Annotated in this window: 55 protein-coding genes and 1 pseudogene (2 of these 56 running past the window's edge); 15 read left to right on the forward strand and 41 right to left on the reverse strand. The window is 66.9% G+C overall.

Features of this window, described 5'->3' with window-relative positions:
• The 28 genes from ACZLIB_RS22240 to ACZLIB_RS22375 all read right to left on the reverse strand — a co-directional run.
• Positions 1–449: the 5' portion of a beta-ketoacyl-ACP synthase gene (locus tag ACZLIB_RS22240; protein ID WP_032129167.1), read on the reverse strand. Its footprint begins 790 nt before the window's first position; 449 of the gene's 1,239 nt are visible here — the first part of the coding sequence; it begins with the start codon at positions 447–449; its stop codon lies off the left edge, out of view.
• Positions 449–1,180 (reverse strand): 3-ketoacyl-ACP reductase FabG2, encoded by a 732-nt coding sequence (locus ACZLIB_RS22245; RefSeq protein ID WP_012512461.1) that lies wholly within the window; start codon positions 1,178–1,180, stop codon positions 449–451. Before ACZLIB_RS22245 ends, ACZLIB_RS22240 begins: the two co-directional genes overlap by 1 nt.
• On the reverse strand, positions 1,177–1,632 hold the full coding sequence (locus ACZLIB_RS22250) for a hotdog family protein (protein WP_032129169.1): 456 nt from the start codon (positions 1,630–1,632) through the stop codon (positions 1,177–1,179). Before ACZLIB_RS22250 ends, ACZLIB_RS22245 begins: the two co-directional genes overlap by 4 nt.
• Positions 1,629–2,813, reverse strand: coding sequence for a beta-ketoacyl-[acyl-carrier-protein] synthase family protein (locus ACZLIB_RS22255; RefSeq protein WP_049424190.1), 1,185 nt, complete (start codon positions 2,811–2,813; stop codon positions 1,629–1,631). Before ACZLIB_RS22255 ends, ACZLIB_RS22250 begins: the two co-directional genes overlap by 4 nt.
• On the reverse strand, positions 2,810–3,367 hold the full coding sequence (locus ACZLIB_RS22260) for a DUF3261 domain-containing protein (protein WP_107433485.1): 558 nt from the start codon (positions 3,365–3,367) through the stop codon (positions 2,810–2,812). The genes ACZLIB_RS22255 and ACZLIB_RS22260 overlap by 4 nt, the downstream gene beginning before the upstream one ends.
• Positions 3,355–4,605 (reverse strand): NAD(P)/FAD-dependent oxidoreductase, encoded by a 1,251-nt coding sequence (locus tag ACZLIB_RS22265; RefSeq protein ID WP_164080050.1) that lies wholly within the window; start codon positions 4,603–4,605, stop codon positions 3,355–3,357. Before ACZLIB_RS22265 ends, ACZLIB_RS22260 begins: the two co-directional genes overlap by 13 nt.
• Before the next feature lie 53 nt (positions 4,606–4,658).
• Positions 4,659–7,034 (reverse strand): MMPL family transporter, encoded by a 2,376-nt coding sequence (locus tag ACZLIB_RS22270; RefSeq protein WP_478468771.1) that lies wholly within the window; start codon positions 7,032–7,034, stop codon positions 4,659–4,661.
• Entirely contained in the window at positions 7,006–7,635 is a 630-nt protein-coding gene (locus ACZLIB_RS22275) for an outer membrane lipoprotein carrier protein LolA (RefSeq protein WP_005411602.1), read from the reverse strand. The genes ACZLIB_RS22270 and ACZLIB_RS22275 overlap by 29 nt, the downstream gene beginning before the upstream one ends.
• Positions 7,632–8,063, reverse strand: coding sequence for an acyl-CoA thioesterase (locus ACZLIB_RS22280; protein ID WP_005411603.1), 432 nt, complete (start codon positions 8,061–8,063; stop codon positions 7,632–7,634). Before ACZLIB_RS22280 ends, ACZLIB_RS22275 begins: the two co-directional genes overlap by 4 nt.
• On the reverse strand, positions 8,050–9,600 hold the full coding sequence (locus ACZLIB_RS22285; protein WP_049448227.1) for an HAL/PAL/TAL family ammonia-lyase: 1,551 nt from the start codon (positions 9,598–9,600) through the stop codon (positions 8,050–8,052). Before ACZLIB_RS22285 ends, ACZLIB_RS22280 begins: the two co-directional genes overlap by 14 nt.
• Positions 9,590–10,531: an LpxL/LpxP family acyltransferase gene (locus ACZLIB_RS22290; RefSeq protein ID WP_478468772.1), complete on the reverse strand. Its 942-nt coding sequence runs from the start codon at positions 10,529–10,531 to the stop codon at positions 9,590–9,592. Before ACZLIB_RS22290 ends, ACZLIB_RS22285 begins: the two co-directional genes overlap by 11 nt.
• A gap of 1 nt (position 10,532) precedes the next feature.
• Positions 10,533–11,303, reverse strand: coding sequence for a glycosyltransferase family 2 protein (locus ACZLIB_RS22295; RefSeq protein WP_071228592.1), 771 nt, complete (start codon positions 11,301–11,303; stop codon positions 10,533–10,535).
• Positions 11,293–12,978 carry an ApeI family dehydratase gene (locus ACZLIB_RS22300; RefSeq protein WP_478468773.1) on the reverse strand — a complete coding sequence of 562 codons (1,686 nt, stop codon included), beginning with the start codon at positions 12,976–12,978 and terminating at the stop codon, positions 11,293–11,295. Before ACZLIB_RS22300 ends, ACZLIB_RS22295 begins: the two co-directional genes overlap by 11 nt.
• On the reverse strand, positions 12,971–13,522 hold the full coding sequence (locus ACZLIB_RS22305) for a COG4648 family protein (protein ID WP_012512473.1): 552 nt from the start codon (positions 13,520–13,522) through the stop codon (positions 12,971–12,973). Before ACZLIB_RS22305 ends, ACZLIB_RS22300 begins: the two co-directional genes overlap by 8 nt.
• Before the next feature lie 22 nt (positions 13,523–13,544).
• Positions 13,545–13,802 carry an acyl carrier protein gene (locus ACZLIB_RS22310; protein WP_478468774.1) on the reverse strand — a complete coding sequence of 86 codons (258 nt, stop codon included), beginning with the start codon at positions 13,800–13,802 and terminating at the stop codon, positions 13,545–13,547.
• A gap of 17 nt (positions 13,803–13,819) precedes the next feature.
• Positions 13,820–14,077 (reverse strand): phosphopantetheine-binding protein, encoded by a 258-nt coding sequence (locus ACZLIB_RS22315; protein WP_005411610.1) that lies wholly within the window; start codon positions 14,075–14,077, stop codon positions 13,820–13,822.
• Positions 14,064–14,861: a lysophospholipid acyltransferase family protein gene (locus ACZLIB_RS22320; RefSeq protein ID WP_201117649.1), complete on the reverse strand. Its 798-nt coding sequence runs from the start codon at positions 14,859–14,861 to the stop codon at positions 14,064–14,066. Before ACZLIB_RS22320 ends, ACZLIB_RS22315 begins: the two co-directional genes overlap by 14 nt.
• A complete protein-coding gene (locus tag ACZLIB_RS22325; protein WP_049398632.1) occupies positions 14,854–15,597 on the reverse strand; it encodes a beta-ketoacyl synthase chain length factor in 744 nt (247 codons plus the stop codon). The genes ACZLIB_RS22320 and ACZLIB_RS22325 overlap by 8 nt, the downstream gene beginning before the upstream one ends.
• Before the next feature lie 217 nt (positions 15,598–15,814).
• Entirely contained in the window at positions 15,815–16,828 is a 1,014-nt protein-coding gene (gene cydB, locus ACZLIB_RS22330) for a cytochrome d ubiquinol oxidase subunit II (protein ID WP_478468776.1), read from the reverse strand.
• 1 nt (position 16,829) lies between these two features.
• Positions 16,830–18,227, reverse strand: a complete 1,398-nt coding sequence (locus ACZLIB_RS22335; protein WP_478468777.1) for a cytochrome ubiquinol oxidase subunit I — start codon at positions 18,225–18,227, stop codon at positions 16,830–16,832.
• Positions 18,228–18,355: 128 nt separating this feature from the next.
• A complete protein-coding gene (locus ACZLIB_RS22340; protein ID WP_478468778.1) occupies positions 18,356–19,543 on the reverse strand; it encodes an ABC transporter permease in 1,188 nt (395 codons plus the stop codon).
• Positions 19,544–19,556: 13 nt separating this feature from the next.
• Entirely contained in the window at positions 19,557–20,855 is a 1,299-nt protein-coding gene (locus ACZLIB_RS22345; RefSeq protein WP_478468779.1) for an ABC transporter permease, read from the reverse strand.
• Between the two features lie 33 nt (positions 20,856–20,888).
• The gene (locus ACZLIB_RS22350; protein WP_478468780.1) at positions 20,889–21,707 is read right to left on the reverse strand and encodes a hypothetical protein; all 819 of its coding nucleotides are present in this window, start codon (positions 21,705–21,707) and stop codon (positions 20,889–20,891) included.
• On the reverse strand, positions 21,704–22,915 hold the full coding sequence (locus ACZLIB_RS22355) for a hypothetical protein (protein WP_478468781.1): 1,212 nt from the start codon (positions 22,913–22,915) through the stop codon (positions 21,704–21,706). Before ACZLIB_RS22355 ends, ACZLIB_RS22350 begins: the two co-directional genes overlap by 4 nt.
• 51 nt (positions 22,916–22,966) lie before the next feature.
• Positions 22,967–23,278, reverse strand: a complete 312-nt coding sequence (locus tag ACZLIB_RS22360) for a hypothetical protein (protein ID WP_478468783.1) — start codon at positions 23,276–23,278, stop codon at positions 22,967–22,969.
• Positions 23,279–23,556: 278 nt separating this feature from the next.
• Positions 23,557–23,772, reverse strand: coding sequence for a hypothetical protein (locus ACZLIB_RS22365; protein WP_125893349.1), 216 nt, complete (start codon positions 23,770–23,772; stop codon positions 23,557–23,559).
• Positions 23,769–24,422 (reverse strand): RNA polymerase sigma factor, encoded by a 654-nt coding sequence (locus ACZLIB_RS22370; protein ID WP_049462284.1) that lies wholly within the window; start codon positions 24,420–24,422, stop codon positions 23,769–23,771. The genes ACZLIB_RS22365 and ACZLIB_RS22370 overlap by 4 nt, the downstream gene beginning before the upstream one ends.
• 37 nt (positions 24,423–24,459) lie before the next feature.
• A complete protein-coding gene (locus ACZLIB_RS22375) occupies positions 24,460–24,789 on the reverse strand; it encodes a hypothetical protein (protein ID WP_005414880.1) in 330 nt (109 codons plus the stop codon).
• 167 nt (positions 24,790–24,956) lie between these two features.
• Between ACZLIB_RS22375 and ACZLIB_RS22380 the strand changes: the two genes are divergently transcribed.
• The 7 genes from ACZLIB_RS22380 to ACZLIB_RS22410 all read left to right on the forward strand — a co-directional run bounded on the left by ACZLIB_RS22380 (position 24,957) and on the right by ACZLIB_RS22410 (position 33,709).
• Positions 24,957–27,326 carry a S9 family peptidase gene (locus ACZLIB_RS22380; protein WP_478468784.1) on the forward strand — a complete coding sequence of 790 codons (2,370 nt, stop codon included), beginning with the start codon at positions 24,957–24,959 and terminating at the stop codon, positions 27,324–27,326.
• Positions 27,323–27,742, forward strand: coding sequence for an NUDIX domain-containing protein (locus ACZLIB_RS22385; protein WP_180847356.1), 420 nt, complete (start codon positions 27,323–27,325; stop codon positions 27,740–27,742). The genes ACZLIB_RS22380 and ACZLIB_RS22385 overlap by 4 nt, the downstream gene beginning before the upstream one ends.
• A gap of 30 nt (positions 27,743–27,772) precedes the next feature.
• Positions 27,773–28,333, forward strand: coding sequence for a hypothetical protein (locus ACZLIB_RS22390; protein WP_049398641.1), 561 nt, complete (start codon positions 27,773–27,775; stop codon positions 28,331–28,333).
• A gap of 35 nt (positions 28,334–28,368) precedes the next feature.
• Positions 28,369–29,487, forward strand: coding sequence for a hypothetical protein (locus ACZLIB_RS22395; protein WP_478468786.1), 1,119 nt, complete (start codon positions 28,369–28,371; stop codon positions 29,485–29,487).
• 37 nt (positions 29,488–29,524) lie between these two features.
• Positions 29,525–31,141 (forward strand): hypothetical protein, encoded by a 1,617-nt coding sequence (locus ACZLIB_RS22400; protein ID WP_164080037.1) that lies wholly within the window; start codon positions 29,525–29,527, stop codon positions 31,139–31,141.
• A gap of 54 nt (positions 31,142–31,195) precedes the next feature.
• Entirely contained in the window at positions 31,196–32,092 is an 897-nt protein-coding gene (gene hemF, locus ACZLIB_RS22405; RefSeq protein WP_049398644.1) for an oxygen-dependent coproporphyrinogen oxidase, read from the forward strand.
• 96 nt (positions 32,093–32,188) lie between these two features.
• Entirely contained in the window at positions 32,189–33,709 is a 1,521-nt protein-coding gene (locus ACZLIB_RS22410; RefSeq protein ID WP_478468787.1) for a hypothetical protein, read from the forward strand.
• Between the two features lie 49 nt (positions 33,710–33,758).
• On the opposite strand, the gene ACZLIB_RS22415 is transcribed toward ACZLIB_RS22410, so the two are convergent.
• Positions 33,759–34,238, reverse strand: coding sequence for a DUF421 domain-containing protein (locus ACZLIB_RS22415; RefSeq protein WP_032129193.1), 480 nt, complete (start codon positions 34,236–34,238; stop codon positions 33,759–33,761).
• 328 nt (positions 34,239–34,566) lie between these two features.
• Entirely contained in the window at positions 34,567–37,341 is a 2,775-nt protein-coding gene (gene polA, locus ACZLIB_RS22420) for a DNA polymerase I (RefSeq protein ID WP_478468789.1), read from the reverse strand.
• 98 nt (positions 37,342–37,439) lie between these two features.
• On the opposite strand from polA, the gene ACZLIB_RS22425 reads away from it, so the two are divergent.
• Positions 37,440–37,724, forward strand: a complete 285-nt coding sequence (locus ACZLIB_RS22425) for a DUF2782 domain-containing protein (protein WP_005411628.1) — start codon at positions 37,440–37,442, stop codon at positions 37,722–37,724.
• Between the two features lie 135 nt (positions 37,725–37,859).
• Here the strand turns inward: ACZLIB_RS22425 and ACZLIB_RS22430 are convergent, their stop codons facing one another.
• The gene (locus ACZLIB_RS22430; protein ID WP_005411629.1) at positions 37,860–38,306 is read right to left on the reverse strand and encodes a universal stress protein; all 447 of its coding nucleotides are present in this window, start codon (positions 38,304–38,306) and stop codon (positions 37,860–37,862) included.
• A 182-nt stretch (positions 38,307–38,488) separates the two neighbouring features.
• Here ACZLIB_RS22430 and ACZLIB_RS22435 point away from each other — a divergent pair, with 182 nt between their 5' ends.
• Complete coding sequence (locus tag ACZLIB_RS22435) at positions 38,489–38,632, forward strand: hypothetical protein (RefSeq protein WP_478468791.1); 144 nt, start codon at positions 38,489–38,491, stop codon at positions 38,630–38,632.
• An 87-nt stretch (positions 38,633–38,719) separates the two neighbouring features.
• Here ACZLIB_RS22435 and ACZLIB_RS22440 read toward each other — a convergent pair whose 3' ends face one another.
• From ACZLIB_RS22440 to ACZLIB_RS22480, 9 genes are all read right to left on the reverse strand, one after another.
• Positions 38,720–39,274 carry a hypothetical protein gene (locus ACZLIB_RS22440; protein ID WP_478468792.1) on the reverse strand — a complete coding sequence of 185 codons (555 nt, stop codon included), beginning with the start codon at positions 39,272–39,274 and terminating at the stop codon, positions 38,720–38,722.
• A gap of 107 nt (positions 39,275–39,381) precedes the next feature.
• On the reverse strand, positions 39,382–39,708 hold the full coding sequence (locus ACZLIB_RS22445; protein ID WP_049462274.1) for a low molecular weight protein tyrosine phosphatase family protein: 327 nt from the start codon (positions 39,706–39,708) through the stop codon (positions 39,382–39,384).
• Between the two features lie 177 nt (positions 39,709–39,885).
• The gene (gene uvrD / locus ACZLIB_RS22450; RefSeq protein WP_180837858.1) at positions 39,886–42,078 is read right to left on the reverse strand and encodes a DNA helicase II; all 2,193 of its coding nucleotides are present in this window, start codon (positions 42,076–42,078) and stop codon (positions 39,886–39,888) included.
• A gap of 9 nt (positions 42,079–42,087) precedes the next feature.
• Complete coding sequence (locus ACZLIB_RS22455) at positions 42,088–43,509, reverse strand: FAD/NAD(P)-binding protein (RefSeq protein WP_478468794.1); 1,422 nt, start codon at positions 43,507–43,509, stop codon at positions 42,088–42,090.
• A gap of 45 nt (positions 43,510–43,554) precedes the next feature.
• Positions 43,555–44,973, reverse strand: coding sequence for a cardiolipin synthase (gene cls, locus ACZLIB_RS22460; RefSeq protein WP_164080057.1), 1,419 nt, complete (start codon positions 44,971–44,973; stop codon positions 43,555–43,557).
• Between the two features lie 299 nt (positions 44,974–45,272).
• Positions 45,273–45,440 (reverse strand): 50S ribosomal protein L33, encoded by a 168-nt coding sequence (gene rpmG, locus ACZLIB_RS22465; RefSeq protein WP_170272460.1) that lies wholly within the window; start codon positions 45,438–45,440, stop codon positions 45,273–45,275.
• Positions 45,441–45,450: 10 nt separating this feature from the next.
• Entirely contained in the window at positions 45,451–45,687 is a 237-nt protein-coding gene (gene rpmB, locus ACZLIB_RS22470; protein ID WP_005411638.1) for a 50S ribosomal protein L28, read from the reverse strand.
• Between the two features lie 247 nt (positions 45,688–45,934).
• Positions 45,935–46,444: a DNA polymerase III subunit epsilon gene (dnaQ, locus tag ACZLIB_RS22475; protein WP_032130518.1), complete on the reverse strand. Its 510-nt coding sequence runs from the start codon at positions 46,442–46,444 to the stop codon at positions 45,935–45,937.
• Positions 46,445–46,499: 55 nt separating this feature from the next.
• The gene (locus tag ACZLIB_RS22480) at positions 46,500–47,393 is read right to left on the reverse strand and encodes a LysR substrate-binding domain-containing protein (RefSeq protein ID WP_478468796.1); all 894 of its coding nucleotides are present in this window, start codon (positions 47,391–47,393) and stop codon (positions 46,500–46,502) included.
• Positions 47,394–47,501: 108 nt separating this feature from the next.
• On the opposite strand from ACZLIB_RS22480, the gene ACZLIB_RS22485 reads away from it, so the two are divergent.
• From ACZLIB_RS22485 to ACZLIB_RS22510, 6 genes and pseudogenes are all read left to right on the forward strand, one after another.
• The gene (locus ACZLIB_RS22485) at positions 47,502–47,900 is read left to right on the forward strand and encodes a RidA family protein (protein WP_049399172.1); all 399 of its coding nucleotides are present in this window, start codon (positions 47,502–47,504) and stop codon (positions 47,898–47,900) included.
• Positions 47,901–48,522: 622 nt separating this feature from the next.
• A pseudogene (locus ACZLIB_RS22490) lies at positions 48,523–48,609 on the forward strand (RidA family protein); the annotation flags it as partial.
• A 199-nt stretch (positions 48,610–48,808) separates the two neighbouring features.
• Positions 48,809–49,150 carry a hypothetical protein gene (locus ACZLIB_RS22495; protein ID WP_164080026.1) on the forward strand — a complete coding sequence of 114 codons (342 nt, stop codon included), beginning with the start codon at positions 48,809–48,811 and terminating at the stop codon, positions 49,148–49,150.
• Positions 49,151–49,206: 56 nt separating this feature from the next.
• Positions 49,207–50,460 (forward strand): TolC family protein, encoded by a 1,254-nt coding sequence (locus ACZLIB_RS22500; RefSeq protein WP_032130522.1) that lies wholly within the window; start codon positions 49,207–49,209, stop codon positions 50,458–50,460.
• Positions 50,457–51,662: an efflux RND transporter periplasmic adaptor subunit gene (locus ACZLIB_RS22505; RefSeq protein WP_423163526.1), complete on the forward strand. Its 1,206-nt coding sequence runs from the start codon at positions 50,457–50,459 to the stop codon at positions 51,660–51,662. The genes ACZLIB_RS22500 and ACZLIB_RS22505 overlap by 4 nt, the downstream gene beginning before the upstream one ends.
• A gap of 10 nt (positions 51,663–51,672) precedes the next feature.
• Positions 51,673–54,882 (forward strand): efflux RND transporter permease subunit, encoded by a 3,210-nt coding sequence (locus ACZLIB_RS22510; protein ID WP_478468799.1) that lies wholly within the window; start codon positions 51,673–51,675, stop codon positions 54,880–54,882.
• Positions 54,883–55,015: 133 nt separating this feature from the next.
• Here ACZLIB_RS22510 and ACZLIB_RS22515 read toward each other — a convergent pair whose 3' ends face one another.
• Positions 55,016–56,280: the 3' portion of a DUF885 domain-containing protein gene (locus tag ACZLIB_RS22515; RefSeq protein ID WP_478468800.1), read on the reverse strand. 508 nt of this gene lie beyond the right edge of the window; only the last 1,265 of its 1,773 coding nucleotides appear in the window; the start codon falls outside the window, past its right edge; it ends in the stop codon at positions 55,016–55,018.

Here is a 56,280-nt window from a genome sequence, read left to right on the forward strand (position 1 = left end):
ATGTTGACCGGCGCGGTGTGGCTCATCATCTTCAGGTAGGTGGTGGCACTGATGCCGTCGGTGGTGAACTCGTTGAGCATGCGGCCGAATTCACCGGTGGCCTCGTGGCTGCCCGAGGACGAACCGTAGGCCACGCCGGTACGGCCACTGCGCAGCACCGGGTGCTCGTGCAGGCCAGCCTCGCGCAGTGCCACCTCGGTGGCGCGCACCGACATGATCGCGACCTTGCCCATCGAGCGGGTGGTCTTGCGGTTGTAGTTCGGCGGCAGCTCGAAGTCCTGCGCCGGCGCGGCCAGCTTGGTGTTCAGGCCAGCGTAGACATCCCATTCGGGCATCGTGCGCACGGCATTGCGGCAGCTGCGCAGGTGCGCTTCGATGGTGGGCCAGTCGTGGCCGAGCGGACTGATGGCGGCCGCACCGGTGACCACCACGCGACGATCGGCAGCCATCAGAGCATGCCTCCGTTCACCGAGATCACCTGGCGGGTGATGTAGCCAGCCGGTTCGGACAGCAGGAACGCCACCGTGGCCGCCACTTCGTCGGGACGACCGACGCGGCCGGCGGGAATCAGCTTGAGCGCGTGTTCGATCACTTCATCGTTGAGCATTTCGGTCTCGATCAGGCCCGGGGCTACGCAGTTGACGGTGATCTGGCGGCTGGCCAGTTCCAGCGCCAGCGCCTTGGTGGCACCGATGATGCCGGCCTTGGCGGCACTGTAATTGACCTGGCCGCGGTTGCCGGCCAGCCCGGACACCGACGACAGGGTGACGATGCGGCCCGGCTTGCGCCGCCGCACCATCGGCATGATCAGCGGATGCAGCACGTTGTAGAAGCCATCCAGGTTGGTGTGGATGACCTGGTCCCAATCCTCCGCCGACAGCGCCGGGAAGGCGCCATCACGGGCGATGCCGGCATTGCAGACCACGCCGTAGTACGCGCCGTGCGCTTCGACATCAGCCTCCAGCGCGGCGCGTGCGGCCTCGCGGTCGGCTACGTCGAACGCCAGCACGCGGGCCTGCTGGCCCATGGCCTGGATCTCGGCCACCACGGCCTGTGCCTCTTCCAGGCGGCTGCGGCAATGCACCACCACGTCGAAGCCATCGCGCGCGATGCGCAGCGCGATGGCCCGGCCGATGCCCCGGCTGGCGCCGGTCACCAGCACGCTTCGATTCCCTGTCATGCCTGTCCACTCTCCAGATAGGCCATCGCGTCGGCCGGTTCGAACACCGACACGTTGGCTGTCGCCCATTCGTCCTCGCCCGCCAGGATGCGGCAGGCGAACATCCCCAATCCATTGTCACCCAACAGCTCGCAGCGCGCCTGTACGCGCAGCCGCGAACCGCTGGGGAAGCTGCTGCGCGCGCTGCTGTAGCGGCGGCTGCCGAGCAGGAAGCCCAGCTGCGGCGGCTTGCCGGCCGCACGCGCGCGGCAGCCGGCCCAGGCCGCGATGGCCTGCGCCATGTATTCGATGCCGACCCACGCCGGCACTTCGCCGTTCTCCACGAACAGGCCGGATTCGGGCACCACCAGTTCAGCCTCGAGGGTGTCCTGGTCCCACTGCGTGATGCGCTCCAGCAGGCACATGTCCTGGCGGTGCGGCACCACGTCCTCGATCGCGTACAGCGTGTTCATCGACGCTCCAGTGCCAGCACGGCATTGCTGCCGCCGAAGGCGAACGAATTGCTCAGCACCCGCCGCGGCGCCTGCGCCAGGCAGGAGCCCGGCGCGACCAGCGGCAGCACCGGCAGTGCGGGGTCGGGCACGCCGTCCCACCAGTGCGGCGGCAGCTGCTGCTGTGGGTTCTCGGCCAGCAGGATCCAGCACAGCGCCGCCTCGATCGCGCCCGAGGCACCCAGCGTATGGCCGGTCAGCGGCTTGGTCGAACTGGCCGGCACGCCGTTGCCCAGCACCTGCGAGACCGCCAGGCTTTCCATCGCATCGTTGTGCCCGGTGGCGGTGCCATGCAGGTTCACGTAATCCACTTCGTCGGCGCCCCAGCCGGCGCGCAGCAGCGCCTGCTGCAGGGCGTCGATGGCCCCCATCCCCTGCGGATCGGGGGCGGACATGTGATGGGCATCGGCCGATTCGCCCCACCCGGCCAGGCACACCGGACCGGGCTCGCGGGTAAGCAGGAACAGCGCGGCGCCCTCGCCGATGTTGATGCCGGAGCGGTGCTGCGAGAACGGATTGCAGCGCAGTGCCGACACCGATTCCAGCGCGCTGAAGCCGGCCACGGTGAAGCGGCACAGCGAATCGGCACCGCCGGCAATCACCGCATCGACGATGCCGGCGCGCAGCATGCGCGCGGCCGACATCAGCGCCTTGGCGCTGGACGAGCAGGCGGTGGACAGGGTCCATGCCGGCCCCTGTGCACCACTGCGCTGGCGCACGAACTGCGCGGCGGTGCCCATTTCCTGCTGGGCGTAATCGAAGCCCTGCGGCCACTGGCCCTGTTCGGCGTGGGTGCGCAGGGCCTGCTCGGATTCACCAATGCCCGAGGTGCTGGTGCCCAGCACCACCGCCACACGCTCGGCACCATGGCGGGCGATCGCGGCGGCCACCGCTGGTGCGATCTGCGCCAGTGCCACGTCCAGCAGGGCGTTGTTGCGCCCGCGCAGGGCCACCGGCAGGTCCTCCAGCGCCGGCAGCGGCGTGCGCACCTCTCCCAGCGCCAGGGTGCGCCCCGGCAGCAGGCTGTCGTTGTCGCTGAGCCCGCCCGGCACATCGGCGAACATCGCCGACGCGACCGCGGCGCGGCCATCGCCGAGCGCGCAGACCACGCCCAGGTCGTTCAGGTAGATCGGTGCACTCATCGGTCCTGCCCGGCCATGTCGATCGATTCGATGCGCAGCGCATAGCCTTCGGCGCGGTTGTCCAGCTGCACGCTGCCATCGTCCAGGCGCTGCAGCTGCAGCCACACCGTGCCGTCGCGCGACAGGCTGCGCTGCCGGCCGTCATCGCTGACCTGCCAACCTGCCGGCAACGCGGCGGCAATGGCCGCGGTCGGCCACAGCGCGAACTGCAGGTCATCCAGCACGCGCTCGGCACGCACCTGCGGCGGCAGCCACGGTGCGCGCTGCTGGGTCAGCTGCTGGCCGTCCCACTGCAGGCGCACGCCGGTCTGGCCCATCGCCTGCACCGCCAGCTGCACCTGCTGCGCATCGGCTTCCAGCAGAGCATCCAGGTCGCGCTCATGCGTACCGAAACGGAAATGCAGCTGCTGCTGCAAGGCCAGCGGCGCCGGCAGGCTGGCCGGCGACAGGCGCAGCGGCGGCAGTTCCACCAATGGCTTGGGCATGCGGCCGGCACAGGCGGCCAGCAGCAGGCACAGCAGCACGGCCGCGGTACGGGCGATCAGGCGCTGCACAGCTGCTCCAGCACGCGCATGCGGCGGCCGCTTTCGTCGGCCACATACGGGTTGTTGGTGTCCCAGGCGTAGCCGGCCAGGATGGAACTGATCATGTCGCGTACTTCGGGCTGCTGCTGCGGGTGGTAGATGATCTTCTGGAAGCCGCCCTCGTACCAGCTTTCAACGAAGCGGCGGAAGGTCTTCACGCCGGCACGCAGCGGGATCGAGAATTCAGCTTCCCAGTCGACGGTTTCGCCGGCATAGCGCCGCGCCAGGCATTCGCTGGCCAGCTGCGCGGACTTGAAGGCGATGGTGACGCCGGAGGAGAACACCGGGTCAAGGAACTCGCCGGCATTGCCCAGCAGGGCGTAGCCCGGGCCCCACAGCGAACTGACATTGGCCGAGTAACCGGTGATGCGGCGCACCGGCAGCACCGCCCATTCGGCGTTGGCCAGCAGCCGGGTCAGGTTGGGGTCCTCGCCGACGATGGCCTGCAGCTTCTGCAGGTCGTCGCCTTCGTAGCGTTCGAAGAACGATGGCTCGGCGACCACGCCCAGCGAGCAGCAGCCGTTGGAGAACGGGATCGTCCAGTACCAGACGTCGATGTGCTCGGGATGGGTGGTGATCAGGATCTTGTTGCGATCGAAGTCCGCTTCGGCCGGAATGTTGTCGCGCACGTGGCAGAAGATCGCGCCGCGCACCGGGAAGTTGGACGGCGATTCCAGCTGCAGCAGGCGCGGCAGCAGGCGTGCGAAACCGGATGCATCGAGGATGAAATCGGCTTCGATGCGGTACTCGCCGCCGTCCGGACGGCGCACGGTCACCGCCGGCTGCTCGCCCGGCTCGACCGCAAGCACTTCATCGCCGAAGCGCAGCGTGGTGCCCATGCGCTCGGCACCGCGCGCCAGCACGTTGTCGAAGTCGGCGCGCTGCACCTGGTAGGTGGTGCCCCAGCCTGGCGAGAACTTCTTCCTGAAGTCGAACGCGGTGCGCGCCTCGCCATGCACGAAGGCGGCGCCGTTCTTGTGCTGGAAGCCCGCTTCGACCACGTCCTGCAGCAGGCCTGCCGCTTCGATGTACTCCATGCTCTGCGGCAGCAGGCTTTCACCGATCGAGAAGCGCGGGAACTGCTGGCGCTCCAGCATCAGCACCTGGCGGCCCTGCTGGCGCAGCATCGCCGCGGCCACCGAGCCGGCCGGGCCCGCACCGATGATCAGGATTTCAGTACGTTCGACAGCATCCACAGCAGTATTCATCGGTGCGTCCTTGTTGCTCGATCAGGTGGAAAGAAGGAAGTCGGAAGACAGGTTCAAGCTGGCGGCAGGTCATGTGGCGGCGGCCGGAACAGCGGCGAGATCAACCAGACCAGGCCGATGCCGAACAGCAGGGTCAGGCCGAACGCGCGCAGCGCCGGGGTCTGCGACAGGCCCAGCAGGCCGAACGACAGCCAGGTGCTGGCCGCACCCACGCACACTGCCAGCCAGGCGCTGGCATCGCCACGGTGCTCGATCAGGAAGATGCCGTAGTCGATGCCCATGCCCAGCAGCAGCATCAGTGCCAGCACGTTGAACAGCTGCAGCGGCTGGCCGAACAGACCCAGCAGGCCCAGGGTCAAGGCACCGGCAATCAGGGTCGGCGCGAACACGCGCCAGGCCTGGCCGCGGTAGCGCAGCCACAGCGCGCCGAACACCAGCACGATGCCGACCAGCAGCAGCCCACCCATCAGCTTGCGGTAGTGGCCCAGCAGCGTGGAGAAGTCGGCGGTGCGGTCTACCCAGCGCACACCCGGCAGGCCTTCGGCCGCACCCTGCAGGGTGGCCAGCGCATCGGCGCGCGACAGGTCATCGACCATCACCACGCTGATCATCTGCCCACCGACCTCGCCCACCCACAGATGACGGAACGGCTGCGAGGCCGGCGAGGCCAGGAAGGCTTCGGCGCTGAGCGGTGCGGCCGCGAACTGCGGTCGCTGCAGCGGCTCGCCCACGGCCTCGGACACGGCCGACAGCACGCCGGGTTCCACCCTCGCGGTCAGCGCGGCATCGGCCTGCTGGCGCGACGGCGACGGCAGCCAATCGCTGATCGCGCGATAGCCACCAATGCGCTTGTCGTTGGCCAATACACGCAGGCGTTCGGTCAGCGCTTCTTCGCGCTGCAGCAGCTGCGCGGCATCGGCACCCTGCACCAGGTAGAACTGCGCCGGGCTGGGCATGCCCAGCAACTGGCTCAGGCGGATCTGCTGCGCCATCAATGCCGGCGGCGACGACTGCAGGCTGCGCAGGTCGTCGTTGCTCTGCAGGCGCACGATGCCGATGGCAGACAGTGCCAGCGCGACCACCACGAAGACCGTCACCGCGCGGCGGCCATGCAGCCGCGGGAAACGCTCCAGCGTATTGCCCAGCCACTGCGAGAAGCGGGTCTGGCGGATCTCGCCACCGTCGAGCCACGGGAACCAGAAGATCACCGTGAGGAAAGCTGCGGCCAGGCCCACCACCGAGAACAGTGCCATCTGGCGCAGGCCGGGGAACGGGGCCAGGCCCAATGCCAGGTAGGCCAGCGCACTGGTCAGCAGGGCCAGCCACAGGCCGGGCAGCAGGTGCCGCAGCAGTTTCCAGCGACGATCGGCCGGTTCGGCCTGGCGCGAGGCGAACCAGTGAATGCCGTAATCCTCGGCCACGCCCACCAGCGACGCACCAAACACCAGGGTCAGCACGTGCACCTTGCCGAACACCAGCACGGTCACCGCCAGCGCCACGCCACAGCCGATCAGCAGCGAGGCGGCCACCAGCAGGATCGGGCGCAGCGAGCGGAATGCCAGCCACACCAGCAGCAGCACCGCCGCCAGCGACCCCCAACCGATGGTGTTGATCTCCTGGTTGGCCTGCACCGCGGCGGCCTCGGCATGCAGCGGCACGCCGGCATGCAGGATTTCAAGCTCAGGCGTCGCCGCCGTGGCGGCCTGCCCGGCACGTTCCAGCAGGCCATCGAGGTGGCGCTCGCCATCCAGCTGGAACGCCGAGCCGGGCGTATCGAACTGCAGCACGGCCCAATGCCTGCCGTCGGCTTCAAGCAGGCCGTCATCGCCCAACCGCAGGCCCGAACCCTGCGCCTGCTGCTGCCACCACTGCGGCCACAGCGACAACGGATCCTGGCGCCATTCAGTCAATCGCGGCGCACCCATCGGGCCATACAGCGCAGCCAGCGCCTGCTCGGCCAACACGCCCGGTTCGCTGCCCAGCAACTGCTCGCGCTGGGCCGGTGTCAGCAAGCGGTCGCGGTACGGCGCGTAGAACGCGCGCGCCTCGTCAAACCAGCCTTCGATCGAACCGCTGGGTACCAGCAAGGCATGGTCGGCATCCTTGGCCATGGCCGCCGCAAAAGCCGCCTGCGCGCGCTTGGCAGCCGCGCTGTCCTTGCTGCCGAGCAGCACCACGACCTGCCGCGAACTGCCATCGGCAATGCGCCGGGTGACGTCGCTCAACAAGCGGTCGTGCGCATCCTGCGGCAGCAGGGCGAGGATGTCGGTGTCGATCCGCGATTGCTGGCTCCACAGCTGCCACTGCTGTGCGCCCAGCGCCAGCAGCACCAGCAGCCAGGCAATGCCCAGCCAGTGCCACCAGCGCCGCAACCGGTCCGGTGCGTTCGATGCCACGGCCTCACTCAAAGCGGCGGGCCTCGTCGGCATTGAGCGTGGCCGGCGCCTCGCTCAACGCGCTGAACTGGATCTGCGTGCGGTCCTTGTTGGCCTCGACGATCTCGACCTGGCGCACGTAGCGGTCGCCCTGCAGGGTCAGCGATTCGAAGGCCTTGGCCAGCATCGCCGACTTCGGCGTCAGGCGCAGCCGCCAGCCCTGCCCTTCACGGCTGGCCGCCACGTTGAACTGGCTGGACAGTGCCTGCACGTCGCCACTCATCAACGCGAACATGATCGCATTCACTGAACGCATCGCCGGCTGCTGCCGCGCGTCCAGTTCGACGCGGGTGCTGCCATCACGCTGCCGGCTGAGGATGCGGTCGGCGGTGACCACTACTTCCGAGGGGAACGGCTTGAGCGTGGTCCAGATCACGCCGTGCTGGCGCGCGACCACGAACCGGCCCTGCGAGCGCAGCGGGTTCCTGAAGCCACTCACCTGCTTTTCCTGAGTGAACTGGCCACGCAGCACATCCGGCCGCGCCACCGCCTGGGTAATCGCATCGATGGCGGGGTCGGCCGCCTGCACCAGTGGTGCGGCCACCAGCAGCAGCGCGCACAGCAGCGCACGCGCGAAACGGTTCGCTCGGTTCATGGCGCCGGCACTCCCAGGCGTTCCCACAGTACCGGCGGGCACTGGTACAGCATTTCCTTGCTGGCCGCGTCCACCGCGACCTGGATGGTCATCGCCCGGGTCAGCACCTGGCCGCTTTCCGCATCGAGGATTTCGTACTCGATCTTCAGCCGGTTCTCCCATTCCACGATGCGCGCGACCACGCGCAGCGCCTGGTTGAACAGCAGCGGGCGCACGTACTTCACCCGCGCATCGACCACCGGCCACAGGTAGCCTGATTCGAGCATCTGCGGGTAGTCGTAGTCGTAGCGACCGAGCAGCGCGCAGCGCGCGATCTCGAAGTACTTGAAGTAGTTGCCATGCCAGACCACGTTCATCGGATCGCAGTCATGGAAGGCGGGGGTCAACGCAATCTCGCCAACCCGTTCGATAGCCTCATTCACCGGCATACAGCTCCCAACGTTGCGCGCGGATCTCCACCAGCAGTTCCCGCAGTTCGCGATCCAGCGCGCGGTCTTCCTCGACCAGGGCGATGCGCTGCCCCAGGTCGGCGTACATGTCGGCCAGACTGCCATGCAGCTGCGCATTCAGGCCAACCCGCTCACGCAGGGCCAGGCCCTGGCGCGCGGCGATCAGCATTGCCGCCACCACCTGTTCGGTCAGCTCGATCACGCGCAGGCAGTCGCGCGCGGCGATGGTGCCCATGCTGACCTTGTCCTGGTTGTGGCACTCGGTGGAACGCGAGAACACGCTGGCCGGCATGGTCTGCTTCAGCGCTTCGGCAGTCCAGGCCGACACGCTGATCTGCAGTGCCTTCAGCCCATGGTTGATGGCCGCGCGCGGACCGGTGGCCGCCGACAGGTTGGCCGGCAGGCCATGGTTGTAACGGGCGTCCACCACCAGCGCCAGCTGCCGGTCGAGCAGATCGGCAACGTTGGCCACGGTGTTCTTCAGGGTGTCCATCGCCAGCGCGATGTGGCCCCCGTAGAAGTGGCCACCATGCAGGATGCGCTCGCCGTCGGCGTCGATCAGCGGGTTGTCGTTGGCGCTGTTCAGTTCGGTCTCGATCAGCTGGCGCAGGAACGGCAGGCTGTCCTCCAGCACGCCGATCACATGCGGTGCGCAGCGCAGCGAGTAGCGATCCTGCAGGCGCTGTTCATTGCGCGGCGGGCGCTCGCTGTGCAGGTCGCTGCGCAGGCGCGCGGCGATGCGGCCCTGGCCCGGGTGCGGCTTGGCTGCGAACAGGGTTTCGTCGAAGTGGTGCGCGTTGCCGTCGCTGGCCAGCACGTTGAACGCGGTCAGGCGCGTAGCCATGCGTGCCAGGTAGTCGGCGCGCTGCCAGGCCAGGCAGGCCAGGCCGGTCATCACCGCGGTGCCGTTCATGATCGCCAGGCCTTCCTTCGGCCGCAGCTTCAGCGGGGTCATGCCGATCTTCGCCAGCACGTCCGCCGCCGGCTGCACGCGGCCGTCGTGCAGTACCTCGCGCTCGCCGCACAGCACCGCCGCCACGTAGGACAGCGGCGTCAGGTCGCCACTGGCACCGACCGAGCCTTCGGCCGGAATCATCGGCAGCACGTCGTGCTGCAGCAGCGTGGCCAGGCCTTCCAGCAGCGGCAGGCTTACACCGGACATGCCGCGCACCAGAGAGGCCAGGCGCGCCGCCAGCACCGCACGGGTCTCGACCGGGTCCAGGTAACGGCCCAGGCCACAGCCGTGGTACGTGTACAGGTGGTGCGGCAGCTCAGCCACCAGCGCCGGCGGGATGTTCACCGTGCACGAGTCGCCGTAGCCGGTGGTCACGCCGTAGATCACGCCGTCCTCGCGCAGCAGGCGGTCGAGGAAATCGGCACCGCGCTGGATATGCGCGCGGAACGCCGGCGCGTCGCTCAGTGCGGCCTCGCACTGGCGCTGGGCCAGGGCAACCACGTCTTCAATGGTCAACGGTGCATCGCCAAAGCGGCACACGGGTACGGCGTCAGTCGTCATGCGGAGCCTGATCCCAGAAGGGGAAGAAGTTGAACCAGTCCAACGGGGACTGGATGACCTGGAGTTCCAGCCAGCGCGCGAAGCGCTGTGCCTGTTCGGCCAGCGCGGCATCGCGCGAGCCACGTGGCAGCGCGATGCGTTCGGCGAACTGTTCAAACGCCACGCGATAGCCCTCGCCCTGGTGCAGGCAGGCCATGGTGTAGACCGGGCAACCCAGCGCGGCGGCGAGCACATAGGCGCCGATCGGGAACGGCGCGCGGTGGCCAAGGAAATCGGCGGTGACGCTGCGGCCGCCCTGCACCGGCGTGCGGTCGCCGACGATGGCAACGAAGCCACCCGCCGCCACGCGCTCTGCCAGCATCACCGCCGTGGCAGGGCCCATTTCGGTTACCTGCACCAGCTCCACCGCCGCCAGCGGGTCCAGCCGCTGCAGCAGGCGGTTGAAGCGCTGCGCATGCGCGGTGTGCACCAGCACGGTGATGCGGAACCCCGGCACCTGTTCGGCCAGTACCTGGCACAGCTCCAGGCAGCCGATGTGCGCGGTGAGGATCAGCCCGCCTTCGCGGCGCGCGATCTTCTCCAGCACCAGGTCGCGATGCAGGTGGATGCGTTCGGCCGGATAGCGCCCGCCCAGGCCGAGGATCTTGTCCAGCATCGTATCGGCGAAGGCGAAGAAATGGCGCAGGCTGTCACGCCGGGTCGGCGTGCGGCCGAGCACGCCGCTGTGCGCCTGCAGCCGCTGCAGGTACTGCATCGAGGCCTGGCGGCCGACGCGGTTGCCCAGCCAATGGCAGGCCACCACCGGCCACACGCACAGGCGGAACGGCCAGCGCCCGAACCAGCGGTGCACCCAGCACAGGAACAGCACGCCGGCCACCGAGGTGGATTCGCCGATGTCGGCCCAGTGCGGGGCCCCCTGCGCGGCCGCCATCTCAGCGCTGCCCCCGCAGGCGGCGCCACAGCAGGCGCGGTGCGCGCCAGAGCATGCCGAAGAACAAGCGGGTGTGCATGCGGCTGATGCGCACGTTGTCGCGCCACACATCGAAGTGCGAGACGCCATCGGATGGATAGGTCACGCGCGTGGCCAGGTGCTCGACCGGCAGGTGCCGCCAGTACAGGCGCACCATCACTTCGGTATCGAAATCCATGCGCCGGCCGATGGTTTCTTCACCGATCAGGCGCAGCACCGGCGGCAGCGGATACACGCGGAAGCCGCACATGGTGTCGCGCAGATGCAGCGACAGCGTGTTGATCCAGACCCAGATGTGGGTCGCGTAGCGGCCATACAGGCGCGCCTTGGGAACGCTGGCGTCGTAGGCCGGAATGCCACAGATCACCGCCTCGGGATGGGCGCGCGCCGCTTCGATGAAGCGTGGCAGATCGCGGGTATCGTGCTGGCCGTCGGCATCGATCTGCAGCACGTGGCTGTAGCCTCGCGCGCCGGCTTCGGCGAAACCGGCCAGCATCGCCCCGCCCTTGCCCTGGTTGACGTCCAGGCGCAGCAGGTCGACGCCCTGGCGCTGTGCCAGCGAACGCAATGCTGCCGCGCACGCCTCATGCGAGCCATCGTCGATCAGCAGGCATGGCAGGCCGGCGGCCTGCACGCCGTCGACCACCGCCGCGATGGCGTGCTCGTGGTCGTAGACGGGTATCACCACCAGTGGCGCGAACGCGGCACCGGCAACGGCCGGGTCAGTCCGCATCGGCGAAAACCACCTTGCCGCTGGCATGCACTCCATGGCTGGAGGTGTAGCGAAAGGCCAGCACGCTGCGTGCGGCATCCCAGTCCAGCTGCAGGGTCAGCTCATCGCCCGGGCGGGCCACGTGCTGGAACTTCACCGCATCCATGCGCAGGAAACCGCTCGGCATCGTGAACGCCTGGCGGCCGAAACGCACCGCCCAGTCCAGCTGGGCCACCCCGGGCAGGATCGCCGCCTGCGGGAAGTGGCCCTGGAACGGCCGCAACGCCGGGTCCAGGGTCATCCGCAGCGTGGCGCTGGCCGCATCGCGGTGATCCCAGACCGGCACCGGCATCAGCGGCTGGAACAGCGCTGCCAGTGCCGCCTGGGTGACTTTGCCCTGTGCGTTGATCGGCAGCGCCGGCACCAGCCGCCAGCGGCGCGGCCGGGTGACCGCGTCATGAGCCTGTGCCAGGCGTGTGCCAAGGCGCTGGCCCAGCGCGCGGCGCGCGGCCTCACCGCCCTCCAGCAGCGTCGGGTCGGCCGGTACCACCACCGCGGCCAGCTGCTCGCGCTGCCCGGGCAGCACCAGCACGCGCACGTCATCCACTTCGGCGTCTTCGCGCAACGCACGTTCCAGTGCATCCAGCGAAACGCGGCGCTCTTCAATCTTGACGATGCGGTCGGCGCGGCCCAGCAGGCGGAAGCGGCCATCGGCCAACGCTTCAACGCGGTCCTGGGTACGCCACCAATCCGGGGTTTCCAGATGTGCGGAGGCCACCGCCAGGCAGCCCTCCTCGATGCGCCACTGCACGCCGGGCAGCGGCTGCCACGGCGGCAGGTCGGTGTCCCAGCGGCGCCAAGCGATGCCGCCGGTCTCGCTGCTGCCATAGACCTCGGTCGGTGCCACGCCCAGCCACTGCCGCACCTGGCGTGCGGCTTCTTCCGGCAGCGGGCCACCGGAGGAGAACACCGCGCGCAGGCGGCCATGCAGGCTGGCCCAGTCGAGCTGCTCGGGCAGGCGCTTGAGGTGGGCCGGGGTCGCGACCAGCACCGTATCGGTACCGGCCAGCGCACCCACCAGATCTTCGTGGAAGAACCGGCGTGGATGGATCAGGCGGCCGGCAGCCAGCGGCCACAGCACGCGGAACAGCAGGCCATAGATGTGCTGGTGCGACACCGTGCCATGCACCTGCACGCCTTCCAGCTGCGTGCCGAACGCAGCCTGCAGTGCGTCCACCTCGCGCGTCAGCTGGTCCATGCGCTTGTTGATCGCACTGGGTTGTCCGGTGCTGCCGGAGGTGAACACGCACAGCTCGCAGGCGCGCTCGTCCAGCGCCTGAAGACCCTCGTCCGGTGCGGCGTCCAGCGCCGCCAGCGGACGATAATCGGCGGACACATCGCCTGCGAAACCACTCACCTGCGGCTGCAGCGCCTGCAGCGTGGCCGGCAGATTGTCGGCAGCCAGGAACACCCGCTTGCCGGCATGCCAGGCACCGAACAACGCAGCGGCAAAGGCCACCGCATCATCGAAATACAGGGCCCAGTCACGGCCTGCGGCCGCCGCAAACGCGGCGCGCCAGGCCAGTACGCGCTGGCGGAAGCGGGCGTGGTCGATCACCTCGCCATCGCAGACGCCAACGCTTCGATGCGGCCGCGCCTCCAGCAGCAACCGGTCCAGGGCAATCCACTCAGCCATGCGCGTGCGCCGCCTTCACCCGCCGCCGCACCAGCCACTCACCTGCGAACAACACGCCCATCATCACGTACGCCAACAATCCGTTGTAGAGCATCCAGACCCGGTCCGACGCGTACAGCGCGGTCAGCAGGGCCAGGCTGCCGTTGAGAACGAAGAAGCCGCACCACACCTGGGTGACGCGGCGGGTATAGGCCACCGCGAACGGGGGCAGGTCCGGTTCCTGCAGCCGTGCCAGGCGTTCCACCAGCGGCGGGCCGAAACGCAGGCTGGTGCCGAATACCGCCAGCATCACTGCGTTGACCAGCGCCGGGTACAGCTTCAGCGGCAGGGCCTGGTTGAGCACAGTGGCCAGCACCGCCAGCAGGCCGGTGCCGGCGGCCGCAGCCCACCACAGCGGCTGGCGCGTACTCAGCGCGCGCAGCAGGGCCAGGGTGAACAGCAGCAGCGACAACCAGCGTGGCTCGAAGCGGCCCATCGCCAGGTACACCAGCACCGGGTAGGCCAGCGAGATCGCAGCCACCACGACCGTGCGTGCGCGTGCCATGGTGGAGCCGCCGGCGCTGCGGTCAGGCGGCTGCCTGGTCCGGCAGCAGCCTGTGCACCACATCGACGATGTCCTGCACGGTACGCACAGACTTGAACGCTTCCGGCTGCAGGTTGCGGCCGAGCAACGGCTTCAGCTGAACGATCAGGTCGACCGCGTCGATGCTGTCGATGTCCAGGTCGTCGTACAGGCGGGCCTCGGGGGTGATCCGGGCGGTTTCGATCTCGAAGCTGTCGGTCAGGATGCTGACGATGCGTTCGAACAGTTCATTCTTGGTCATGGCAGGTCCTGGCACCGTTACGACTGGCGGGCGGCGACGAACTCGCCGAGCGCGCGCACGCTGGAGAAATGGCGACGGGTTTCTTCCGAATCGGCCGAGAGGCTCACACCGTACTTCTTCTGCAGCGCCAGGCCCAGCTCCAGCGCGTCGATCGAATCCAGGCCAAGGCCCTCGACGAACAGTGGGGCGGTCGGATCGATGTCCTCCGGCGTGATGTCCTCCAGCGAAAGGGAGGAAATGATCAATTCCTTGATCTCGTGCTCAAGTGCTTGCACGGTTCGGATCTCCAGACAGGTCGAAATAACGAGAAAGGTGCTCGGTGACGCGACGGGCTGCCAAGGCATCCCCCCTTGGCGAGTCGTCTTCGGCCAGAAATGGCGCGATCGGGATATCTTCGCCGATCTGCAGCCGAACGTGAAAGCGACGTGAGGGGACACGATACCACTTCTGCCCCTTGGTCAGCGTTGGCGGGCTGCAGGTGATCCGCACCGGGGTGATGTCCAGCCGGCCGCGGACGGCGATGTTGGCGGCCCCACGCTGCAGCCGCGGCGGCTGCCCGGGCACGCTGCGGGTGCCCTCCGGGAAGATCACCAGGGTGCCGCCGGCATGCACCGCGGCCACGCAGTCATCGACCAGGCCGGCGCCATCGTCATTGGAGATGTAGCCGGCGGCCCGTACCGGACCGCGCATGAACGGGTTGCAGGCCACGGCCCGCTTGACCACGCAGTCGGCGTTGGGCAGCAGCGAGATCAGGCAGACCACGTCGATCAGGGTCGGGTGATTGGCCAGTACCAGCAGGCCGTCGCGCTGCAGGCGTTCGCCGCCCTCAATCTCGTAGGTCATCACCCCCAGCCCGCGCATCAGCCGCAGATGGCTGGCGAAGGCGGCCTGGACCACGCGGCGGGCGCGGCGGCGGCGGACCACCGGGTCGCGCATCAGCAACAGCACCGGCATCACCAGCACGCCCAGCAGCAGGCCGCCCAGGCCAAATGCGACAAAGCTCAGGCCGGTGCCAAACACCCGCCAGGCATGGTCGAGGCGGCGCAGCAGCTCAGCCACGGCGGCTCCAGCGCCAGCGCTGGCCGTGGGCCACGTGTTCCAGCGCCGGCGCGCCGGACAACAGGAACCGGTGCAGGTCCAGCGCATGCGGCAGCAGGCCGGGCGCAGTGCTGGCCTGGGCGTCGGCCGGCTGCCACTGCAGCGACAGCGTCGGTCGGCCCTCTGTCGGGGCGGTCAGGCGCCAGCACCAGGCAAAGAACGGGTCGGGTTCGTCGGCGAACGTCGCGTAAATTTCCGGAAGTGGCGACTCATAGACCACCACCCGCACCTCGCGGGCACCGTCGGCCAGCAGGCCGACGGCCTCCAGGCAGGCCGTCTCCACCGTGGCCTGGCCCGCCGCCAGCGCCAGGTAGTTGCCGCGGTGGCCGCGGGCGATGGAATACAGCGCGGCAATCGCGTTGTGCACGGACAGGCCGAATCCGGTCGGCGACAACGGCTGGTCGCCGACCAGCGCGCCCAGCAGGTCCATCGAACGGGCCACGTCGCCGTGGCGGCTGGCGAACACCAGCGGCACGTCACTGTCGGCGCCCTGCCCGTCCTCGCACCAGCACGCGGCCTGGATCGCCATCCGGCCCAGCCGCTCGATGCGGCGGCGCTGCATCGCCGGCACTTCGGCCAGCGCCGGCGTGTCCGCGCCATGCGGCGGGTACGGCGCATCGGCCCAGCCCAGCCACTGGCTACGCTCACTCAGGCCGGGCGCCCAGGCGGCCCAGTCGACGATGGAGAATTCGATCATTTAGCGATGGTGCTTCAACGGGAGAACGATAGGCACGAGCCATTACGGCGACGCGCGGCGGCCCCCCGTTCCTGCAGCCGTGCGTCCGTCCAGGACGTCGCCGGCTGCCCCCCTGGCCGCCGGAAAGGAGCGCACGCTAGCACGTCCCGCGCAGGGTGTGCAGGTTTCACATTCCCCAACACGGGGCCCGGCACCGGCAGGCCCCGTGTTCAATCGATCAGTGGTAACCGGTGTCGGCGTGCACCTTGCCGCGGAATACCCGGTAGGACCACGCCGTATAGCCGAGGATGACCGGCAGCAATATGACCAGCCCGACCAGCGTGAAGCCCAGCGACGACGCCGGCGCGGCGGCCTGCCACAGGGTCATCGACGGTGGCAGCAGATAAGGCCACATGCCCAGCACCAGGCCGAGGAAGCCGAGCACGAACAGGGCCAGGCTGAGCAGGAACGGCGGCAGGTCACGGCGCGGGTGGGTGGCACTGCGCCACAGCGCGGCGGCTACCGCCAGGGTCAGCAGCGGCACCGGCGACAGCCACCAGAAGTTGCCGTCGCTGAACCAGCGATCCATCAACCGCGAATCGAGGAACGGCAGCCAGCTGCTCACAAGGCCCATCGCCGCGATCACCGCAACCACCAGTGGCCGGGTCATCTGCCGCGCCAGCGCCTGCACGCGCCCCTCGGTCTTCAGGATCAGCCAGGTGCTGCCCAGCAGCGCATAGCCGGCCACCAGCGCGGCACCGGTCAGCATCGCGAACGGGCTGAACCAGGCAAACGGCCCGCTCTGATAGACACCGTCCACCAGCGGGATGCCCTGCACCAGGGTGCCAAGGATCACGCCCTGGGCAAACGTGGCCAGCAGCGAACCGAGGCCGAACGCCACGCTCCACAACCGGCGCGATCGATGCGCCTTGAAGCGGAACTCGAAGGCCACGCCGCGGAACACCAGCGCCACCACCAGCAGCAGCACCGGCAGGTACAGCGCCGACAGCAGCACCGCATAGGCCTTGGGGAAGGCCGCCAGCAGGCCAGCGCCGCCGAGTACCAGCCAGGTCTCGTTGCCGTCCCAGATCGGCGCGGCGGTGTTCATCATCAGGTCCAGCTGTTCCTCGTCCTCGGCGAACGGGGCAAGGATGCCGATGCCGAGCACGAAGCCGTCCAGCACCACGTACATCAGCACGCCGAAGCCGATCACCGCGAACCACGCCACCGGCAGCCAGGTCATCAGGTCCATGTCAGCGCTCCTCCAGCGGTTCATCGGCGGCCGACAACGGACGTGCCGGGGTATGGCTGCCATGGTCCAGCGACGGCCCCTCGGCATACGGCTGCGGCCCGTGGCGCAGGATCTTCACCAGGTACCAGATGCCCCAGCCGAACACGAAGGCATAGCCAACCACATAGACACCCAGCGACAACGCCGTCATCCACGCACTCTGCGGGCCGACCGCATCAGCGGTGCGCAGCACGCCATACACCACCCACGGCTGGCGCCCCATCTCGGTGACGAACCAACCCGACAGCAGTGCGATGAAACCGCTGGGCAGCATCCAGTTCCAGCCGCGCAGCAGCCACGGCGAATCCAGCAGCTTCCTGCGCCACAGCTGGAAAGCCGACACCCAGGCCAGCAGCAGCATCAGCGTGCCCAGCCCAACCATGATGCGGAAGGCGAAGAACACCGGCGTCACCGGCGGCCGCTCGCTGGCCGGCACCGAGGTGAGCGGATCGAAGGTGCCGTCCAGGCTGTGGGTGAGGATCACGCTGCCCAGCTTCGGGATGGCGACTTCGAAGTCGTTGCGCTCTTCCTTTTCGTTCGGCAGCGCGAACACCACCAGCGGCACGCCCTCGCCTTCCTGGGTTTCATGCCAGTGCGCTTCCATCGCCGCGATCTTCATCGGCTGATGCTTGAGCGTGTTCAGGCCATGCATGTCGCCGACGAAAATCTGCACCGGTACGGTCAGCGCCGCGAACGCCACCGCCGCGACCAGCATGCGCCGACCCGCTTCCACGTGCGTGCCCTTGCGCAGGTACCACGCGCCGACGCCACCAATCACGAAACAGGTAGTGATGAACGAGCCCAGCGCCATGTGGGCCAGGCGGTACGGGAACGAGGGGTTGAACACCACCTGCCACCAGTCCACCGGATGCACGATGCCGTTGACCATCTCGTAGCCGGCCGGTGTATGCAGCCAGCTGTTGGACGACAGGATCCAGAACGTGGAGAACAGCGTGCCCAGCGCCACCATGCAGGTGGAGAAGAAATGCAGGCGCGGCGAGACCCGGTCCCAGCCGAACATCATCACGCCGAGGAAGCTGGCTTCCAGGAAGAACGCGGTCAGCACCTCGTAGGTCAGCAGCGGGCCGATGACCGTACCGGCCACCTCGCTCAGCCGTGGCCAGTTGGTGCCGAACTGGAAGGCCATGACGATGCCGCTGACCACGCCCATGCCGAACGACACGGCGAAGATCTTCTGCCAGAAGAAATACAGCTCGCGCCACACGGGCAACTTCGTGCGCAGCCACCGCCATTCGATGAAGGCCAGCCAGCTGGCCGTACCGATGGTGAAGGCGGGGAACAGCACGTGGAAACTGATGACGAATCCGAACTGGATCCGGGACAACAACAACGCGTCCAAGGGACGCCTCCTGCCTGTGACCGGTGGGATACCGGACCACTTTAGGAGGATTTCGTTAAGGTGGGATGCGACCGGGTGACGCGCTGCTTCACTTTGTCGCAGGGAAGCTGGATGACGGGATGAACTGGCTACAGGGGCTTCAGCAGGGTCAAGGGCGGCTCCTTGGCGATTCGCAGGGCCCGGGGTACCAGTGCAGTCAAGCAGGCCGCCATCACCAGCACGACAGCGCTCGATATCGATAACCACAGTGAACCTGTGATGCCATCCTGTGGCGGCCCTATCCACTGCAACGACAACGCGCCGAGCAGGGCCCCCAGTGTGGTGAACAGTGAAACTTCGAACATGATTTCGGCAAAGATCACTGAGCCGCGAGCACCGAGTGTCCGTCGAACCCCAATGGAGTGCCGGCGCCGATCAAGCCAGGCGCCTACGACTCCGGAAACCCCGGCCATCAGCACACCGAGAACGATGGCCGTCATGACCGCGAGCACGGTCGTAGCGAAGCGATCAGCTTTGACGTAGGCGTCGCGATATCCCGCCAGCGTCTCGACACCGGTCGAATTCACGATCCGATAGGGCCGCTGCAGCGCATCGACAGTGCGATCAAGCGATGAACGATCAACCTCCGACTTCCACTTCGCCAGATAATAGCGACTGGCGCCCGTGGGAAGGCCCGGAAGCAGCGCCCACTGCGAGTCCCGCTCATTGCCTCCTGGTGCCGGTCCAGCAACAGACGCAAATACGCCCACGATGACCCGGCTGCTGCCTGGGCCGAAATACAGGTGGCGGCCAACAGCACTCTCCGTTCCGAACAGACGGGCAGCCAGCGCTTCACTGATCAGCACTACCGGAGCACCTTCAGCCATGTCGTCCTCTGTGGCATCCCGTCCCAGGACGATTCCCGCGCCCAGCATCGCCAGCAAGCCAGAGCTGGCAGTTGCCACGGGAATGCGATCACATCCAGCAACGTCTGTCGTACCCGCGTTCATCGAGTACGCCATGGCCGACTCGCTGGTGCACACGCCGTATCGATGGGCTCTTCCCCCGAACGGAACAGCGTCGCTCACAACCGTGCCCTGAACACCGGGCAGCCGGATCGCGGACAGGTCTGCCCGCAGCACTGCAGCATCAGCGCCTTCTTCGACATCCGAGACCCTGACCACACCAATCGATACTGCGTCCCGGATGCTGCGGGTGTTCAATCTGGCGAAGCTGTCCAGCACAGATTGCAGTGCGAACGCACATGCCAGGCTTGCAAGCGCAGCCTGCACTGCAAGCAGTGCGGCGCTTCCCAGATGTCGTCGAGTCTCCCTCATTGATTCGAACATTTCAGGCAGCCCCCTTCGCGAAGGCACTCGACAGTGAGCTGACCCTGCAGATTTCAAACGATGGGACAAATGAACAGAGCAACGTCGTGACGACTCCCAGACCAGCCGCCATCAGCATTGCCCCGGCATGCATCGCTGTTATCGCGCTGGGCAGAACGTCTCCCGCAGCAACCACCCGGATTCCCAGCGTATAGGTGACGACAGCGAGCGCACCGCTTGCGACGCCCGCCGCGATGGATTCCCACATGAGCTGGATGAACACGTCTCGGCGTCGTGCTCCCAGTGCACGTCGTATCGCGAGCTCCCGCCGACGGCGCCCCAGACTGAAGCTCAGCAGCGCCGCCGCGTTGACGATGCACACGCCGAGCAGGATCAGCGACAACCGAAGCTGCATCCTGGCCTGCTCCGGAACCAATCCCAGCCTGTCCAGCCAATCCATCAACGGCCAGAGTGCCACCTGCTGGGTGCCTGGCTCGATCCGAAGCCCCTTTTCCTGCGCATAGGCATTCAGATTCGCGCGGTAAGCGGCGACATCATCTGCGGTGGGCAGCCACGCCCACAATTGAAGCCAGGAAACATTGGCCCCTGCAGGATCCGTGTCCTGGTCACCACCCCAGATCGCCGTCCCGTCCACAACGGTCAGCTTGTCTGCGATTGCGGTTTCAAGAGGCAGGTAGATCTCGTCAGGCTCCACAAACGGTCTGCGCGTGAGGTCTCCCTGAAACATAGGCACCGGATGCCAATCCTCCGCGACACCCACCACGGTATAGGTGCGTCTGCCCAGGTCCAACTGATGACCAACACAGCCCTGTGCACACTCGCGCTCTGCGAGCACACGCGACAGAACCACGATTCGACTCGCAGCATGCCCCTCCTCGGCGGTCCATGCGCGCCCTTGAACAACGGCAATGCCGAGGACACTGAAGACTTCGGACGTGGCGAACCTGGCGCGCAATCTTGCGCTGGGCTCTCCCGGCCGGGAGAGCGTCACCGCGCCCCCTGCCATTGCTGCCTGCTTCCACGTCCGGCCTTGGTTCAGAAGCACCTTCGCGTCTGGCCAGGTCAGTGACTGACCAAGATCCGGAGAGCCACTGCGCAGTGCATCTGGACGCGCGTCAAGGTAGGGGCGGAACAATGCCGAGCTCCGGCCTGGAGCGGGATCCGACGATGCCTGGAGAACAATGGAAAGCATCACGGTGGTGATCCCTACCCCCGCACCCAGCATGAGAGCGATTGCCAGATGAGTGCCGACTCGCTGCTTGAATCGAATCAACGACATCTTGATGTAGTAACCGTGCACGTACCCTCCTTGGCCTTTGCAGAGCCCTCAACTTCAACACGAAGGAACTCCCCGTAGAAGAAGTTGCTCCCTTTCTCCCAGCTCACCTATTCCAGCCATGTATGGGCTGCAGGCGCAGAAGGTCAGGATTTCGTTCTCTTGGTACACCAGAATCTCGCCCATCCTGCTGTCGAAAAGTTCCCGGCATGCGCATATGAGAGCGGGAAAGGCCCCGAGATTCGCCTTGGGTCGCCCCCTAGGGAAACTCAGTGCAAACGCCTCTCCGTGGTAGCTACATATGATTGGGATGCCTTGCGGCTGTTCGACGAAGAATGGATGCCACTGCTGCTCCCCTTCTGCGACATCGGAATCACCGTCCCAACGGAAGTAGGACCAGACTGACTTCTGTACGAATTTGTCCAGATGCGACATATCAGGCATTCGATGACCGAACCCAAAAGCAAAACGTGGCGTTCTAATGCCTGGAATACGCTCGGAAAGAAGCTTCCACTGCACATTCAAGGGGAGAAGCGATCTACTCACTCCGCGAGGACCAATTCCATACGTCAGTGTGTGCGCTCGCGATAGAACCGAACCCAAAGCTGTGTGTGCCCAGTTCTCATGCAATCCGAATGCACGAAGACGCTTGCCAATCTCGGTGCAAGAGAGATCGAAGACTCTGTTGATGATGTAGGCGGACCACATGTTAGGAATCGACGTTTCCACTATGGGTTCAATGATCTCAGCCTCCTGAACGCACCAACTTTGAGTCAGCTCGTCCAGATGGATCACACTCACACCCTCGACATCTCTCAGCACGGTTGCGACAACGTCTTCCGGGTCGGAGTGGATGACAATGGTTGGAATCTTCATGCCACGCTCTCCAGCATCTCCCTTTGCACTTTTCGGCCGTACTGGGCCCTGATCTCCTCCTGAATTTCATCCACGACCGCCATCAGCTGCAATGAGGCGGGTGACTCCAGTACGAATAGCGTCGAGATCTTCCGTTCGATGAAGAATCCGCCCGCTACGTGCATCAGTCGTCGCTTCATTCTCCTCCCGGCTTCTTCTCCAATCTCGCCGCCGACACCAACCAATCTCCCGAGAAGCTGATGAATGGCGTAGTAAACAAAAACCGCGTGTGCCAGCGAATGGTTGGGAATGAAATTTCCTGACCATGGTGAAACCGGGCGCACCCTGATTGCACCTGACATGAACTTCCCGTGCACCTCTTCATAGGCGGAGAGATACGAGTGTACGGACTCATGCAGAATTGCCTCTGCGCAAAGATCCACGGTCATTTCTGGCCTGTGAACATTGAGAATTCGGATGCAACCAACATGAATCGGCCGATACTCGGATCCAAGATTGAGTGGTGAAACCTGATCACCCAACTGGATCGACTTCCTCACAAACACACGCCTTGTGAATATTCGAATCAGCAGACCCAGATGTGGAGTGGCTTTATCCACGAGTTCTATGGCGGCTTCCAGCTTCTCCTGGATTACCCCAAGCTCTTCTGGTGAAATACTCATGAATGGATTGCAGAACGTTCCGCTCTCAGGTTCGTTCCGGCGTGCCAGTCCACTATCCACGTCCAGAGCGATCACGCCTCCCACTTTTGCGCGCTCAACCTTTTCAAATCCGAAATCACGCTGCCTTACCACCCACTCCCCTAGTGGGCTTTCGACTTCCTTCCCATGGTGCAACCCTCCCGCTTCTTCATGGTTTGGAGAAATTTGACACTCCGCCCTTGCGGCGAGATGAAGTGCTTCGATGGTCGATACGGGCCTTCCATCTGGATCTTCATGACAGACTCCATCTGGATCATCCATGAATCCAGAAACCCACGGGGATCCAAGCAATCTTCTTCTTGCCGCAGGATCCAGGTTCTTGAACGCTCTTTCAAATTTCTCCACACATTCGTGGTTCTCGAGTTTCTTCGCTCTGAATTTCGAAAGAGCTTCGCCCAAACGACGCGGAGCAGCTTCAAACCATGCATCCAGAAGTACCGAGCAAACGTCAACCGTTCTACGCGGATCCTCAATCGCTCTCCTGATTTCCTCTATGGAAGTTCTCATCAACTTCTCCTTGGTGGCGGACGGCCGCCCCAAGGGCGGCCGTCCGCGTTCTTAGACGTTGAACTTCTGTACTTCAGGAACGACATGCGCGAACTGGAGCTCTTCTGCGTCACCCGACGAGTAGTGACCGCAGTGGGTTCCACCGCTTGAGTAGTTGGTACATTGCACACCCGCGATCTCGCTATCGCTGATTCCTTCTTGCAGCTCCGCCCCGCTGACGAGGTTGATGTCCAGCACAGAGAAGTTCTGGATCTGCGTGAGATCATTGGTCGCACTTTCCTGCGCAGCAGATGCGATTCCGGATAGACCAAGCATTGCAATGAGTGCCGGTGGGAGAAGCACGGATTTGCAGATCTTCGACATTGTTCCGCTCCTTTGAAGTTGATACTGCTGGATATGACCGTGAGCTTGCGCGGCTCCTGGCCAACGTCAGCGGTTGCTGACGATTTAGATTTTTCCAGCAGGGTCATCGACATCAATAGCAGCAGATTTCTTTGCAACTATCCTCAGTGCGAGGACCGTCACGTAGCGTCTGGAGCTGACGCAATCCGTCGGGTGTGGGGGATTGTCCGAGTCAGCGACCTCGGGAATGGCATAGGAAGATTCACGCCGTATGCGACTGGTGTCGGTCTATAAATCGCTTAATGCCAGAAATACCAGACAGCTGCCGCCACCAACGCTCCCAACAACACCACCTGCACCACCACATAACCCACGCCACTGTCGCGCGATTCAGCGGCAATGCGTTTCTGCAGCGCCTCGCTCACATCCGGCGTTTCTTCCTGCTGTGTCTGCTCACGCAACGCCTGCGCCAGCGCGCGTTCTTCCGCATCGCGAGGGTCGGTCGATGGGCTCACAGCAGTTCTCCGGCGGCGGCATGCCGCGTCAGTTCCTGCTTCAGGACCTGGCGCGCGCGGTGCAGGTGGCTCTTGATGGTACCGCGTGCCAGCCCGGTCACCTGCTCGATCTCGACCAGGTCGAAGTCCTCCAGGTAGTGCAGGCCGACGATCAGGCGCTGCGGTGCACTCAACCGCTCCAGCGCCACGCCAAGATGGCGCCCCGCCTGCAGCGCCTCGCTCAGTTCAGCCGGCCCCGGTCCTTCATCGCCGATTCCCAGTTCCTCCGGCACCTCCACCGCCACCATCCATTGCGCCTCCAGCCGCCGCCGGCGCAGGTGCTGCAGCGCGGTGGTGTAGGCCACCCGGGAAATCCAGGTGCGCAGCGAGGATTCAAAACGAAAGCGGTGCAGCTGGCGGAACACGGCCAGGAAGGTCTCCTGCAGCAGGTCGGCCACCTGATCGCGGTCGCCCACCATGCGCCCGATCACATGTGCGCAGGTGCGCTGATGTGTCTCGACCAGTTGCGAAAACGCCGCCTGCGAGCCATCGATGATGGCCCGCACCAGGGCCTGGTCCGCATCCAGCGGTGCGGCGGGTGCCGCCGTCGCCGCTGCATCGTGGCGGCGACGGCCCCGCAGTGCCGACAATGCTTCGCCGAGCAGGCTCATCTGCGGGGCGCCCCCTGTGCCCGTGACATGGGCCGGCTCAGCCCTTGCGTGCGGCGGGGCGGGTGAAGTGCCAGGCCAGCAGCTGGCCCAGGCCAGCACTGCCGACCAGCGCGGCGGCGGCACCGAAGGTCAGGTCACGGGCACCGATGGCTTCCAGCAGGGCCATGGCCAACGCCAGGCAGACCAGGCTGATGCCCCAGCGCAGCGCCCCCTGGCGGCGGCGTTCTTCTTCCAGCACGGCCAGCGAGCGGATCACTTCCTCCGGCACGTGCGGGGCCACCAGCTTGCTGCGGGCGCGGGCATCGGCAATGGCGTGGATCGCGTAGGCGATGCAGATGAAGAGAGTGATCGGGATCAGTTCCTGCATGGTCGGGCTCCTGTTCGGTGGATGATGCGGGTTCAGGAGAATGGATGCGCGAGGCCGGCTACCGGTTGCACCACTTTGCCAATCCCGCTGCCATGACCTGTGGCCCCTGCCCCGGGCCCTTGCGGCTGCTACGCTTGGCCGGTTTCCTCTTCTGGTGCCGTCCGCCCATGTCCCGAGTGCTGCCCCTGTCCCTCCTGCTGTCGGCCGTGCTGGCCGCACCGGCTGCGCATGCCGCGCCGACGCCGATCACCATCCAACAGGCCATGGCCGACCCGGACTGGATTGGTCCGCCGGTCGAGAAGGCCTGGTGGTCGTGGAACAGCCAGCAGGTGGAATACCAGCTCAAGCGCAGCGGCAGCCCGGTGCGCGATACCTTCCGCCAGCCGGTGGCGGGTGGCGTGGCCGCACAGGTGGCCGATGACCAGCGCGGCACCCTGGACGTGGCCGAGCCGGTCTACGACCGCAGCCGCAGCCGCAGCGCCTTCGTCCGCAATGGCGACGTGTTCGTGCGCGACCTGCGCAGCGGCGCGCTGACCCAGCTGACCCGCAGCAACGAGCGCGCGGGCAACGTGAACTTCGCTGCCGACAATGGCGTGATCTGGCGCGTTGGCCAGAACTGGTTCCACTGGACCGCCGCCAGCGGCGTGCAGCAGGTGGCCAGCCTGAAGGCCGAGAAGGATCCGCGCACGCCGCCGAAGGCCGACGTGCTGCGTGACCAGCAGCTGCGCACGCTGGAAACCCTGCGCCGCGACCGCGACCAGCGCGAAGCACTGAAGGACCAGGACCAGCGTTGGCGCCAGGCCGACCCGACCCGCGCGCCGGGCCCGGTGTACCTGGGCACCGACGTGGAGATCGCCGACAGCGTGCTGTCGCCGGACCTGACCCACCTGATCGTGGTGACCAAGCCGAAGGACTTCGATGACGGCCGCGGCGGCAAGATGCCGCTGTACGTGACCGAGTCGGGCTACGAGGAAACCGAAGACACCCGCACCCGCGTCGGCCGTAACGGCTTCGAGCCGCACACCCTGTGGTACGTGGACGTGCGCACCGGCAAAGCCGAGAAGGTCTCGCTGGCCGGCCTGCCTGGCATCAGCACCGATCCGCTGGCCGAGCTGCGCCGCAAGGCCGGCAAGGACGCGCTGAAGGGCGAGCGCAGCCTGCAGGTGATGAGCGACTTCATGGGCGGTGGCATCCGCTGGAGCCCCGATGGCCAGCAGGCCGCAGTGATGCTGCGTGCCAACGACAACAAGGACCGCTGGATCATCAGTGTCAACGCTGCCGATGGCCGCGTGCAGAACCGCCATCGCCTGACCGACAACGGCTGGATCAACTGGGGCTTCAACGATTTCGGCTGGATGGCCGATGGCCGCACGCTGTGGCTGCTGTCGGAGGAATCGGGCTTCTCGCACCTGTACACCCAGGCCGGTACGGCCAAGCCGCAGGCACTGACCAGCGGCAAGTGGGAAACCTCGGCGCCGGTGCCGTCGGCCGATGGCAAGGGCTTCTACTTCCTGTGCAACCAGCAGGCACCGCATGACTACGAAGTCTGCGCGGTGGACACCGGCAACCGCCAGGTGCGCGAGCTGACCAGCCTCAACGGCGTGGAAGACTTCTCGTTGTCGCCGGACGGCCAGCAGCTGCTGGTGCGCTATTCCGGTGCCTACCTGCCGCCGCAGTTGGCCGTGCTGCCGAGCACCGGTGGCCAGGCCCGCGTGCTGACTGACACCCGCACCGCCGACTACAAGGCGCGCCAGTGGATCCAGCCGAAGCTGGTGGCAGTGCCGTCCAAGCATGGCGCCGGCGTGGTGTGGGCCAAGTACTACGAACCGGAAAACAAGGAACCGGGGAAGAAGTACCCGATCGTGATGTTCGTGCACGGCGCCGGCTACCTGCAGAACGTGCACCAGCGCTACCCGGCCTACTTCCGCGAGCAGATGTTCCACAACCTGCTGGTGCAGAAGGGCTACATCGTGCTGGACATGGATTACCGCGGCAGCGAGGGCTACGGCCGCGACTGGCGTACGGCGATCTACCGCAACATGGGCCACCCGGAACTGGAAGACTACAAGGACGGCCTGGACTGGCTGGTCGACACCCAGCAGGGTGACCGCGACCACGCCGGCATCTACGGCGGTTCCTACGGCGGCTTCATGACCTTCATGGCCCTGTTCCGCTCGCCGGGCACGTTCAAGGCCGGCGCCGCGCTGCGCCCGGTGGTCGACTGGCACCAGTACAACCATGGCTACACCAGCAACATCCTCAACACCCCGGACATCGATCCGGAGGCGTACCGCGTGTCCTCGCCGATCGAGTACGCGCAGAACCTGCAGGACAACCTGCTGATTGCCCACGGCATGATGGATGACAACGTGTTCTTCCAGGACTCGGTGAACCTGACCCAGCGGCTGATAGAACTGCACAAGGACAACTGGTCGATCGCACCGTACCCGCTGGAGCGCCACGGCTACGTCCGCGCCGATTCCTGGCTGGACCAGTACAAGCGCATCCTCAAGCTGTTCGAGCAGAACCTGAAGTGAGCAACGCCGCGGCCACGATCCACATCGTGGCCGCGGTCATCCTGGATGACCGCGGCCGGGCGCTGGTGGTGCGCAAGCACGGCGCCACCCGCTTCATCCAGCCCGGCGGCAAGCCCGAACCCGGCGAAGCGCCACTGCAGGCGCTGGCCCGTGAGCTGGACGAGGAACTCGGCGTGCAGCTGTGCACCGATGCCTCCATCGCGCTGGGCACGTTCCAGGACTGGGCGGTGAACGAGCCCGGCCACCGCGTGCAGGCCCAGGCCTGGTGGGTACAGGTGGACGGCAGGCCACAGGCACGCGCGGAGATCGCCGAACTGGCCTGGGTGCCGCTGCAGCCACCGCACGGCCTGCCCTTGGCACCGCTGAGCGAACACCATATCCTGCCGGCCGTCGCCACCCGGGTGACGGCCCGCTGAGCGCGCGGGCACCGATTGCAAGGACACCGGATGTCAATGTCGATCCCGCCGATTCCTTCGCTGGTCCAACCGACCTATCACGCCTGGGTGCGCCCGATCGCACACGCCTCGTTCTGGCTGTCACTGCTGCTCACGGTCTACTTCGTGATGCAGGGACTGCTGCTGTGGCCGCTGCACAACCTTCCGATCTGGCACCTGGTTGAGAGGGAAGTACAACTCCAGCACCTGCACAGCCTGATCTGGCTTCTGGCGCATCCGGTGGCCGCGTCGATGATCGTCGCACTGCTGTGCCTTGCCTCGACACTGGCCAGCTGGGGACTGCTGCGCGAGCGCAGCTGGGGCCTGTGGAGCTTTGTGGCGATCCTGCTGATGAGTGCATTGACCAACTTTGCGATCGCCGGGTGGCTGGACGTGTTCATGCGCGACGTCATCCCGTTTCTCTCCGACGACGCCGTCCTGCAACAGGAACTCCATCTGAAGCGCTGGTTGATCACGCTGACCATGGTGGCCATGTCATTCGTACTCCTCGGCCTGCAGGGCTGGCTGGCCTGGCGCCTGCTGCGACCAGACATCCGCTCGCGCTTCCACTGAGCCACACCCCTTTCCCGCACGACAAGGACCGTCGCATGCGCTTGCTGACCCTTCTCCCCGCGCTGCTGCTGTTCGCCGCGCTGCCTGCCGCCGCCGATGCGCTGCGCTGTGGCGAATACCGCAGCACCGGCGGTGGCATGGCGCTGATATTCACATCACCCAGCAGCGGCTACCGCCGCGACGACGGCAGCGAGCCGGGGCCGCTGTGGGTCGATCGCAGTGCGGCGCAGGCCCGACTGGTCATGCTCGACGATGGCGTGGCACTGCCGGTCCGGATCAGCGCCGATGGGCAGCGCATCGAAGACGACGTGGTGGTCTACACGCTGCGCCAGTCCCGGGGCTGCGCCAGCGAACCCGCCGCGATTGCCGGCAGCTGCCGCGCCGCCGGCAGCCACTGCATTGCGCAGCTGCCCGCGGCTTCGCCCGGCCAGATCCAGCGCGCGTGCGACGAAGGCGTTGGCGCGGGCTGCTCGGCGCTGCTGCGACAACTGCGGGATGGCAGCCCAGCAAAGGCCACCGACGACGTCGGTGCCACGGGCTTTGAACGCCCGCCTGCCTGCCGCGAACACACGCCCGGGCATGACCCGCAGGCCTGCGAGGCGCTGACCAATGATGCATTGGCTGCCGCCATGCAGCGGGTGAATCAACGCCTGCAGCAGGAAGACGAAGACACGCTGGGTTCGCCGCTTCCGGCCGCTGCACGCGATCAGCTGCAGCAACTGTGCCTGCAGCACCGCAGTGGCCGCTTCTGCGTGGAAGTGGCCGCGCAGCAATTGAACGCGCTGGAACCTGCGTTGGCAGTGCAGGCCCTGCAGGTGGTCTGCGATGCGGGCCGCGTCAGTGCCTGCGGACGTACCGCACCGCTGCGTGAACTCGGCACCGACCTGCGCCTGGTGCCGTTGCAGCGGGTGCCGTGCGGCCGTTACCAGGCTGACGGTGGCGTGATCGACATGCTCGACTTCGGTGATGGCGCGCGTGCCCGCCTGCACGAAGGCGCCGTCCAGCTGCAGCAGAACGGCGAAACCCTTGTGCTGCACCAGCTCGGCAATGGCGACCTGCTCGGCATCGATACCCAGACCGGCTACCAGCGTTACCGGCCACTGCGCGACGCGGCACAATGCACGCCCCCGCGCGAGGGCCAGGGTTCGCCGTAGCGCCAGGAGCTTCCCGTTCGATCGTCAAGGAGACGACATGCATTCACCCGCACCGCGCCGCCGCTGGCTGGCCTGGGCCCTGCTGCTGGCCGCGCCGATGGCCGCCGCACAGTCACCACAATGCGGCCTGTTCAAGGCCGACGAAGGCAGCGGCACGCTGCGCATCAGCTCACCGAACCGCGGCGAGCAGAAGCACTTCGGCAGTGCGCCGTCTCCGGTCGCGTTCCAGCAGATCGACGGAAAGCTGCAGCTGGTGAACCTGGAGTACGGCCTGCCCAGTGCGCTGCAGGTGCGCGATCGTGGCCGCACGGTCGAGGTGGATGGCACGGTCTACCTCCTGCAGGCCCCCGCACAGTGCGCCGCAGCCGCCACGCCGGCTGATGGCAGCTGCCTGGCCGATGCGGCCGCGTGCCTGGACAACCGTCGCGAAGCGACCCCGGCCGCGCTGGAAGCAGGGTGCCGGGAAGGCGTGCCCGGCATGTGCCTGCAACTGGCCGATCGTTGGCACGAGGAAGCCAAACCCACGGTCGAGGCCGATCCCGCCCTGGCAAAGGCAGCGCTCGACGCCGCCTTGTCCGGTATCAAACTCCCCGCCGCCTGTGACAACGGTGGCTTCGAACAGGGAACCCCGGCGTGTGCCGCCGCACTCGAGGCCGACCCGGCAGTGCAGGAGCAGCTGGTCAAGGCCGCGATGACGGCCGCCATGACCGAAGCCATGGTGACGATGACGGCACCGACCGTGCCGGTGATCATTCCAGCTGAGCGGCGGCAACAGTTGTTGCGGTTGTGCCGCGAGGTACCGCACGGCGGCTTCTGCACCCGCGTGGCTGAGCTGTCCTGGGACGCGGGAGATCCCCAGCAGGCGGTGCAGGCCCTGGCTGCGGCCTGCACCCCCGGCAATGACACCGCCACTTGTCAGCGCCTGCCGGCGTTGCAGGCGGTGGGCGCATCGCTGCGACCGCAGCCCGCAACTGCATTACCCTGCGGCAACTACCGGTCCGACGGCGGCCTGATGGATACGCTGGACTTCGGCGATGCCGGCCTGGTTGGCGTTGGCTGGAGCAGCCATCTTCGCGCACGCGTCGAAGCGGGCGACATCCGCATCCGCCACGACAGGGGCGGCGACTTCGTGCTGCGCCCGCTGCCCGGCGGCCAGTTGCTGGGCCTGGATAACTGGACCCGCTTCCAGGTGTTCGTCCCCACCGGCGAGGGCCCGACACGGTGCAGTGCACCGAAGCAGTTCAAGGTGCTGCCACTGCCGCAGGATTGCCCGCTGGCGCTGGCCAACGAGGGCGGTGCCGAAGCCTGCTGCGCGCAGGGCAAGCTTCAGGGCTGCAACATTCTCGGCAACCGCCTTGCGCTGTCCGGGAACTGGCTGCAGGCCGCCGAGCACTACACCACGGTCTGCCGCGCCGGCGTGCGCGAAGGGTGCGAGAACCTGGTGACCGCGCAGGGCAACGGCGCGGAACTGGACGCACGGGCAACCCTGGAGCAGCTCTGCAAGGCCGACCGCAGCGGCCTGCACGTGGCCTGCGACGTGCTCGGCACCCAGAACTGGGAGCTGATCACGCTGGGTGGTGCTCTGCAGAAGGCGGTTGACGAGGCAGCCGAGGACGACGCTCCGGCGCCGCGCAACTCCAACCGCAAGCGCTGAGCCGGCCAGGGCCTGCCCGCAGCTTCGGGCGGGCCCTGCGGTAAAGTACGCGCCATGAACGAATTCGAGCGCGTGCGCGCCTACCTCACCGACCTGCAGGACCGCATCTGTGCGGCGATCGAGGCCGTCGATGGCCAGGCCCGCTTCCAGGAAGACCTGTGGCAGCGGGCCGAGGGCGGTGGCGGGCGTACCCGCGTGCTGCGCGACGGTGCGGTGTTCGAGCAGGCCGGCATCGGCTTCTCCGACGTGGCCGGCAGCCGCCTGCCGCCATCGGCCTCGGCCAACCGTCCGGAACTGGCTGGCGCCTCCTGGCGTGCCACTGGCGTGTCGCTGGTGTTCCACCCGCTCAACCCCTACGTGCCGACCACGCATGCCAACGTGCGCTTCTTCCAGGCGCAGCGCGACGGCGAAGTGGTGGCCAGCTGGTTCGGCGGTGGCTTCGACCTGACCCCGTTCTATCCGTTCGACGAGGACGTGCAGCACTGGCACCGGGTCGCGCGCGACCTGTGCGCCCCGTTCGGCGAAGAACGCTATGCCGCGCACAAGCGCTGGTGCGACGAGTACTTCTTCCTGCGCCACCGCAATGAAACGCGCGGCGTCGGCGGCCTGTTCTTCGACGACCTGCACGGCGACTTCGAGCGCGATTTCGACTATCTGCGTGCGGTCGGCGATGGCTTCCTGGATGCCTACCTGCCGATCGTGCAGCAGCGCAAGGACACCGCCTTCGGCGAGCGCGAGCGAGAGTTCCAGCTGTACCGACGCGGCCGCTATGTGGAATTCAACCTGGTCTACGACCGCGGCACGCTGTTTGGCCTGCAGAGTGGTGGCCGCAGCGAAAGCATCCTGATGAGCCTGCCGCCGCGGGTGCGCTGGGAGTACGGCTTCACCCCGGAAGCGGGCAGCGCCGAGGCGCGCCTGGCCGATTACCTGGTGCCGCGCGACTGGCTCTGACCTTCCGGCGCCACGCCTGACGCGTGGCGTCTTCTCCTGCCTGTGGTGCGCCCTGCACCGGACAGGTCCTGCTTTGCCTCCTTCAAGGATGACCCCATGCCTGCTGCTGTTTCCCTCCGCCCCCGCGCTGCGGGCTGGCGCTCCCTGCTGTTGCTCGCATTGGCCTCGGCCAGCCTGCCGGCTGCCGCGCAGTCGATGGCCTGCGGCACCTACAAGGACAGCGGCGGCACTATCACGCTGACCATCGAGAGCGAAGGCCACGCCTTCCTGTCCGGCCCCTACCAGGCCACCGAGGAACTGCGCATCGCCCGCCAGGAAGACGTGCTCGGCACCGGCAACCTGTCCACGGGACGCCTGGAAAACTGGTTCTTCTCGGACAACGACCGCACGATCAACACGCCCTATCGCGAGTTCACCCGTGAGCACGCCGCCGCCTGCAAGACGATGCCCGAGCCCATCGAAGATGGTTGCGTGATGAACACCTCCGAGTGCCTGGAGGCGCTGCCCGAGGCCGCACCGGTGAAGCTGCACGCCTGGTGTGCCGAGGGCGTGGGCGCGGCCTGCTCCCAGCTGTTGGAGACCTACCAGCAGCAGGCCAAGGACGCTGCCCCGGCGCCTGCACGGGCCGAGCCGCCGAAGCCGGAGATCTGCAAGGAGGATTCCGCGTCCTTCAACGCCGAGGGCTGCAGGGCGATCGCCGAGGTGGTCGGGCTGGAGATGATCGGCAAGTCCCTGCTCGGGCTGCAGCATTCGGTTGATCCCGTGTTGCCGTCCGCGCAGCTCGATGAGCTGGCCGCACTGTGCCGGCAGCAGCACGGCGAGACCTTCTGCGCCGACGTTGCCGAGGTGCTGTGGAGTGGCGGGCGCCTGTTGCAGGCCCACGAAGCGCTGCAGCTGTCATGCGCGCAGCGCGCGGACGGCGTGGCCTGCGGCCGCGCCAAGGCGCTTGCCAGCCTGGCCGCTGCGCCGGTCGCTTCACTGGCTCCGGTGCCGGCCACTGCGCTGCCGTGTGGGAGCTATGAAGCCGAGCACGGTGTGCTCTCGCAGCTGCGCTTCCTCGATGGCGGCCTGGTTGAGGCCGAGGGGCGCGACCAGCGCCTGCGCGCGCGCCTGCAGGACGGCCGCATCCTCATCCGTCCCGATGTCGGCAGCGACTTCGTGCTGCAACCGCTGAAGAACGGAAACCTCGCCAGCGTCGACGGCGGCAACCGCTTCGCCTACTACGAGCGCAAGCCCGCCGCAGGCAATGCCAGCTGCACGCCGCCGGTGGCGTTCGTGGAGATCCCGCTGCCACTGGATTGCCCCACCCTGGCACGCAAGGACGGCGCCAAGGCCTGCTGCACCGAGGGCAAGCTGCTGGGCTGCAAGGTTGCCGGCGAAGCGCTGTTCGAGGCCGAGAAATGGGCCGCGTCGCTGCCCTACTTCGAGACGCTGTGCGGCGCCGGTGTCCGCGAAGGGTGCCTGGCATTGGCAGCGGTGTACTCGCACACCGCCGACCCGAAGATCCCGCAGGCCATGGCAGCGATCTGCGCGAAGGATGGCGAGGGCACGCATGTAGCCTGCGATGTGGACGCCACCCGCAACTGGCCGGCACTGAAGGCCGAAGCCGCGCTCTGAGGGCGCGGGAAGGGGTACCCGTAGCGTCGAGCTTGCTCGACGCTACACGTCAGGTGCTCTTCCTCGGGATGATGGTGATGTGCCCGTTGATCTCCAGCAGGGCCAGCTCGACATCCTCCACGCCCAAGCAGCCCTGCTGGCGCATCGCGGCCTCGAAATCGGCACGGGTGACCTGCTCACGGCGCAGAACGGCGTCGAACAGGCGCCCATCACGCGCGATCACTACCGGTTCTCCTTCCACCAGGCGCTCGATGCGACGGCTGCGGGTGCTGACCCAGCCCACCCCGTAGTTGAGCAGGATCAGGGTCGCGGCCAGCAACAGGCCACCGCCCAGCGAGGTATCGGTACCCAGCAGCGCGTTCTGCACCGCGTTGCCCAGCAGCACCACCAGCAGTACGTCGAACGGGGTGATCTGTCCCAGCGGGCGCTTGCCGCTGAGCCGGACCATGCCCAGCACCACGACATAGACCACCACCGCGCGCAGGATGAACTCCCACCACGGCATCGCCAGTGCGAACAGATCGGGCATTGTCTTCCCCTGCGGAGCGGTGGCCCAGCGTGGCGCAGGCCACGGCATCTGGCAACGGCACAAATAAAAAGCCCCGCTGACCAGGGGGAGGTCAACGGGGCCGGGGAACGGGCACTTGGGGAGGAGTCCCCGTTCCGAGATCTGCTCCAGGGGATGGGAGAGATCCACAACAGGCGTTGCGCCTGTCGAGAGTTATAGAAGCACTCCGAACACTAACGGTTCGTGAAGGGGCCCAATTTAATGAACCTCCATCAGGGCAACATTCATGATCGAGTCAGAAACCTCTGACGAATGAACGAATTCACGTCGTTTTCGGCCTGAAACACCCTCAGTGTGCTTCGTCCCAGTTGTTGCCGATGCCGGTATCGACCACCAGCGGCACCCGCAGTTTGGCCGCTTGCGACATGCGCTCGACCACCTGCAAACGCAACTCCTCGACGAAACTGCTTTCGGTTTCGAACACCAGTTCATCGTGCACCTGCAGGATCATCCGTGCCGGTGCGCCGCTGTCACGCAGCCACTGGTCCACGTCCACCATCGCGCGCTTGATGATGTCGGCGGCGGTGCCCTGCATCGGCGCGTTGATCGCGGCGCGCTCGGCACCGGCGCGCAGGCCCTGGTTACGTGCATGAATGTCGTTCAGGTACAGGCGGCGGCCGAACAGGGTTTCCACATAGCCCTGGTCGCGGGCCTGCTGGCGCATCCGCTCCATGAAATCACGCACGCCCGGGTAGCGGCTGAAGTACAGCGCCACGTAGTCCTGCGCCTGGCCACGGTCGATGCCCAGGTTGCGCGCCAGGCCGAAGGCGCTCATGCCGTACATCAGGCCGAAGTTGATCGCCTTGGCCGCGCGGCGTTCGTTCGGGGTCACTTGCTCCAGCGTGCGCCCGAACACCTCGGCGGCGGTGGCGCGGTGCACGTCGGCGCCCTGCTCGAAGGCACGCACCAGGCCCGGGTCCTCGGACAGGTGGGCCATGATCCGCAGCTCGATCTGCGAATAGTCGGCCGCCAGCAGCTGGAAGCCCTCCGGGGCGATGAATGCGCGGCGGATGCGGCGGCCATCCTCGGTGCGGATCGGGATGTTCTGCAGGTTCGGGTCTGACGAGGACAGGCGGCCGGTGGCGGCGCCGGACTGGTGGTAGCTGGTGTGCACGCGGCCGGTGTCCGGGTTGACCATCTCCGGCAGCTTGTCGGTGTAGGTGCTGCGCAGCTTGGCCAGGCCGCGGTAGTCCAGGATCACCCGCGGCAGCTCGTGCTGGTCGGCGATCGCCTCCAGCGCCTCTTCATTGGTGCTGGGCTGGCCCTTCGGGGTCTTCACCACCGCCGGCAGCTTCAGCTCATCGAACAGCACCGCCTGCAGCTGCTTGGGCGAATCCAGGTTGAAGCTACGGCCGGCCAGCTCGGTGGCCTTCTGCTGCGCGGCCAGCATGCGCGAGGACAGGTCCTGGCTCTGCCGGCGCAGTTCGTCGGTGTCGATCCGCACGCCATTGGCTTCGATCGTGGTCAGCACCGGTACCAGTGGCATCTCGATGTCGCGGTACACGCTGTCCAGCGCCGGCTCGGCCAGCAGCTGCGGCTGCAGCGCGCGGTGCAGGCGCAGGGTGATGTCGGCGTCCTCGGCCGCATAGCGGCTGGCTTCGTCGATGCCCACCTGCGAGAACGGAATCTGCTTGGCGCCCTTGCCGGCCACGTCCTCGAACTTGATGGTGTTGTAGCCCAGGTAACGCAGGGCCAGCGAATCCATGTCGTGGCGGGTGGCGGTGGAGTTGAGCACGAAGCTCTCGAGCATGGTGTCGTCGTGGTAGCCCTGCACCTCCACGCCGTGGCGGCGCAGCACATGCAGGTCGTACTTGCCATGCTGGCCCAGCTTCTTCTTCGCCGGGTCCTGCAGCACCGGGCGCAGCGCATCCAGCACCTGCTGCATCGGCAGCTGCGCCGGCGCGCCCGGGTAATCGTGGCCGACCGGAATATAGGCGGCCTTGCCCGGCTCGACCGCCAGGCTGATGCCCACCAGGCGCGCGCGCATCGCGTCCAGCGCATCGGTTTCGGTATCGAAACTGATCAGGTCCGCCTGCTGCAGGCGCTCAACCCAGGCCTGCAGCTGCTCGGCGGTCAGCACGGTCTCGTATTCACCCGGCGCGGCCAGCGCCGGATCCAGCGTGCCGGCGGCCGGTGCCTCGGCGCTGCCACGGGCGAAGCCGGCGGCGGTGCCACGCAGGCTTGGCGTTGCTTCGCTGGCGGCCGTCGGTGCCGGCAGCGGTGCACCCAGCTCCTTCAGCGCCTGGGTGAAGCCGTAGCGCGCATACAGCTCGGTCAGCTCCGGCACGTCCTGCTCGCGCAGGGCCAGCGTGGTCGGGCTGGCGTCCAGCTCCACGTCGGTGCGGATGGTCACCAGCTCGCGGTTCAGCGGCAGACGCTCCAGCGCGGCGCGCAGGTTCTCGCCGATCTTGCCCTTCATGGTCGGCGCGGCGGCCATCACCCCGTCCAGGTGCTGGTACTCGGCCAGCCACTTGGCGGCGGTCTTCGGCCCGCATTTCTCCACGCCCGGCACGTTGTCGACGGTGTCGCCCATCAGCGCCAGCAGGTCGATGATCTGGTCGGCGCGCACGCCGAACTTCTCCATCACTGCGGCATCGGAATCCATGCGGCTGCCGGTCATGGTGTTGACCAGCTCGATGCCCGGGCGCACCAGCTGGGCAAAGTCCTTGTCGCCGGTGGAGATGGTCACCTTCAGGTCCTGTGCCACGCCCTGCAGGGCCAGCGTGCCGATCACATCATCGGCCTCCACGCCGGGAACACGCAGGATGCTGATGCCCAGCGCTTCGACGATGCGGCACATCGGTTCGACCTGGCTGCGCAGCTCGTCGGGCATCGGCGGGCGGTTGGCCTTGTACTGGTCATACAGGTCATCGCGGAAGGTCTTGCCCGGCGCATCGACCACGAACGCCACGTAGGCCGGGCGCTCCTTCAGTGTCGAGCGCAGCATGTTGACCACGCCGAACAGCGCGCCGGTGGGTTCGCCCTGTGCATTGGACAGGGGCGGCAGCGCGTGGAACGCGCGGTACAGGTAACTGGACCCGTCGATCAGGACTAATCTGCTCATGGGTCGATTCTACGCGCCCGTGCCTGCACTGCGACGACACGGCACAGCCGCGGCGATGGGGCATAATCAAGGCTCTTTCCAGGCAAAGGCCCCCGCCGATGAAGACCCTGATGCTGGCTTCCCTGCTCCTGCTCGCTGGCTGCGCCAGCATGGGTGGCGCGGGCGCTCCCCCGGTGGACGTCAAGGGCGCGGATGTGTCCAAGCGCACCATGGACAACGGCGATGTCATCGAGGAATACCGCGTGTCCGGCCAGCTGCGCATGGTCAAGGTGACCCCGTCGCGCGGTGCCCCGTTCTATATGTACGACAAGAACGGCGATGGCCGTTTCGACAACGACAAGGACGGCGTGTCGCCGGTGTACTGGAAGCTGTACAGCTGGTGATGTGACCGGGGTCGGATCCCTGCGCTTCAGTAGATCCACGCCATGCGTGGATGGGCCCCTGCCGGCCCCTACAAAAGATGACGCCGGCGCGCATCCTGCGGCCGGCGTCGGGTCCCCTCCCCGGGAACGCTTGTATCAGCGGATGACCAGCACCGGCAGCGTGCTGCGTGCCAGCACTTCAGCGGTCTGGCTGCCCAGCAGCACACGGGTCACGCCACGGCGGCCATGCGAGGTCATCACGATCAGGTCGCTGTTGCGCTCGCCAGCGGTCTCGATGATGCCGTCAGCCGCATAGCGGTCCAGCACGTGCACCGGGTTGGCGGTAATGCCCTGCTCGGCGGCCTTGGCCAGCGCCGGCTGCAGCACCTTCTGCGCACCTTCCTCGCGGTCGGCCTTGTATTCAGGACTATTCATGTAGCCCACGCTCCAGCCCATGGCGTCGTACATGCCGACGGCCCACGGCTCGGAAACAGTCACGATATCGACCTCGGCATTGAGGTCCTTGGCCAGCTCCAGACCTTTGGCCAGGCCCTTGTCGGCCAGCTCGGATCCGTCGGTAGCAATCAGGATGCGCTTGTACATGGTGGGGCTCCGTGGCGGTCTGCCAGATGGGAACAACACCATTGCACACCGGATGTGCAGGGCGCGCCTTGAGCAGGATCAATCCGGCGCGGCGCAGCGGCGTGTGCGCATCGCCGGCTTGCGTACACGGACACTGCAGCGCAAGCTGGGTGGGCGGCGGCGCGCCGCTTGGGAGAACCCGCATGCAGGACAGCAAGCCGACACCACGAAGCCCCCTCAGGATCATCCTTTGGAGCCTCATCGCCGCCTTCGTGCTGTTCTACGGCGGCTATCATCTGGGCAAGGATCTGGCCCAGCGCGACAACGCCAGGCAGTCAGCCGGCTGATAACGCTCTTCTGTAGAGCCGAGCCATGCTCGGCTGTTTTTCCCGCCAGAAGCAGCCGAGCATGGCTCGGCTCTACATTTTCTGCCCTCAGGCGATCTGCACCACGCGCGCGTTCTGGCACAGCGGATAGCTGGCCACGAATTCAGCGATCGCATCACGCATCGCCTCGAACGATTCGCCATACATGTACAGCGCGGTCTCGGTCGGGCCCTGCCACCAGCTGCAGATCTCGCCCAGGCCGTCGATGTTCTCCGACAGCTGCTCGAACACGTGGTTGGAATCGCACTGCTCGTAGACCTCGTCCGGCAAGGTCAGGCCGTCCAGGTAGATGCCCAGGCCTTCGGTCACGCCGAAGCCTCGATCAGCCTCGCCCGCCCCCTGCAGTTGCGAACCCTTCGGCGCGCCCAGCTGTTCCAGCAGGTCGATCAGCTTCGGCACGCCCGCAACGTCCACCAGCGCCACTTCGATATCGCCGTATTCGACCTCGCCGAGGTCGGACATCGCGGTGCCGCCGCCAGTCAGCTCACCCACCTGCGCCGCCTGCAGCAGCGCATCGAGCGGATCCTCGAACAGTTCATGACGATGCTCGGGCTGCAGCTTGGCGTTCAACTTCACGGTGACGTGCAACGTGGATTCGGTCATCGGGGCGTTCCTGGAAGATGTGGCTTCTATTGTAGAGCCGAGCCCATGCTCGGCTGTTCTTTCCCGACAGAAGCAGCCGAGCATGGGCTCGGCTCTACAACAGCCCGTCAACGCAGGAACGGCGCCACCTTGCGCTTGAGCAGCTCCACCAGCACCGGGTCCATGTAGTCGTAGTCGTCGGGGATTTCCAGGCAGATCACCCGCTTGCCATTCAACCAGGCCTTGTAACGGCTGGACAGACGGTTGCGGTGCGCCCTTTCCATCACGAAGACCAGGTCGGCCCACTGCAGCAACTCGGGGCTGAGTACTTCCTCGGCGTCGGCCAGCAACCCGGCTGAGGCGGTCTCGATGCCCGGCCAATCGGCAAATACCTGCTCGGCGGTGGGGCTGCGCAGGCGGTTCTGACTGCAGAGGAAGAGCACGTTGCGGGTCATGGATACTCGCTTTTGTAGAGTCGAGCCGTGCTCGACTGACTTTTCCCGCTGCAAGCAGCCGAGCATGGCTATGCCGGTCGTCCTGACCGGCACCCTTCGGGCCGTCGCAAGCGACGTTGGCAGCGGCTCCTGCCGCTACCTTCGGCTCTACAGGAATTCCCGCCCCCCCGACGGTGATCAGATCACCGTCAGGTTGGCATACGCCATCACCAGCCACTTGCTGCCGGCGTCGGCGAACTCGACCTGCACGCGGGCGTGGGCACCGTTGCCTTCGTAGTCGGTCACCATGCCTTCGCCGAACTTGGGATGGGTGACCAGCGCGCCGAGCTTAAGCGGCGGTGCCTCGATCGAGGCATGGCCCATCACCCGGCTGGCGCCCATCGAGGCCGGCCGCGAGACCTGCACCTTCGGCCGCACTTCGTGCAGCAGCTCGCGCGGAATCTCGCGCAGGAAGCGCGACGGCAGGCTGTAGTTGTCCTGGCCATGGATGCGGCGCGATTCGGCGTAGCTCAGCACCAGTTTCTGGCGCGCGCGGGTGATGCCGACGTAGGCCAGGCGGCGCTCTTCTTCCAGCCGCCCGCTTTCCTCCAGCGAACGTGCGCTGGGGAACAGGCCTTCTTCCAGGCCGGCCAGGAACACCAGCGGAAACTCCAGGCCCTTGGCCGAGTGCAGGGTCATCAGCTGCACGCCGTCCTCGCCCGCCTGCGCCTGGCCCTCACCGGCCTCCAGCGCGGCATAGGCCAGGAACGCGACCAGCTCGTCCATGTCCTCGCCCACTTCCTCGATGTCATCGGCACGGCGCACGAAGCGAGAGGCCACCGAGACCAGTTCGTCGAGGTTGTCGGTGCGCGATTCCGAGTCCAGCGCGTTGCGGCTTTCCTTGCTCCAGTGCTCGCGCAGCTGCGAGCGGGCCAGCACGTGGTCCACGCGCTCGGCCAGGGTCATGTGCAGGGTCTGCGCCTGCAGCTCGTTGACCAGCACCAGGAAGCCGGCCAGTGCATTGCGCGCACGTGCGGCCAGCGCGCTGCCCTGGGTGACCAGCATGGTCGCTTCCCACAGCGAAATACCCTGCGCGCGCGCCTCGCGGCGCACTTCGTCCAGCGTGCGATCGCCGATGCCACGCGTCGGCGTGTTGACCGCGCGCTCGAACGCCGCGTCATCGTTGCGGTTGGACAGCAGGCGCAGGTAGGCCAGCGCGTCCTTGATTTCGGCGCGCTCGAAGAAGCGCATGCCGCCATACACGCGGTACGGCACCTGCTCGCTCAGCAGGGCCTCTTCCAGCGCGCGCGACTGCGCGTTGCTGCGGTAGAGCACGGCCACTTCGGTGTAGCTGCCACCATCGCGCACCCACTGGCGGGCACGCTCGACGATGTAGCGCGCCTCGTCCATCTCGTTGTACGCCGCGTACAGGTCGATCGGCTCGCCGTCGCCGCTGTCGGTCCACAGCTGCTTGCCGATGCGGTCGGGGTTGTGCGCGATCACCGCATTGGCGGCGCCGAGGATGTTGGCGGTGGAGCGGTAGTTCTGTTCCAGGCGGATGGTCTGCGCGCCCGGGAAGTCGCGCAGGAAGCCCTGCACGTTCTCGACCTTGGCACCGCGCCAGCCGTAGATGGCCTGGTCATCGTCGCCGACCACGAACACGTGACCGGAATCGCCGGCCAGCACGCGCACGAAGGCGTACTGGATGGCATTGGTGTCCTGGAACTCGTCCACCAGGATTTCGCGGAAGCGCGCGCGGTAGTGCGCCAGCAGGGCCGGGTTGTCGCGCAGCAGTTCGTGCGCGCGCAGCAGCAGCTCGGCGAAGTCGACCAGGCCGGCGCGGTCGCAGCGTGCCTGGTACTCGATGTAGGCCTGGCGCATGGTTTCCAGCCAGGCGTCGTGCGGCTCGGGCTGGATGTGCTGCGGGCGGCGACCCTCGTCCTTCTGCGCGTTGATCCACCACGCGATCTGCTTGGCCGGGTACTTGCCGTCGTCCAGTTCCAGCGCCTGCACCACCCGCTTGACCAGCCGCAGCTGGTCGTCCGAGTCCATCACCTGGAAGCCTTCGGGCAGCTTCGCGTCCTGCCAGTGCAGGCGCAGCAGGCGATTGGCCAGGCCGTGGAAGGTGCCGATCCACATGCCACGGCTGCCATTGGGCAGCTGTGCGTCGATGCGGTGGCGCATTTCGCCGGCCGCCTTGTTGGTGAAGGTCACCGCGAAAATGCCGTGGGTCGGCACGCCATCGACTTCATGCAGCCAGGCGATGCGGTGGGTGAGTACGCGGGTCTTGCCGGAACCGGCACCGGCCAGCACCAGGTGGTGGCCGGGGGGAGCGGAGACGGCTTCGCGCTGGGCCGGGTTCAGGCCATCAAGCAGGTGGGAGACATCCATGCCCCCATTTTACGGCATCGCCGTCGCGGCTCCTGCGACCACCTGGGTTGCCAGTGCCTGCGCCTGCTGACGCAGTTCAGGCACCGCCAGGCTTTCCCACAGGCTGCCGATGCGCAGGCTGCCGAGCACGCCCAGCCGTGCCTGCGGCTGGCCACCGGCGGCACGCAGGCGATCGCCCGGCACCGTGCTGTCCAACCCCAGTCCATGCGGGCCGGGGCGTGCCAGCCCATCGGCCTGCAGCTGCTGCAGCAACGGATTGCGCAGTGCGCTGGCGCGGGTCTCCACGCCGGTGGCGTTGATCACCCCGCTGATCGTCCACTGCTGTTCATTGCCCGAGGCATCGCGGCCGGACAGCTGCAGCGCATTGCCGTCGCGCCAGACGCGTTGCAGGCGGGACCGGTGGATACGCAGCTGGCCGCTGTCCTGCAGGGACTGCAGCTGCGCATCCACTTCTTCGGCGATGCGGTGGCGATGCACGTCCCAATAGCGCACCACATGGCGCAGGAAGCGACGCTGGTCCGCCTCATCGAGGCTGCACCACAGCGCCTGCCCGTGCGGACGGATGCGGTCCATCACGCCCTGCCACGGCAGGCCGTCGGCCTGTGACTGGCGTGCGAAGCCACGCAATGCGCGCAGGCGCTGGCGCAGGTTCATCGGCAGCAGCGTGGCCGGGTCGAACGTGGGCAGGCCACCATGCGCGTGCGGCAACGGCAGCAGGCCATGGCGCGAGATCACGTGCAGCGGTCCGGTGTGGCCGGCGGCGACCAGCGCCAGCACGGTGTCGGCCATGCTCAGGCCGGAGCCGACAATGGCTACAGCCTGTTCGCCGGCCAGGGTGCGTACGCCGTCGTAGTCCCAGGCCTCGATCACATCGTCGGCAGGCAGCGCATCGGCACCGGCCACCGGCAGCGGGCGCATGCTGTTGCCGGTGGCGAGCACCGCCTGCGCGGCGTGCAGCGTGTGGCCATCGCCGAGCGTCAGCTGGTAGCCGTGGTCATCCGGCTGCAGGCCCAGCACCGGCTGCGCGATCACCTGCAGCTGCGCCGGGCTGGCTGCGGCAGCGTCCTGCAGGCGCTGCTGCAGGTAGGCCGCGAAGTAGTGGCGGCACACGTAACGCTCGCCCAGCACCTCGCGCGCCTCGCCCGGGTAGGCGTTGGCGGCCATCAGGTAGTCGAGGAAATCGCCGGGCTGGTCGGCAAACGCACTCATCTTCGCCGCCGGCACGTTCAGCAGATGCTCCGGCCACGGCGTGGCATAGGCGATGCCCTGCGCCAGCTGCGAGGCGGGTTCGAAAATGGCCAGCGCCAGCGGCGCCTTGGCCTGGCGCAGTACCTGGATCGCCACCAGCACCCCGGCCGCACCACCACCGATGATTGCCAGGTCCAGTTCGCCATTACGCGGTGAATCAGTCATGTGCCGATTGTAGGCCATCGGCGATGACAGGCCGGATTGCCGAAGCGGGCGGCCGGCATTGCCTTACATCAACGCATCGGCCAGCCGTGCGATGCCTTCGCGGCTGCGCCGCCACGTGGGGCGACTGCGCCACTGCTGCAGGTCCAGCTGCCGCGATTCACGCAGATAACCATCCTCGATCTCGCACAACTGCTTCACCAGCGCGCGGTCGTAGCAGATCAGGCCGATTTCGGCATTCAGCGCGAACGAGCGGATATCCATGTTGATCGAGCCGAGCACGGCGATGTCCTCGTCCACGCTCATGTGTTTGGCGTGCAGGAACTGCGGTTCGTACAGGGCGATGCGCACGCCACAGCGCAGCAGCTCGTCGTAGTACGCCTCCTGCGCCCACGAGGTCAGCCGCTGGTTGTTGCTGGCCGACAGGATCAGCTGCACCTGCACACCGGACAATGCGGCGATGCGCAGCGCGCTCAACGTGGCTTCGTCGGGCACGAAGTACGGCGTGACCATCACCAGCCGGCGCCGCGCCAGGTGGATCAGCGCGGCCACCGCATCACGTGCGTTGCTATAGGGATATGCCGGCCCGCTGGGCAGCAGCTGGGTGGCGATGTCATCACTGCACTCGGGCACGTCGGCAATCACGTCCAGGCGCTGGCCGGTTTCCATGTACCAGTCGCTGGCGAACACCGCCTCCAGGTGCGCCACCGCCGGGCCACGCACGCGCGCCACCAGCTCGCGGTTCGGGTGGCCGGGCACGAACTGCGGGCCCGCCAGGTTCTGCGAACCGACATAGGCCACTTCGTTGTCGATCACCGCGATCTTGCGGTGGTTGCGCAGGTCCATGCGCCCGCTGCGGCGCCAGCGCAGGCCACCGGGCAGCATCGCGCGCACTTCGATGTCGCGCGCCTGCAGGCGCTTGCGATAGGCGCGCAGACCGCGCTTGGCACCCACCGCGTCGAGCAGCACACGGCATTGCACGCCACGCGCGGCTGCACGCTGCAGCGCCTCGACCACCGCCTCGCCCACCGCGTCGTCAAACATCAGGTAGTACAGCAGGTGCACGCGGTCCTCGGCCTGGTCGATGTCGGCGATCAGCGTGTGCAGCGATTCGTCGTAGTCGGTCAGCAGGTCCACCGCGTTGCCGTGCACCGGCATGAAATCACCCTGCCGCTGCACCAGCGGCACGATCTCGGCGCAGGCGGTGTCCGGCTGCGGGGTCCAGCGCAGGCGATGCTGCAGCGCCTGTTCCTCGCGGATGACCTGCGAGGCCTCGGCCTGGCGGCGGATGCGCTCGCGCGACAGCCACGGGTGGCCGAACAGCAGGTACAGCGGTAGGCCCAGCAGTGGCACGAAGCCGACCAGCAGCAGCCAGCTGCGCGCCGCCCCCGGCGTGGTGCGGGTGGGGATCCAGCACAGCGCGACCAGCCGGATCAGCCAGTCGATCAGCAGCAGGTAGGAACCCAGCAACCACTCGAACAGCATCGCGTCGTCCGTCGGGAGGTGATGGGCCATTCTGCCCAGCGGGGTGTGTAGAGTCGAGCCGCGCTCGACTGCTTTGAAGCCGTGTGCCAACCAAGGTTGGCACCTACCGGGGGTGGGGACGGCGTGCCAACCAAGGTTGGCACCTACCCGGTGAAGGGACAGCGTGTCGACCAAGGTCGACACCTACCGGGGGCGGGACAAGTTGCCAACCAAGGTTGGCACCCACCATCTGGATGCCAGGCATGAAAAAACCCGCCACAAGGGCGGGTTTCTTCGCGGGGATCAGCAATCCTTGCGGATTACTTGATCTTGCCTTCCTTGTACGGGACGTGCTTGCGCACGACCGGATCGTACTTGGAGAATTCCATCTTCCCCGGGGTGTTCTTCTTGTTCTTGTCGGTCGTGTAGAAGTGACCGGTACCAGCGGTCGAAATCATACGGACCTTATCGCGCTTGCCTGCCATGATCGTCTACTCCTCAGACCTTTTCGCCGCGCGCACGCAGCTCAGCCAGAACGGAATCGATGCCGTTCTTGTCGATGGTGCGCAGTGCATGCGCGGAAACACGAAGCTTCACCCAGCGGTTTTCGCTGGCAACCCAGAAGCGGCGCTCGTGCAGATTCGGCAGGAAACGACGACGGGTCTTGTTGTTGGCGTGCGAGACGTTGTTACCCGTCTGCACTCGCTTGCCGGAAACCTGGCATACGCGGGACATTGCGCACCTCGATAGTAAGTTGTGTCAGCCCGTAGCCCGGGAGACGGCGGCCTCGATGGTTGCCCACCACACGTCAAGAGAATCAAAGGGTTACGCTGGCGTTGGGCGGCCGGGGACGTGCTCCCGGGGGCGCCGCCCGGTAGAAAACCGGACACAGCGAGCCGCGCATTATGCACGGGTTCAAGCACTTGCGCAAGTTACCCACAGGCCGGTGCTGAATGCGACGGTCGCTCCCTGTAGAACCAGCTCAACGCAGGTGCGGAATCACCTGGGCCAGCAGATGCGCATCCTTCAATGCGCCATGCAGGCCGCGGTTCCCGGGAATACGCAGGCGCTGCAGCACATCGTCCAGCTTGTTGCCCTGGCCCGGCCAGCGCCCGCGCGCCAGCTTCAGGCTGCAGGTGATGCGGCAATGCTGGGCCAGCGTGCCGGGGATGCCAGCCAGGCGCAGCTCGTTGTCCAGGAAGCCCACATCGAAGGTGGCGTTGTGCGCGACCATCTCGCTGCCACGCAGGAACTCCAGCAGTTCGGCGGCCTTGCTGGAGAACAGTGGCTTGCCTACCAGCATCGCGTCGCTGATGCCGTGCACGCGCTGCGCGCCCCAGTCCACCTTGCGCTGCGGCTGCAGGTAGGTGTGGAACTGGCGGCCGGTGAGCTGGCCATCGATCAGTTCGACGGCACCGATTTCGATCACCCGGTGCCCCAGGCGGTGGGAGATGCCGGTGGTTTCGGTATCCAGTGCGACGATGCGGCTCATCAGGGTGTGCGTTCTCCAGTACGTGCAGCCGGATTTTCGCACGCGACCGATGCACTCACCCCAACGCTTCCACCACCCAATCGATGAACACCCGCAGCCGCTGGCTCATGTGCCGGTTGGGCGGGAACATCACATGCATCGGCATCGGTGGCAGCTGCCAGTCCCGCAGCAGCGGCAGCAGCTCACCACGCGCCACGTGCGGTTCGGCCATGTAGCTGGGCAGCGCCACCACGCCGAGCCCCGCCAACGCAGCCGCCAGATAGGCGTTGCCGTCGTCGAAGCCGACCGTATAGCGGCCCTGCACCTCGACGCGCTCATCGCCACGCTGTGCAGTGAACACGCGGGCGCGGCCACTGCGCGGGCTGAGGAAACCGACCATGTGGTGATCGGGCCCTTCCAGCGCGCGCGGGTCGGTCGGCACGCCGAAGCGCTGCACATAGCCGGGGCTGGCATGGAAGCCGATCGGCAGCGCAGCAAGCGGCCGCGCCACCAGCGCCGGGTCGGCTGGAGTGCCACCACGGATCACGCAATCGACGTTGTCGGCGATGACATCGACCTCGCGGTCACTCACGCCGATGTCCAACTGGATCTCCGGGTAGCGCGCCTGGAAATCCGGCAGCGCCGGAACCAGCCGCAGCCGCGCGTAAGGTCCAGGCACGTCCACACGAAGGCGGCCACGCGGTTGGGTAGCGGCGTCGCCGAGACCTCCTTCCACCTCTTCCAGCTCGGCCAGCAGGCGGGCGATGCGCGGGTAGTAGGCCGCGCCATCGGCGGTGACGCTGACCCGGCGTGTGGTGCGGTTGAGCAACCGCAGCCGCAGGTGCGCCTCCAGCTGCTGCACCAGCTGGGTGGCCGTGGTGCGGCTGATCTGCAGGGTGTGCGCAGCGCGGGTAAAGCTGCCGGTCTCCACTACCCGGGCAAAGGCGCGCATCGCCTCGAAACGGTCCATGGTGGGTCATGATTGTTTGGAAATGGCAATCAATCTAGGCCGATAATCGCGGTTTATCCAGACAGCGCTGGCGGGGAGGATGGCGTTCTCTCCCACGGGTTCCTTCCCATGTCACAGCGCGATGTCGTTTTCCCCGCCGGCCGCCAGGCCCTGTACGAGCGCAACCGCTACTCGCCAGCGATCCGATCCAACGGCTTCCTGTTCGTTTCCGGCCAGGTCGGCAGCCGCGAGGATGGTTCGCCTGAGCCGGACTTCGAAGCGCAGGTGCGCCGCGCCTTCGAAAATCTCAATGCGGTACTGGCTGCCGCCGGCTGCAGCTTCGATGACGTGGTCGACGTGACCGTGTTCCTGGTCGACCCCGAGAAGAACTTCGAGAAGGCCTGGGCGATCGTGCCCGAGTACTGGGGCGAGGCGCCGCACCCGACCCTGACCGGCATCGGCGTGACCTGGCTGTACGGGTTCCAGTTCGAGATCAAGGTGATCGCGAAGCTGCCCGCAGACCGGTAGTGCCGGCCGCTGGCCGGCAACGTGTCGGGAGCCGAAAAGCGTGTCGACCAAGGTCGACACCTACCAGGGCAGTCGGCGTGACCTGGCTGTACGGGTTCCAGTTCGAGATCAAGGTGATCGCGAAGCTGCCCGCAGACCGGTAGTGCCGGCCGCTGGCCGGCAATGTGTCGGAGGTCGAAAAGCGTGTCGACCAAGGTCGACACCTACCAGGGCAGTCGGCGTGACCTGGCTGTACGGGTTCCAGTTCGAGATCAAGGTGATCGCGGAGCTGCCGTGATACGGGCATTGCCGGCCGCTGGCCGGCAATGTGTCGGAGGTCGAAAGGCGTGTCGACCAAGGTCGACACCTACCAGGACAGTCGGCGTGACCTGGCTGTACGGGTTCCAGTTCGAGATCAAGGTGATCGCGAAGCTGCCGTGATACGGGTAGTGCCGGCCGCTGGCCGGCAATGTGTCGGAGGTCGAAAAGCGTGTCGACCAAGGTCGACACCTACCAGGGCAGTCGGCGTGACCTGGCTGTATGGGTTCCAGTTTGAGATCAAGGTGATCGCGAAGCTGCCTGCAGACCGGTAGTGCCGGCCGCCGGCCGGCAGCAAGGTGTCGGGGGTCGAAAAGCGTGTCGACCAAGGTCGACACCTACCAGGGCAGTCGGCGTGACCTGGCTGTACGGGTTCCAGTTCGAGATCAAGGTGATCGCGGAGCTGCCGTGATACGGGTAGTGCCGGCCGCTGGCCGGCAATGTGTCGGAGGTCGAAAAGCGTGTCGACCAAGGTCGACACCCACCAGGGCAGGAGGTCGGCACCTGCCAGAGCTGGCGTGCCCGGCGCACCTGAACGGGAGGTTCCGACGAATTCCCGAGGTCACCATTGATATTGTATCCGGCGAAAACCGCTTGCTAGCCTCCCCTCCATGCGCCGGATCACCCGCCAACTGCGTACGTACCTGATGATGCTGCTGATGGCGGCATTCGTGGTCGTGCCGGTGGCCGACGCACTGGTGTGTGCGGTGGAACCGCATGCCAGCAGCGCCCATGTCGAATCCCTCGCGGACGACGCAGGCGGTGACAGCGACAGCGACAGCAAGCACACGGGTGCCTGCACGCATAACCACTGCCACCACTCCACGCTGAGCCTGCCGGCGAACGATTTCGCCGCCTTCGGTACGCCGCTGCCGGCGCGCTGGATGAATACCGGCGACGTGGCGACCTATGCGGTCGCCCAGGATGAATTGACGCGTCCCCCCCGGGCGTGAGTTGAGCGCGTCCCGCAATCGCGGGCTCCCGTTTCACTCACAACCGGAATCCCCCTATGTCGATCCTGACACCTCGGTCGCCGCGCGCGGCCGGGCTGGTCGTCGCTGTACTGCTGGGCCTTGCCCCGGCAATGCAGGCGTCGGCGCAAGCCGCCCCCTCCTACGACACCCTGCTTGAACGCCTGGACCAGCTGCCCGGTACCCGTGTGGGTACGGCACTGGCCGAGGCCGCCGATGCGCGTGCCGACCAGGCCCGTGCGTTGCCCAATCCTTCCCTCTCCTACTCCGCCGAAAACGCCTGGGGCACCGGCTCCTATGGCGGCATGGGCAAGGCCGATACCGTGCTCACCCTGTCCCAGCCGCTGGAGGTCTGGGGCCAGCGTGGCGCGCGTGTCCGTGCCGCCCGCGCCGAGGCACAGGCCGCCAACCTGCGTGGTGCCCAAAGCCGCAGCGACGTGGCCAGCCAGCTGGCGGTGGTCTACGCACAGGCGGAAAGCGCACTGCGCCGCTACACCCTGGCCGAAGAAGCACTGACCCTCACCCGCGATGACGCCAACGCCGTCAACGCGATGGTCAAGCAGGGCCGCGAACCGCAGCTCCGTGCGGTGCAGGCGCAGAGCGAAGTGGCCAACGCCAGTGCTTCACTGGATGAGGCACAGGCCTTCCGCGATGCCGCGCTGGCCCGCCTGGCCGGTGCCGCGCTGCTGGATGCGCCGGTGCAGTCGATCGACGACAGCCTGCTCGACCGGGCCCCGCCGCTGCCGCGTGGCGCCACCGACGTGGCACTGGCGGTGCGCATCGCCGAAGCCGAAGCCGATGCGGCCGGCAAGCTGGTCGACGTGGAGCGCAAGCGCGCCCTGCCCGACCTCAGTGTCACCGCCGCACAGACCCGCTTCCGCGAAGGCGGCGAGCGTGCCTACAACCTCGGGGTCAGCCTCAGCATCCCGCTGTTCGACCGCAACCGCGGGGGCATCCGCGCCGCCAATGCCGACCAGCGCGCGGCCGAGGCCCGCCTGGACCAGCAGCGCCGCGACAGCGAGGCGGCACGTCTCTCCGCCGTAGCCGGACTGAAAGCCGCCGGAAGCCGGACCCGCGCCGCCGATGAAAGCGTGGTCGCCGCCGAAGAGGCGTATCGCCTGGCCCGCGTCGGCTTCGACGCCGGACGCATCTCGCAGCTGGAACTGCGCAGCACGCGCAGCGCCCTCATCGCCGCCCGCGGCACCGCCGTGGATGCGCGCCTGTCGCGCGTCGGCGCCGAAATCGATCTTGCCCGCCTTGAGGGGCGCGCACCTTTTGTGGAGGCCAAATGACTCTCTCCCGTACTTTCCCGCTGATCGGCGGCGTGCTGCTGACCATGCTGCTGGCCGGCTGCGCTGGCAACGCGCAGACGCCTGCCAATGAAGACCCCGCTGCGGCCAAGGCCGGCACCGACGATGGCCACGGCCATGCCGCCGACAGCAAGGAGGCCAAGGCGGAAACCGCCAAAGCCCCCGCCGACGCCGATGAAGGCGTGGTGCAGCTGACCCAGGAACAGATCAAGGCCTCCGGTATCGAAGTGGTCGCGATCGGTCGCGGTGGCGGTGGCTCGACCCGGCTGTCCGGCAGGGTCGAGCCCACCGTGGGCGCCCGCGCTTCGGTTGCCTCCACGGTGACCGGCCGCGTCGAGCGCGTGCTGGTCGCGCCGGGCACGGCGGTGAAGCAGAACCAGGCACTGGCCATCGTGGTCAGTGGCGAGGCCGCGGTGTTCCGCGCCAATGCGCTGGCCGCCTCGGCCGAAGCAGAAGCCGCGCGCCTGGCCTATGGCCGCGACAAGGCGCTGGTCGACCAGGGCGTGGTCGCCCGCCAGGAAATGGAAACCTCGCGCGCACGTTCGCTGGCGGCACAGGCCCAGGCCGCCGCCGCGCAGGCCCAAGCCGCCGCCAACGGTTCGCCGGACAGCAGCGGTCGCGTGCGCATCACCAGCCCGGTAGCCGGCATCGTCGGCAACGTGCAGGTCACCCCGGGTGGCGTGGTCGCCGCCGGCAGCGCGGTGGCCGACGTCGCCGACCCGACGATGAACGAGCTGGTGTTCACCGCACCGCCGGCGCTGGCCGCGCAGGTCACGCCGGGCATGAAGCTGGAAGTGAGCGTGCCGGGTGGCAGCTTCACCGCCACCGTCACCGGGTCGGCCGCCGATGTCCGCCAGCAGGGCGGCGTCGCGGTGATCCGTGCCACGCCGGTGGACGCTTCGCTGCCGCCGGCCGGTTCTCCGGTATCGGCGGTGGTGGTCACCGAAGGCCAGGACGGCTCGCTCAGCGTGCCGGCCGATGCGGTGCAGAACGTCGATGGCGGCAGTGCGGTGTTCGTCGCTGTCGAAGGCGGCTTCAAGGCGCAGCCGGTGCTGGCTGGCCGTCGTGCTGGTGACCGCATTGAGATCCTCGGTGGGCTGACCGGCAACGAGCGCATCGTCGGTGCCAACGCCTTCCTGCTCAAGGCCGAACTGGCCAAGGGCGAAGCCGAGCACGGCCACTGAGGAGGCGACCATGTTCAAGCTGATCATTGAAACAGCGGTTCGGCACCGCTGGCTGGTGGTGTTCCTGGCGGCGCTGATCGCCGCCGTGGGCCTGTTCCAGCTGGGCAAGCTGCCGATCGACGCGGTGCCGGACATCACCAACCGCCAGGTGCAGATCAACACGGTGGCACCTGCACTGACCCCGGAGCAGATCGAACGGCAGGTGACCTACCCGCTGGAAACCGCGCTGGCCGGCATTCCCGGCCTGACCACCACGCGTTCGCTGTCGCGCAATGGCTTCTCGCAGGTCACCGCGATCTTCACTGATGCCACCGACATCTACTTCGCCCGCCAGCAGGTGGCCGAACGCATGCGCGAGGCATCGGAAGACCTGCCCGATGGCGCGTCGCCGATGCTGTCGCCGGTCACCACCGGCCTCGGCGAGGTACTGATGTGGACGGTGGACTTCACCGCGTTCGATCCGGCCAAGCTGGCCAAGCCCGGTGAAGCGGGTTGGCAGGCCGGCGAGGTCTACCGCACGCCGGAAGGCAACCTGCTTCGCACGCCGGAAGAACGTGCCACCTACCTGCGCACCGTGCAGGACTGGATCATCGCGCCGCAGATGCGTTCCAGCCCGGGGCTGGCCGGCGTCGATACGGTCGGCGGCTACGTCAAGGAATACGGCGTGCATCCGGACAGCGCCAAGCTGGCCGCGCACGGCCTCGGCCTGGCCGACCTGGTCACTGCCCTGCAGCGTTCCAACGTGCAGGCCGGTGCCGGTTTCGTGCAGCGTGCCGGCGAGGGCCTGGTGGTACGTGCTGACGGCCTGGCGCTGACCACCGACGATCTGGCACAGGCCCCGGTAGCCACCCGCAATGGCGTGGTGGTACGCGTGGCCGATGTGGCCGACGTCGACCTGAGCCGCGCACCGCGCCTGGGTGCGGCCAGCCGCAACGGCCACGAAGCCGTACTCGGCACCGCGCTGATGATCGCCGGCGGCAACAGCCGCACCGTGGCGCAGGCAGCTGCGGCGCGCCTGGAACAGGTAAACAAGTCGCTGCCGGCCGACATCGTGGCAGCACCGGTGCTGGACCGCAGCGTGCTGGTCAATTCCACCATCAAGACCGTGGCCAAGAACCTCACCGAGGGCGCACTGCTGGTGGTGGTGGTGCTGTTCCTGCTGCTGGGCAACCTGCGTGCGGCAACGATCACCGCGCTGGTCATTCCGCTGTCGTTCCTCTTCGCGGTGATCGGCATGAACCGCTTCGGCATCAGCGGCAACCTGATGAGCCTGGGTGCGCTGGACTTCGGCATCCTGGTGGACGGTGCGGTGATCGTGGTCGAGTCGACGCTGCTGATGCTGGGCCAGCGCCGCGCCGAACTGGGCCGTGCGTTGACCGCGATGGAACGCCTGCGCGTGGCCGCCGATTCGGCGATGAAGATGGCGCGCCCTGCGGCCTTCGGGCAGCTGATCATCCTGCTGGTGTTCGCGCCGATCCTTACCCTGGAAGGCGTGGAGGGCAAGACGTTCCACCCGATGGCGGCCACGTTCATGCTGGCCCTGATCGGTGCCTTCATCTTCTCCTTCACCTTCGTGCCGGCGATGGCCGCACTGCTGGTGCGCGAGCCGAAGGTGAAGGACGGCGATGCACATGCTGACGATGGCGAGCACGAAACCAAGCTGATCCGCGTGCTGCGTGCGCGCATCGAACCAGTGGTGCGCAAAGCCGTGGCGCATCCGCGCACGGTGCTGGCCGGTGCGGTGATGATGGTGGTGGTGGGCATCGGCTCGTTCTCGCTGCTGGGCCGCGAGTTCATGCCGACGCTGGACGAAGGCAACGTGGCGATGCAGGCCCTGCGCGTGCCGTCGACGTCGCTGGAGCAGTCGCTGGCGATGCAGCTGGCGCTGGAAAAGGCGATTGCCAAACAGCCGGAAGTGGAAACCGTGTTCTCACGCACCGGTACCGCCGAGGCGGCGATCGATCCGATGCCGACCAACATTTCCGACAGCGTGATCGTGCTCAAGCCGCGCAAGGACTGGCCGGATCCGAAGCTGGGCAAGGATGCACTGGTGGCACGCTTCGAGAAGCTGGCCGGGCAGCAGCTGGGCAACAGCTTCGAGTTCAGCCAGCCGATCGAACTGCGCTTCAACGAACTGATCTCCGGCGTGCGTACCGACCTGGCGGTAATGATCTTCGGCGATGACTTCAGCCAGCTGCAGAAAGTGGCCGACCAGGTGGCGTTGAAGCTGCGTGCGGTGAACGGTGCGGCCGACGTGCGGGTGGAACAGATCTCCGGCCTGCCCACGCTCAATGTGGCCATCGACCACGTGGCGGCGGCGCAGTACGGCCTGACTGCCGCGGACGTGAGTGATGCGCTGTCCACCGGCATTGGTGGCACGGCGGCCGGCAAGATCTTCGAAGGCGACCGCCGCTTCAACGTGGTGGTGCGCCTGGACGATGCCTCGCGCAACGATCCGGACCAGCTGGCTTCGCTGCCGATTGCCACGCCTGCGGGCCTGGTGATTCCGCTGTCGTCGGTCGCGCGCATCACGGTCAGCGAAGGACCGAACCAGATCAGCCGCAACAACGGCAGCCGCCGCGTGGTGGTACAGGCCAACGTGCGTGGCCGCGACCTGGGCGGCTTCGTCGGCGAAGCGCAGGCAGCGGTGGCCGACGTGGCACTGCCGCCGGGTGCCTACCTGACCTGGGGTGGCCAGTTCGAGAACCTGCAGCGCGCGGAAAAGCGGCTGGCGACGGTGGTACCGGTGGTATTCCTGCTGATCGGCAGCCTGCTGTTCATGGCGCTGCGCAGCGGCAAGGAAGCCATTCTGGTGTTCAGCTGCGTGCCGTTGGCGCTGGTCGGCGGCATCCTCGCGCTGCTGCTGCGTGGCATGCCGTTCTCGGTGTCGGCGGCGGTCGGCTTCATCGCCGTCTCCGGCGTGGCCACCTTGAACGGCCTGGTGCTGATGCAGGCGATCCGTGAGCGCCTGGATGCCGGTGACCCGCCGCTGCAGGCGGCGATCAACGGCGCCTCCAGCCGCATCCGCGCGGTGCTGACCACGGCGCTGGTGGCGATCGTCGGCTTCATTCCGATGGCGATCGCCAGCGGTTCCGGTGCGGAAGTGCAGAAGCCGCTGGCCACGGTGGTGATCGGTGGCCTGATCACCGCCACCGTGCTGACCCTGCTGGTGCTGCCGACCTTCGCGGCGCGGGTGGCCAAGCCAAGGGCGGTGGGCTGAAAGACCACGGGGTCGGATCGTGCGATCCGACCCCGTTTTCCGATCCCTGGTAGTGCCGGCCGCTGGCCGGCAATGTCGAACGTTTGCGGTGCATGCGGGTTGCCGGCCAGCGGCCGGCACTACCCTTGCACGGTCAGGCCTTCTTGCGTTCGGCGATGTAGGCCTGGATCTGCTGTTCCAGCACCGGCAGCGGCACCGAGCCCTGCTTGAGCAGGGTGTCGTGGAAGCCCTTGATGTCAAACTTGTCGCCCAGCTCCTTCTCGGCCTGCGCGCGCAGGCGCACGATGGCGATTTCGCCCAGCTTGTAGCTCAGCGCCTGGCCCGGCCAGGAAATGTAGCGGTCCACTTCGGTGGTCACTTCATGCTCGCTCAGCGCGGTGTGGTCACGCAGGTAGGCCAAGGCCTGCTCGCGGCTCCAGCCCTTGCTGTGCACGCCGGTGTCGATCACCAGGCGCGTGGCGCGCCACATCTCGTAGGTCAGGCGGCCGAAATCCTCGTACGGGGTTTCGTAGATGCCCATTTCCACGCCCAGCTTCTCGCAGTACAGCGCCCAGCCTTCGCCATAAGCGGAAATATAGGCGTTGCGGCGGAACTCGGGCAGGTTCTTCTGCTCGGCGGCAATGGCACCCTGCAGCGCGTGACCCGGATCGGACTCATGCAGGGTCAGCGCCGGCAGGTTGTACAGCGGGCGCGACGGCAGGTTGTAGGTGTTGAGCCAGTAGGTGCCCATGCCACCGCGGCCGGCGGTCCAGAACGGCGCGATGTCCGGCGGCACCGGCACGATGGTGAAGCGCGCGCGCGGCAGCGTCATGTACTTGCCCAGCTGGCCATCGGCCCGCTTGGAGATCCATGCGGCGCGCGACAGCAGCTCTTCCGGCGTCTTCGCATAGAACTGCGGATCGGTGCGCAGGAAGGTCAGGAACTCGGCGAAGCTGCCCTTGAACTTCACCTGCTTGATGATGTCGTTCATTTCCTTCTGGATGCGTGCAACTTCATCCAGACCGATGCGGTGGATCTCGTCCGGCGACAGGTCCAGCGTGGTGTATTCGTGGATCTGCTGCTTGTAGTACGCCTTGCCGCCCGGCATCGCTTCGGCGGCCAGCGTGGTGCGCGCCTGCGGCACGTATTCGTTGACGAAGAAGGTGCGCAGCTGCTGGAACGCCGGCACGACCTTGCCACTGATCGCTTCGCGCGCCTGCGCCTGCAGCCTGGCCTGCTCTGCGGCCGGAATGCTGTTGGGCAGCTTCTTGAACGGTGCGTACAGCGGCGATTCGGTCGGGTCCTTCAGTTCGGCAACGGTGGCGATGGACACCTCGCGACCATCGAGCACGGCACGCGGCACGCTGAAGCCGCGTTTGAGGCCGGCGCGCATGTTTTCGGTCTGCTGGCCGAAGTAGC

Source organism: Stenotrophomonas sp. 220_Sma (assembly GCF_056487375.1).

Bases quoted from the DNA above. Each gene is read 5' to 3' on its own strand.
- ACZLIB_RS22410 (WP_478468787.1), top strand. From the start codon at position 32,189: ATGCCTGCTGCTGTTTCCCTCCGCCCCCGCGCTGCGGGCTGGCGCTCC.
- ACZLIB_RS22250 (WP_032129169.1), bottom strand. From the start codon at position 1,632: ATGAACACGCTGTACGCGATCGAGGACGTGGTGCCGCACCGCCAGGAC.
- ACZLIB_RS22350 (WP_478468780.1), bottom strand. From the start codon at position 21,707: ATGAAGATTCCAACCATTGTCATCCACTCCGACCCGGAAGACGTTGTC.
- dnaQ (WP_032130518.1), bottom strand. From the start codon at position 46,444: ATGAGCCGCATCGTCGCACTGGATACCGAAACCACCGGCATCTCCCAC.
- ACZLIB_RS22255 (WP_049424190.1), bottom strand. From the start codon at position 2,813: ATGAGTGCACCGATCTACCTGAACGACCTGGGCGTGGTCTGCGCGCTC.
- ACZLIB_RS22415 (WP_032129193.1), bottom strand. From the start codon at position 34,238: ATGCCCGATCTGTTCGCACTGGCGATGCCGTGGTGGGAGTTCATCCTG.
- ACZLIB_RS22390 (WP_049398641.1), top strand. From the start codon at position 27,773: ATGTCAATGTCGATCCCGCCGATTCCTTCGCTGGTCCAACCGACCTAT.
- ACZLIB_RS22295 (WP_071228592.1), bottom strand. From the start codon at position 11,303: ATGCGGACTGACCCGGCCGTTGCCGGTGCCGCGTTCGCGCCACTGGTG.
- ACZLIB_RS22425 (WP_005411628.1), top strand. From the start codon at position 37,440: ATGAAGACCCTGATGCTGGCTTCCCTGCTCCTGCTCGCTGGCTGCGCC.
- cydB (WP_478468776.1), bottom strand. From the start codon at position 16,828: ATGGACCTGATGACCTGGCTGCCGGTGGCGTGGTTCGCGGTGATCGGC.
- ACZLIB_RS22245 (WP_012512461.1), bottom strand. From the start codon at position 1,180: ATGACAGGGAATCGAAGCGTGCTGGTGACCGGCGCCAGCCGGGGCATC.
- ACZLIB_RS22310 (WP_478468774.1), bottom strand. From the start codon at position 13,802: ATGACCAAGAATGAACTGTTCGAACGCATCGTCAGCATCCTGACCGAC.
- ACZLIB_RS22340 (WP_478468778.1), bottom strand. From the start codon at position 19,543: ATGAGGGAGACTCGACGACATCTGGGAAGCGCCGCACTGCTTGCAGTG.
- ACZLIB_RS22455 (WP_478468794.1), bottom strand. From the start codon at position 43,509: ATGGCCTACAATCGGCACATGACTGATTCACCGCGTAATGGCGAACTG.
- hemF (WP_049398644.1), top strand. From the start codon at position 31,196: ATGAACGAATTCGAGCGCGTGCGCGCCTACCTCACCGACCTGCAGGAC.
- ACZLIB_RS22435 (WP_478468791.1), top strand. From the start codon at position 38,489: ATGCAGGACAGCAAGCCGACACCACGAAGCCCCCTCAGGATCATCCTT.
- ACZLIB_RS22510 (WP_478468799.1), top strand. From the start codon at position 51,673: ATGTTCAAGCTGATCATTGAAACAGCGGTTCGGCACCGCTGGCTGGTG.
- ACZLIB_RS22360 (WP_478468783.1), bottom strand. From the start codon at position 23,278: ATGTCGAAGATCTGCAAATCCGTGCTTCTCCCACCGGCACTCATTGCA.
- ACZLIB_RS22480 (WP_478468796.1), bottom strand. From the start codon at position 47,393: ATGGACCGTTTCGAGGCGATGCGCGCCTTTGCCCGGGTAGTGGAGACC.
- ACZLIB_RS22485 (WP_049399172.1), top strand. From the start codon at position 47,502: ATGTCACAGCGCGATGTCGTTTTCCCCGCCGGCCGCCAGGCCCTGTAC.
- ACZLIB_RS22375 (WP_005414880.1), bottom strand. From the start codon at position 24,789: ATGCAGGAACTGATCCCGATCACTCTCTTCATCTGCATCGCCTACGCG.
- ACZLIB_RS22355 (WP_478468781.1), bottom strand. From the start codon at position 22,915: ATGAGAACTTCCATAGAGGAAATCAGGAGAGCGATTGAGGATCCGCGT.
- rpmB (WP_005411638.1), bottom strand. From the start codon at position 45,687: ATGTCCCGCGTATGCCAGGTTTCCGGCAAGCGAGTGCAGACGGGTAAC.
- polA (WP_478468789.1), bottom strand. From the start codon at position 37,341: ATGAGCAGATTAGTCCTGATCGACGGGTCCAGTTACCTGTACCGCGCG.
- ACZLIB_RS22285 (WP_049448227.1), bottom strand. From the start codon at position 9,600: ATGACGACTGACGCCGTACCCGTGTGCCGCTTTGGCGATGCACCGTTG.
- ACZLIB_RS22305 (WP_012512473.1), bottom strand. From the start codon at position 13,522: ATGGCACGCGCACGCACGGTCGTGGTGGCTGCGATCTCGCTGGCCTAC.
- uvrD (WP_180837858.1), bottom strand. From the start codon at position 42,078: ATGGATGTCTCCCACCTGCTTGATGGCCTGAACCCGGCCCAGCGCGAA.
- ACZLIB_RS22265 (WP_164080050.1), bottom strand. From the start codon at position 4,605: ATGAATACTGCTGTGGATGCTGTCGAACGTACTGAAATCCTGATCATC.
- ACZLIB_RS22290 (WP_478468772.1), bottom strand. From the start codon at position 10,531: ATGGCGGCCGCGCAGGGGGCCCCGCACTGGGCCGACATCGGCGAATCC.
- ACZLIB_RS22300 (WP_478468773.1), bottom strand. From the start codon at position 12,978: ATGGCTGAGTGGATTGCCCTGGACCGGTTGCTGCTGGAGGCGCGGCCG.
- ACZLIB_RS22275 (WP_005411602.1), bottom strand. From the start codon at position 7,635: ATGAACCGAGCGAACCGTTTCGCGCGTGCGCTGCTGTGCGCGCTGCTG.
- ACZLIB_RS22395 (WP_478468786.1), top strand. From the start codon at position 28,369: ATGCGCTTGCTGACCCTTCTCCCCGCGCTGCTGCTGTTCGCCGCGCTG.
- ACZLIB_RS22430 (WP_005411629.1), bottom strand. From the start codon at position 38,306: ATGTACAAGCGCATCCTGATTGCTACCGACGGATCCGAGCTGGCCGAC.
- ACZLIB_RS22325 (WP_049398632.1), bottom strand. From the start codon at position 15,597: ATGATCGAATTCTCCATCGTCGACTGGGCCGCCTGGGCGCCCGGCCTG.
- ACZLIB_RS22440 (WP_478468792.1), bottom strand. From the start codon at position 39,274: ATGACCGAATCCACGTTGCACGTCACCGTGAAGTTGAACGCCAAGCTG.
- ACZLIB_RS22505 (WP_423163526.1), top strand. From the start codon at position 50,457: ATGACTCTCTCCCGTACTTTCCCGCTGATCGGCGGCGTGCTGCTGACC.
- ACZLIB_RS22270 (WP_478468771.1), bottom strand. From the start codon at position 7,034: ATGCCGACGAGGCCCGCCGCTTTGAGTGAGGCCGTGGCATCGAACGCA.
- ACZLIB_RS22500 (WP_032130522.1), top strand. From the start codon at position 49,207: ATGTCGATCCTGACACCTCGGTCGCCGCGCGCGGCCGGGCTGGTCGTC.
- ACZLIB_RS22400 (WP_164080037.1), top strand. From the start codon at position 29,525: ATGCATTCACCCGCACCGCGCCGCCGCTGGCTGGCCTGGGCCCTGCTG.
- ACZLIB_RS22380 (WP_478468784.1), top strand. From the start codon at position 24,957: ATGTCCCGAGTGCTGCCCCTGTCCCTCCTGCTGTCGGCCGTGCTGGCC.
- ACZLIB_RS22280 (WP_005411603.1), bottom strand. From the start codon at position 8,063: ATGCCGGTGAATGAGGCTATCGAACGGGTTGGCGAGATTGCGTTGACC.
- ACZLIB_RS22495 (WP_164080026.1), top strand. From the start codon at position 48,809: ATGCGCCGGATCACCCGCCAACTGCGTACGTACCTGATGATGCTGCTG.
- cls (WP_164080057.1), bottom strand. From the start codon at position 44,973: ATGCTGTTCGAGTGGTTGCTGGGTTCCTACCTGCTGCTGATCGACTGG.
- ACZLIB_RS22445 (WP_049462274.1), bottom strand. From the start codon at position 39,708: ATGACCCGCAACGTGCTCTTCCTCTGCAGTCAGAACCGCCTGCGCAGC.
- ACZLIB_RS22370 (WP_049462284.1), bottom strand. From the start codon at position 24,422: ATGAGCCTGCTCGGCGAAGCATTGTCGGCACTGCGGGGCCGTCGCCGC.